Raw genomic sequence first — 57,671 nt, forward strand, 5'->3', positions numbered from 1 at the left:
AAACGAAGGGCGCCTGGCCGAACGACCGATCCCTGCTCATCCAACTCTATCACTCCTTGGATCGCAAACGCGATAGCTGGAATAAGTCCGTGCTAGGTTGGTCGAGTATCCACCGCGAACTATGCGAAACGTTCGGGGAACGGTACACCAAGCATTTTAATTAATCACCAGACACAGTTCACTGAACACTCTCACACGGATAACGCAAATCCAGATTACGAAAACCCAGGGCCGTTCGGCTGCGCCTCTTTGAACAACGAAAACTCGGATAACGAAAACCCAGGGTGGTTCGGCTGCGCCTCTTTGAATAACGAAAACCCAGGGTCGTTCGGCTGCGCCTCCTTGACCCTGGGCTAACCTGCTTGTCCCTCCGGGACAATGGTTCTGCGGGCTATTTGGTGGTCACCTGGGTTGCGTTGTTCCGCCATATTTGATTCTTACACGCAATTCCGCTGTTTAAGATGGTCGAGGATATTGAGTGACTACGTCAATTGGCGTTCGATTTGGAGTGTTGGTTTCATTGGGGTTTTAAGAAGTTTGGGGGGCGTCCATAGGGTTATTATGGGCAATGTTTGTATCTTGGTGTTGGGCAGAACAGAATAAAACTAAAACTCATAGATGTTTTCTGCCGAAGACAAAGCCACCCTGTAAATAATTAAACAAAGATAATGCCACTTGATGAATGCTGAGTTAAAAAGAGACAAATACTGGGAAAAATGGATCAGCGTAAGATCGCCAGAACTCCACGGTGATCGAATCGCATCCTACAAGGAGGTATTCTATCGTTATGAAAGAGTGATTTCGGCTATTGATGGCCGAACATTTTACGACATCCTTGGCTATTCGCATTATGAGAATATGGCCACAAACGTATTAGCATATTTATTTGATGATAACGAAGATCATGGCTTGGCAGGTCTATTTGTAAAAAGTTGGTTAGAGGTAAACCAATTGAAAAACCCACATAATTATGGTGTCAATAGAATCGAAAGAGAGTATGTATTGCCCGACGGCAAACGTATAGATCTTCTAGTTGAATTCAATGATCAAATTTGGATTATTGAGAATAAGATCTATGCAGCGGCATATAATGATTTAGACTCATATTGTTCACAGATTGAAGGAATCTACTCGAAGAATGAACGCAAGGTGAGTGTATTCCTCCTTTCAATGTTTGATCAAAGATTGCCTGATTGCAGTTATGATCTAAAATTAGTAACTTACAAATCATTTGTCGATTGCATTGAAAATAACTTGGGAAACTATATTCTTCACGCTAATCAGAGTAGGCTTCCTGCAATTTTGGAATTTCTTAAATCACTTTAAAGAATGGCTAATAACGATATCATTGATATTAACTTTGCGAAGTTTTGTTCTGAGAATAAAGAGATTTTAAACTCTTTCATGCATTATTTCACAGTTCAAACAGATGGCATTACTGAGTTGATGAATTTAGTTGCTTCTGGTATAGATAAGCATTACGATCCTGTTGAGTCCTGGAGAGGTTTTGTTCTTTATAAAAACTATGTAATAAAAGATGGCGGTATTATCTCAGTAGATATTATTTTCAATCTTACAGGCATAGAAGTGAACATATGGAGTCGTGAAAAATCAAAATATTCTGAGATTATTTTAAGTCGATTACGAAATAATACCGGAATGAAAAATACGTTCGATGGTAGACTGCTATTTATTGACTCTAAAGATTTTGAAATTACTAGTCCACAGAATTTAATAATTCGAAAAATATCTGAGGCCTTTGACTTAGTAGCAAATGCTATAAAAGAACTTTAAAATCCGCCCAACATTGCAATCCACGACAAGCCGCTATTACTTCGAGTCTAGCAGGGTAGAAGGGTCATTGCCCGGCCAATAGCCCGCACACTCGGATGGCCAAAAGTCCTCCGCAAGCTCCGGAGTTTTGGCCATGCTCGCTTTGCGGCCCAGTGGCCTTTTAGTTCCGATTGACTATCTTAGTGGAGTTAAGGACGCGGCCTGCGTGGGCTGCATGCGTTGGGCGAAACAGAATAAATACTATGACTTAGAATACGCTCGTTTATCGCTGTGTTGGGCAGAACAGAATAAAAACTAAGCATTAGATGACGTTCTAAATCAGAAAGTAACAGTCTTACATATAATAATTTATCAGATTTTGTTAAAACTTAAGCGACAGGTTCAATTACCTAAGTGACGTTATCCCCAAACTGAAATATAGATTTATCGTTGCTGAGCAAATCAAATGTGGGCTCAATGTTTTTCAGACTGTGAACAAATCTGTGAAACTAGCGATTATATCATCGACTTTTGAATTCATCAGGAGTTGTAAACAGATTAAGTCATGATTCGTTTCTCCAGTCTAATCCTTCTTTTCGTAATGTTCAGTTGTACAGAAGGAAATATTCTTACGCCACTTGCCGATGCTGAACTGTCAAAAAATTCCCAGTCATTTTCCAAGTCGATGACTAGCGAAGTTGATCAGTTTGGTATCATCCATAATCAAGCGATGGATGAAATAGTTACTCAGAACCTTATAGCAATTCTAAGAGATTCCGTTTACAACGCGTCTGGAGATATCGATACATTGAAAGTCTTTGAAATACTGATAGATAAGACAAATGAATTTACAAACTCATTGTCTCCAATTTCGATTGGTAATGTATCATACATAGTTCCCGAGTTGCAACATGACGCCAGCTACTACCGTTCATTATTTACCGAATATGATGATGTCCCAGGATATTTTCAAAATTGTGTGATTAAGTCTGATGGTTTAATGACGTCTAACTGCATTAGAACTAAGTTAGATTCCATGGTGACGAATAATGCAGCAATGGAGGATATAGCGTCTGTATCAATACTTGAATATTCAATGATATATTGGTTTGATGCTGCAGATAATAGCTCACTCTTCAACGAAAATCAAGGATCCCAAACCAGTAGCAGAGGTAGATTAAATTGGTGGGCAATAGGCTTTGCTGACTATGTCGGTGCGGGTGGTGGCGCTGCTCTCGGTCCTGGTGGAGCTATCGCGGGCGGTGTCTTAAATTCAGCTGTAACAGCCTCTATCCAAGCTTTGTCAACGTACTGATATTAAGTTACTTAACGATCATTCTGCTTAATATGCTATTCGGACATGAGAATGAACGAATAATACACGGTTTCTACTTTCGAAGAAATCCGCATGTCCTCTCTAAATAGATAAAGATAAATTAATATTAATAATAATATGATCGTACGAATAATTCGAGGCAGTGGGATTAGTTTTATGCGGCAGGTATCTCTATTTGTTAATGGTAAGAAGATAGGCGCAATTAAACCAAATGAGTCAATCGACATCGCTGATGTCATGCCTGAATCTGAAGTCTATGCGAAGTTAGATTGGGTAAAGTCTAATTGCATTAAAATAGATGGTATCCACGAAGAAATTATTACTATAAGATTGGAGGAGTTTAAGTTAGCATCATCTAAAATTCACTTGGTAATATTGTCTATGGGCTTTATTGCTTCCATCATGCTCAGTTTCTTTGATAGTATTCAGCTGTTTTATTTTGTGATTGGTGTATCTATATATTTAACATACTTTTTTACAAGATACGCCTTATCGATGCTATCTACTGGAAAGAATAGGTTTCTAAGCTTAGAAATGATTTAGAAAACTCGAATATGCATTCATAAATTTATTGTAATTAATCTTAATGCCAAACGTAGATCAGGGATAACTACGTGCCCAATTTCGCAGCCAACACTAATTTTTCAATGAATAAAATAATCCGCCCAACATTGCAATCCACGACAAGCCGCTACTACTTAGAGTCAAGTAGGGTAGAAGGGTTCATGCCCTGCCACTAGCCCGTACACTCGGATGTCCAAAAGTCCTCCGCAAGCTCCGGATTTTTGGCCATGCTCGCTTAACGGCCCAGTGGCCTTTTAGTTCCGATTGAGTATCTTGGTGGAGTTAAGGACGCGGCCTGCGTGGGCTGCATGCGTTGGGCAGAATATAAAATAATCTACAATCAGATAGAATTATGTACCTATATTTTGGAACAATCAAAACCTACTTTCCTAACAGAGGATTCGGTTTTATCACTCATCCCACAAGTCTCGGACCAGATCATGATGTATATTTTCATATAACAAAAATCGAAGAGTTCGACAAAGATTTAGCAGCTGTACTAAACTTTTACGAGGTAAATGACGAAATCTGTTTCTGGTACACAGCAGAAGAAACTAAAAAAGGCGAGCAATTAAATGCCGTTTTAGATGCTGAATATGTGTTTAGCCTTCATGCAGGTACCCTAAATGACTTTATAATTGAAGTCGAGAAATACTGGAAAAATATTGACCTTAACTTGCCGTTTTGGATAAGAAGAATTACACATGGTCTTGTAGGCATAAGCGGACAGAATTTGTTAAACGCTGAGAGAAAATCACTACTTCGAAATCGAAATCAGAAACTTAAAAAGGAACAGGAAGAGCTTGAAAAGAAGAGAGCAAAAAGGAGGAAGCAAGATAAAATTCGAAGAGATAAGCTTAAATTGAAGAAAAAGCAAGATGAGGTTAATAGAATTCAAGAAGAGGAACGGGTCGAGCTATTGCTAGCTACACCTAGCGGAAGAAGGGTTCTAGAGAATGAACAGTTTGAAATGTTGGTTGCGGAACTGAAGACTAAAGGGTTTAGGAAAAGTGCTGATGTGTCAAACTATATAGTAACCAACAGATTAGGAAAAAAATACAGCCATATTTCAGGAATATTGACAATGCAAAATAGTCGAGATTCGTGGAAATTCGAAGGTGGTTTTCCTCCTTCTATTTACGCTAAGTTGTGTCGAAGACTTGGTTTGGGTAACAACGGTTCTGATTCACGTGTGGTTGATTATACTCTTTACAAGGACTTATAGAATTTTATGAATATTCTTCAGTCATAGCAGATTACTGATATGTTCAATTTTAAAATTTTATATGTGTGGCGAATTATTATACAGAATTTCACTAGTGTTCGATATTTTCGTCATGCTTCGAAGAAAAACTTTCGGTAGATGATCACGGGAATTTAAGCGAATCAATCCCCAATATGATGAATTACATGAGTAGAAAATTTGCCCAGCTTCACAACCATCACGTTATTTTAAATTTAAATTCATCCGCCCAACATTGCAATCCACGACAAGCCGCTGTTACTTCGAGTCAAGCAGGTTAGAAGGGTCAGTGCCCGGCCACTGGGCCGCACGCTCGGATGTCCAAAAGTCCTCCGCAAGCTCCGGAGTTTTGGCCATGCTCGCTAAGCGGCCCAGTGGCCTTTTAGTTCCGATTGACTATCTTGGTGGAGTTAATGACGCGGCCTGCGTGGCTGCATGCGTTGGGCGCAACAGAATAAATACTATGACTTAGAATACGTTTGTTCATCGTTGTGTTGGGCGTAAAAGGAATAAATTAATCATACGTTGATTTCGAGAATTAATCAAAAAAGTTGGTTGCTGAACCTAAACATTAGACATATAAATCCAACATAATTTGATCTGACAAGCTAATTAATGTGGTAAAATCACTAAATACTAATAATTAATTGACGATTAGTAAATGCTTAAATCGTGTATTATGAAGAACTCATTTAGAATATTCATAGTACTCCTCGTCTGGTCTTCATCTTTCAATTGCATAATGGCCTGTATCTGCGACAGACCTAAACTAGCTGATAATGTAGCAAAATCCGATTTCGTTGCTGAGGTAGTACTTAATAAAATACATCAGGATAGTAACTCTGAGTATTACCACATAAGCGAGGTTGAAATAATAAACCTGTATAAGGGAGATAGTATATCATCTATTTATATCAGAACTGCTCTAAATACATCCTGCTCTTTTCTCCCAGGAGAGAACTCTCGTTGGCTGATATTTGCCCGTAAAGTTAATGACAAACTCTCTTTCGGTTACTGTTCTGGTTCTAAACTAATAACTAGGAACCGATGGTCAAATTCTCCTAAAGCTAATTTAAGTTACTGGAATTCTGTATCTCGCAGAGTAGAATGGCTGAAACAGATGCATGCTATAGGTTATGAATCAACGAATGAGTTTGGATTAAACGTCTCGATTGACAAACGGTCATTCAACAACCTACGCGGAAGCCAAGGAAAACAATTCGATTTTTCGACTTTCGAATTTGAAATTGATACTGACATGAATGTTACCAATGTAATAACTATAAAAGAATTTAGTAAAAGAAGCCTTGCAAGAAAAACGATGAAAATAGTTGAAGAGACAAGAAGAGCGTCATCAAATAAAACAAACCGTATTCCAAAACCAACTAAAGTTACGCTAAATCTTTTTTACTACGAGGAAGATGAGGATAGTGAAAGCTTCATATCTGTGTATGACTTATAGAACCAGATGTAATTACAAAATATAATCATCCGCCCAACACTGCAATCCACGTCAAGCCGCTGTTACTTCGAGTTGATGGCATTATTACGTCCAAAGCCCGGCCACTGGTCCGAACACTCGGATGGCCAAAATTCCTCCGCAGGCTCCGGAGTTTTGGCCATGCTCGCTTATCGGCCCAGTGGCCTTTTAGTTCCGATTGACTATCTTAGTGAAGTCAAGGACGCGGCCTGCGTGGGCTGCAATCGTTGGGCGAAATCGAATAAATACTATGACTTAGAATATGTTCGTTCATCAATGTGCTGGACAAGAAGGAGTAAAAACCATACAAAAGATAACGATTTTTGATCTTAATCTTAGTCGATACAAGAAATGCATTTAACTTTAATTAGCATTTAGGAAATAACTAAATCATGACCAATAAGTTTAAGTTCTTTAGTGTCGTTTCAATCGTCGTTACTATTGTTATCTCTCTACTCGTCACTAAACTCTATTCAGATGAACTGAATAATGGTGGAGATGTGATGATCGTCTTCATTATACCAATAATAATTATTTTAGTAGTTTTAGTTGTCGGTATGTTAGTCTTAGCTTCTCGGTATACGAACGTACGAAACTCACTACTACTAACTCTACTAGTGATTTTAATCCCTTGTACTGCTTTATTGGTCACGAGGTACAGAGAGATTTCCCGTAACGATGGAGTTCTGATTTCTACATTACAATATACACATCACTATGATTTAAGAATGCTATTTAAAAATAATGGATCGGTCAAGCTACATAATGAACACATGCTGGGAACGGACTATAAGTTCTCAAAGTATACTGTTCAAGGATCAAATATTATTTTGCGAAAACCGGTTAGAATAAATAGTTATATAATTGGAGATACAATTAGAGTAGGCCCAGATTATATTTATTTACAATTCCATAAGTCTGACGGCACATTAAACTTTGAGGACTCAATTGATGTTTCTTGGAACGTAGATGTGAAGAATATGGTTGTTCAATAATATATAAATAAGTCAGTTTAATAACGTAATTGAAGACTATAGTCGACTGTAATTTCACAACAAGATAATTACGAGAGTTAACGAATCATCCGCCCAACACTGCAATCCACGTCAAGCCGCTGTCACTTCGAGTCGATGGCTTTACTACGTCCAAAGCCCGGCCACTGATCCGCACACTCGGATGTCCAAAAGTCCTCCGCAAGCTCCGGAGTTTTGGCCATGCTCGCTTATCGGCCCAGTGGCCTTTTAGTTCCGATTGAGTATCTTAGTGGAGTCATGGACGCGGCCTGCGTGGGCTGCAATCGTTGGGCGAAATCGAATAAATCTATCAAGATGGACCAGTACTTTAGGCATTGTAGGAGTGAGTCATTAGTAGGCTGTACAAAGAACTTTTAAGCCAAGATGAAGAGTACCCTCAGGGCTTAGGTTTCAACAGCAGGGTAGGGTGTTGGACATAAAAGTTGCTTATTAAGGCAACTAAGGCTATCTTTGAAGAGTTAAATACCTCCAATGCCAACTGTTCATACTATAGGGTCGATCAAAATCAAGCTCTATTACAAAGATCACTTACCGCCTCACTTTCATGCTCAATATAATGAGTTTGAAATCTTGATTGAAATTCGATCTTTAGAAAAGTATGCTGGTGATTTACCAAAGAAGCAACTAAAAGCGGTTTTGGAATGGGCGGCTGAAAATCAAGAAGCGTTGATGGAAAGATGGGATAAATATTTCAATGAAAATTAACTAAAATGAAAGGACTAAGAAGTATACCAAGAGTTTTGAAGATTAACTCAGTGAAAGGGCGCTCTATCTCATTATTATTCAATAATGGGCAGAGCAAAATAATCGATATAGCACAACTGTTAACTGACGGCAAGCCAGTGGGAAAAGGAAGCTTGGTGAATAAGATACTGAATGACGATGTGGTTTTTTCTTCAGTAGCTATTATAGATAATACAATTGGATGGCCCGGTGTAGGTAAGTATGTAAAAGATTTTAGTGGTGAGTCGAAGTTTCACCCTTATGATATTGATCCACTACTCCTTTACAATGCTGGTAATCTGGATGAAAATCAAAATCTCAATTTAGGCAGTAAAATCAAGACAATCAGGAAAAGGATTGGATTGACTCAAGAAGAATTAGCAAAAAGGGTCGGAACCACCAAAAACTATATCTCTAAATTGGAAAATAACAAATCGGATATTGAGCTATTGACTTTAAAAAAGATTGTTGAAGCAGGATTAAATGGAAAACTTCACTTAAGTATTGAAATTCCAAATTAGCATGTCGAAAAAGGCTTAGAGACTTTGAGTCGATTTGGGTGATCCAATTACTATAATTCGCCCAACACTGCAATCCACGCCAAGCCGCTGTCACTTCGAGTCGATGGTTCTATTACGTCCAGAGCCCGGCCACTGGTCCGAACGCTCGGATGGCCAAAAGTCCTCCGCAAGCTCCGGAGTTTTGGCCATGCTCGCTTATCGGCCCAGCGGCCTTTTAGTTCCAGTTTAGTATCTTAGTGGAGTTAAGGACGCGGCCTGCGTGGGCTGCAATCGTTGGGCGTAATCGAATAAATACTATGACTTAGAATACGTTCGTTCATCGTCGTGTTGGGCGAGAAGAAATAAATACTATGACTTAGAATACGTTCATTCATCGTGTTAAGCGCAAAAGACATAAACTAAGTACTAGATGGCGTTCATGACTTTTAGTTTTGGTGGACCATATTTAAGCCACCGAAGCACAAAATACAAATCAAAGGATTTAGAAATGAAAGTTAAAATATGGATTGAACATTAAATAGGCTACTTTGTGGTCTAGAGACGCTATTTAAGAAATTTTTTGCGCTACATCTTAATGATATGAGCACTTTATTTCTTTTAATTTTTAAGATTTAACTTGTGTCTTGGATGAAGTAGCATGTTACATGCTATGGAGACCTATTAATTAATACTATTTAAACAAATCAACTGAAACTCTGTTATGCGACAATTTACGGCGTTGTTGCATGAATCGGGCCTGATTCCCCTCATAAACGGCTAGTATAAATTTGGGCTGGAGCCCATATCTTTGGTTTACGACAACTAAATCAATAGATTTCCAGCCCATGTCAAAGATAAAGAAGGACGAGCGATTTGAAGTAAAAGATAAGCAGGATTACCGGGTAGTCAACTGGGCGGAGTACAACAAAGCCCTGGAAAATCGTGGTAACATCACGTTTATTATTGACGAGTCGGTCACCCAAAATTGGTATAGTGACTCGCCAGCCCAGAGAGGTGCTCAAGAAACTTATAGTGATACCTGTATCGAGGCCATTATGATGATCAAGACTATTTTTCGGTTACCCTATCGACAGTCTCGTGGTTTTACCGTGGGTCTGCTTCAACTCATGGACCTAGCGCACCTGAAAGTACCAAGTTTTACACAGGTTAACCGCCGTTTTCGCACTCTCAACATTAGTCCTTTTGCGATTCCAGCTAGCGGCCCGATCACGATTGCGATAGACTCGACGGGAGTCAAGGTTTACGGTGAAGGCGAGTGGAAATGCCGCAAGCACGGATGGAGCAAGCGTCGTACCTGGCGTAAACTTCATTTGGGTGTTGATCCTTGCACTGGCTTTATTCATTGCCATATCACGACGACTAACTCCGAGAGCGATGAATCTCAGGTAAATGATCTTCTCGATCAGGTCGAAGCCGAAATCGATGAGGTCTACCTTGATGGTGCTTATGATGCACAGAGTTGCTACGATGGTTTATTGGAGCGAGATATTTGGCCTGTCATTCCACCTCAGAGAGGCGCGGTGAAATGGTATTGGGAGGAACCGGGTGATGCCGATGACTATCCTCGCAATCAATTTATTAAACGCATAGAAGAAGTCGGAAGGGCAGAATGGAAAAAAGAAGCCGATTACCACCAACGAAGTTTATCTGAGACGGCGATGTACCGTTATAAAACCATCTTTGGTCCAACCCACTACTCTCGATCACTTGAAACTCAAACGCAGGAAAACAAAATTAAAATCAAAGCACTCAATCATATGACAGCCCATGGCATGCCGATTTCTCAACTAAAAAATGCTTAATTAAATATTTTATGAGCGCAAGCTTTGTCTTAAATCTTCATGCAACAACGCCACAATTTACTATAATTTTAATATTCTTTATCGGCCATTTTGTGCATGCGCAAAGTGATTCGCTCGAATTCATTCGGGCACAACTTCAAGAAGAGTTACATGATGCAAAGGCGACTGTAGACAGAATTGAGTTAGAATTAGCAAAGGTTGAGATTAAGATAAAAGACGCCAATTCAGTCGAAATACAAGAGGAAAGCGATGGGATAGTCGCTTACGTTAAAAATAGCAAAAATATAAAGTTGCTTGATAACCCTCAGTTTACAGGCACTTTGCTGACTAAGGTAAAACCAAAATCAAGGGTCTTGATACTGAATTATGTAAACGAATTTTATGAAGTGGTCTTTGAAGATTTTCATGGTTATATCATTGATTCTTATGTAAATGAAAACCCTGAGATAAAATCTTTACGACTGAAAGTCAAAAGGTCGAATTATACGCCATCACGATCACTGAGATCTACATCAACGGCGAGACATTATTACAAAGGTCCACGCGGTGGTTGCTACTACTTGACAAACTCTGGAAGTAAAGTTTACGTTAGTCGCAGTTTATGTAATTAGGCGAAGCAAAGTCACGTCTATTTTGAGAATAATTTGGGCTAGTTAGAAATTGTCTTTCATTAATCATCCGCCCAACACTGCAATCCACGTCAAGCCGCTGTCACTTTGAGTCTAGTAGGATAGGAGGGGGTCATGTCCGGCCACTGATCCGAACACTCGGATGGCCAAAAGTCCTCCGCAAGCTCCGGATTTTTGGCCATGCTCGCTTATCAGCCCAGTGGCCTTTTAGTTCCGGTTTAGTATCTTAGTGGAGTCAAGGACGCGGCCTGCGTGGGCTGTAATCGTTGGGCGAAAAAGGAAGAATTCGTAAATCCAGTCGTTGGGCGTAAAAGGATAAATACTATGACTTAGAATACGTTTGTTCATCGTCGTGTTAGGCGTAAAAGGTGTATAATAACGCATTTGATGACATTCGATGATTTAGGTGTTCGACTAAATAAAAGAGAAAGAGTATGGATAATATAAAAGAATATTTAGATCAGTACATTCATTCAATTAGGCCACCTGCCGAAATTAGGCCTAAACTCGATATTGATTACAGTATTGAGAATAATTCAGTTTATATAAATGAGGTAAGACCAAGAGACTATGAGAATTTAGCCGATTACCGTTCATATCCAAATGTAAAATTCACTTATGTCAAATCGAGAAATATCTGGAAAATCTACTGGATGAGGGCAGACTTGAAATGGCATCCGTTTACTCCAACGATAGAAGTGAATACTATTGAGGACGCTATAAAAGTATACGATGCGGATGAATATGGCTGTTTCAAAGGTTAAAACGCGAACGTTACTTGGAAGTCTCAGAGATGTGGCTCTGGTTCCGTATGCAGATCAAAACATAAGCGAATAACAATGAAGCCTAGTAAACTAGGCAATGTTTCTTATCAATTAGCAGAGGCAATTCAAAGGAAATTTCCAAATCTATATTTTGATTATGCCGGAATTATTCCTAAAATGATAGTGAATTCAGGTATGATCTGACACCAAAGAATTCTACAGTCTTTGCCCAAACTGGAGGCGATGGTGTACATTACAGTTATCTAGAAGTGACATCTGATTGCATGTTGATATACCTCTCTTGAACTGGTTTGGGACACGGGATGTTTTTAAAGGGCTATGTCGCTAATACTAACCAAGGATGAACTCGAAGCACTTCAGCTGGAACAAAACACAGCTGGGCTTTCAAAGCGGCGTTACCGCAAAGTAACGGTACTCATCATGCTGCACCAAGGCCATTCGGTTAAGACAATTGAGGCGGCACTGGGTATTGATGATAATACGATCTATCGTTACCATCGCGCCTATTACAAAGCCGGTCTGTCCGACTTTCTGGACGATAGCTATGTGGCTTACACCGGTCGGTTAACTGAGAAGCAAGAAGAAGCCTTAGCTAAGCATCTGGATGATTACCTATACCCTGATGCAAAATCCATTGCCGCCTACGTCCTCGAGCGCTTTGGGGTAGACTACAGCGTTGGCGGTATGACCGATTTGTTGCACCGACTTGGGTTCGTGTTCAAGAAGAGTAAGTCCGTGCCGGCTAAGGCTGACGAAGAAGCACAGTGTGCCTTCGTTGAGGAAGCACTACCCGCGCTTTTAGAAGAGGTAGCCACCGGTGATGCAGTTGTTTACTATGCTGATGGCTGTCATCCTACTCACAATACAAAGACGAGTCGCGGCTGGATACGCAAAGGGGAAGATTTCGAAGTGGATTGCAACAATGGTCGACAGCGAGTGAATATTAATGCGGCCGTCAATGCGCTCAAGCCGGAACATTTGGTATACGAGATTGCTGACACCATCAATGCTCAGTCTACTCAGCGTTTATGCCGCCAGTTACTACGCAAACATCCGGGCAAAAAGATCTACTTCATTTGTGACAACGCTCGCTACAATCGCAACAAGATGCTAACGGAGTGGGCGGATAGCCAACGGATCGACTTCGTTTATCTACCAACCTATTCGCCTAACCTGAACCTAATCGAGCGCCTGTGGCACTTTATGCGGGTTAAGATATTGAACTCAACTTATTACGAGAAGTCTAGTGAATTTAAATCGGCCATCGTTTCATTTCTGGGTGGGATAAAATTGTATAAGGAAGAATTACGTAGCCTACTGACTTTAAACTTCAGGACAGTAGGAGGCACTTCCGTGCATTTGTCCCAAACCTCTTCGTGATGCGTATAGTAATGACAGTTCCATGCAATTATTATGAGGATGTTAGCGAAGCAAATGTCATTTTAGCTGAAAGCCTTACCGAATTCTCAGGATCGGGATATTATAAGGGTGGTTTAGTCTGGAGCAGATTTGTTACAACTTTCAGAAAGCAGAATCGTACTATTGTGAATCTTATTTCGACGGAAACATATCTGAAGATGGTGAGACTCATTTTATTAAAAAGATAAGGGAAGCTCTTGAATATGAACACGTCAAATTCAATAAAGGAAGACTTGAATTCTTAAAGTCTAATTATTTCAGCATGCTTGAATTTAGATCTGACTATCGAAAAAGGCATAGGGAGTTGTAATCACAAGACGTTATTCGCAAGGCCGACCGCTTTATGAAAAGTAAAACTATGACAAGAGTTAGAATAATTTATAAGAAATAAAAATCCGCCCAACACTGCAATCCACGTCAAGCCGCTGTCACTTCGAGTCGAGCAGGGTAGGAGGGTAGATGCCCGGCCACTGGTCCGAACACTCGGATGTCCAAAAGTCCTCCGCAAGCTCCGGAGTTTTGGCCATGCTCGCTTATCGGTCCAGTGGCCTTTTAGTTCCTATTGACTATCTTAGTGGAGTCAAGGACGCGGCCTGCGTGGGCTGCGTTCGTTGGGCGAGAAAAGAACAACAGCTGTTATCTGAATTAACTTTACAGGATATAATATATTTCAATCTTTATCAGTTTTGGGATAGCAATAGCACAAGCAACTCAAGATTGACTAACAAGTCAATCAAAATGGCTGAACAAAAACTAGGTGTAGATCTTCCTGAATTATATATAGATCTACTTAAGGTCCAAAATGGAGGATACACAAAGGGGTTTGCCTATCCTATGACTATTGAGACTTCATGGTCAAAAAATCATATTCCTCTCTACGAACTGTTTGGTATTGATTTATACCACGGGCCGGGAAATTCTTCAAATATTTTGTACTCAACCTACATGATTGAAGAATGGGGCTTACCTGAAAAACAGGTTTTGCTATCAGGTGATGGACATTGGTGGATAACGCTGGACTATCGTAAATCTACTATACCTTCTGTAAATTGGATTGATTGTGAATGTAGCGAAGACATACATGTTGCAAACAACTTCACAGATTTTATTAATGGACTAGTAAGTGAAGAGGCTTTTGCTGACTAACTTTACTGCACTTAACACTAGGCAAATAAATAGCTTTCAAATACCTACAGATAAATATATGAGAAAATTGATAGTAATGTTTACAGTACTCGTTCTCCAATTTACTAGTTGTGGAATAGAAAATTCTAGTCTCTTTGTAGATGATACAGAGGTTGAACAAAACTTGGAAAGATATAGAGGTGCTTTTGGAGCGGAGAAGTTCATAATACAGACTGGAGAAGAAATTACCGACAGCATTAGTACAACAATACTTAGGGTGACATTTCAAAATGTATCCATCAATTTGAATGATACAACTATAAGTAATCAGAGTCAAAATATAGCTAAATTACTGAAATATAATTTACAAAGAAATCGGAAATTTGATCGATTTGGTGTTATGTATAAACTTGATCCGGTTTTTGAAATTGAATTAGAAAACAGTAATAAATCTGAATATATCATATCAGAACTCTACAATGATTTTTTCAGTGACGAGTTGTAGATTGCTGTTGTACGGTTAATGATTATAACATTCGCTCAACTTTACAGCAACCAAAGTTCCTTGTCGAACAAAATTATCCGCCCAACACTGCAATCCACGTCAAGCCGCTGTCACTTCGAGTCGATTGTAGTATTACATCCAAAGCCCGGCCACTGGTCCGAACACTCGGATGTCCAAAAGTCCTCCGCAAGCTCCGGAGTTTTGGCCATGCTCGCTTATCGGTCCAGTGGCCTTTCAGTTCCGATTGATTATCTTGGTGGAGTCAAGGACGCGGCCTGCGTGGGCTGCAATCGTTGGGCGAAATCGAATAAAAAAAAATATCACAACTACTTAAGACATCAGACTGTAAAACGAACATAATGGCCAATACCTTTTTCAAGTGGGAAGAATTTGTTAGTAATTTTGGTAAGGAAATGGTATCAGCCAGTGATGTTTTTGATAGAATGGCAGAATCCGGGCTAAGAGACTTTTGTCTTGCACAATTTGACTGTCATTTCGTTTCAAATAATATCGAAAACCTTCGAGTACTGAACAAATTTTTAGTTTCACAATACGGCTATGCAACAAAATCTATAAAGGAGATAGAGTTAGGCCGGTTTGAATTGCATTGTACCTCTAATAATCTATCGATAACTAAGGAAAATTTGCTTTATTGGGCGTTAGATATGTATAGCAAAGGGTATTCACATGACTGTGTCCTTGAGGCATACGGAGCATTGTTTGATCCCAATAATCTGTCATTTCCCGACTTAAGTGAAACCAAAGAAGATTACTATTACGAAAAAGGTATAGAGTTTTACAACTTAAAAAACTATAGCGAAGCAATTATCAACTGGACTTTAGCTATAAAACTTGATCCATTGGATCCCGATCTCTATTATTGTAGAGCGATAGCAAAGAACGATCTTTACACTTGGAAAAGTGCGATGAAAGATTATGATAGAGCGATTGAACTGGCTCCTGATTTTGCAAAAGCTTTAAACAATAGGGGAGCTCTTAAAGATGAGAATAATGATTATTTGGGAGCAATAGAGGATTATAATACTGTTATCAAATTATCTAATGCTTCGGTTAAGGACAAGCAAATGGCCTTCTTTAACAAAGGCAATACTAAGCTTAAAATTAATGATCGGGTAGGAGCATGTCAAGATTGGAACACAGCTTACGGTCTCGGAGCAACCTATGCACTAAGCAGGATCAGAGAGCATTGTTAGAAATAGATTACTCAAACCAGGAACTGATAACTATTTGAGGGTTCTGTAGTGGAGCTAACCATACGCAATCTTGGTTCATTAAAAATTAAAAATGAATTATCCGCCCAACACTGCAATCCACGTCAAGCCGCTGCCACTTCGAGTCCAATGCTCTATTACGTCCAAAGCCCGGCCACTGGTCCGCACACTCGGATGTCCAAAAGTCCTCCGCAGGCTCCGGAGTTTTGGCCATGCTCGCTTATCAGCCCAGCGGCCTTTTAGTTCCGATTGATTATCTTAGTGGAGTCAAGGACGCGGCCTGCGTGGGCTGCAATCGTTGGGCGAGAAAGAACAAAAACTATAACTTAGAATACGTTCGGTCATCGTCATGTTGGGCGCAAAAGAATAAATACTATGACTTAGAATACGTTCGATCATCGTCGTGTTGAACAAAGAGTTAAGAATATTAGATATTGAATAGCGTTGGTTATTTGTTGAATTAAATTTATGCGACGTAGGCTAAAAAACTCTTAAAACTAGGGTATAACTACTGATGTTTAAACTACTTTGTAATGTAAAAATTTCTTAACCTATGACAACTGGTCAGGAGAAGGCAAAGATTCTATCTAAAATTTGGAAAAAAAATAAGAAAAAAAAGAGAAAGTGTCTGGCTCCCGAATGCTATGCAACCGCAATTAATTCTCACTTGTTGCAGAAGAAGGGCATACTATCTCAACTTCAGAAAGATGGTAAGATTTCAGTACTTGGCCATAATTCATTCTTTAGTTTGAAGAACTTTCTAAAGATTGAGACCGTAGGATTGAATGCTGCAATGTCTTTGAATCTATTTTGTAGTTATCACGACGACGATCTTTTTTCTGAGGTCGAGAAGAGGGACTTTAATGAGTATGAGTATCAAACGCAATTGCTCTTTAGTTACAGGTCAGTTTGCTGTGAATTACGTAAGAAGCAGATTCAGTTTGAAAATACGAGTGAAGTCTGCAGAAATGAGAGGATGACGCAGTTGTCAAATGAGGATGCGTTGAATAATATGATTGTATTAAGCACAGGATTTCAAATGGGAATAAGAGATTTATTGATTTTCAAAAGCGCACTTGAACGAGATCTATATTACGATGAGGAAGATAGTTTTCAGTTCTATACATACACTTTCAACAAACTTGGAGTTTGCTGTTCTGCCTTTTTTTCACCAACAAATATTTACACTGATCCTATTCAATTTGATCCTTTTGATGGAATAATTGTGAATGTATTCCCGCACAACAATAAAACAACTATAATAATAGGTTATCATAAATCATTTAACTCTCCATGGATAACTGATTATTGTAATAAGTTTGGTCACATGACAGAACTGGATTTTGAATATGCGATTTCAAATCTATTGATTAAGCGTTGCGAAACATGGGCAATGTCACCTTATTTGCTTCAGAGTATGAGTGAAAAAAAGAAACAACAATTGTTGACAGAGTTTAAGAAAGATGTGATGAATTTAGAAGAGAATATGAAAAGTTCTATAAATATCTTTAAAAACTAAAATCATCCGCCCAACACTGCAATCCACGTCAAGCCGCTGTTACTTCGAGTCGATTGCAGCATTACTTCCAAAGCTCGGCCACTGGTCCGAACACTCGGATGGCCAAAAGTCCTCCGCAAGCTCCGGAGTTTTGGCCATGCTCGCTTATCGGCCCAGTGGCCTTTTAGTTCCGATTGATTATCTTAGTAGAGTCAATGACGCGGCCTGCGTGGGCTGCGTTCGTTGGGCGAAACAAAAAAATAGAGCATCACAGTGAAAAAGTTAGTAAAATTTTACGGCTTGCTTTCTTGAAAATACATTCATCAGATTATGTTTAATATAGATATAGATATAGATGAAGCTTACTGGGGAAGTTGGGCTTCGATAGTTGGATTACTAATTACAATAATTTCATTTGTCGTTATCATTTTTGTTGACCGCAAATTGAAAAAGCTTAAGAAGAATGTAATGCATAAAACTAGTATTGATCAAATTTACAAAGAGATTAAGAAATTGACATCGAAAGTCAGTAAGCACATTCAAGATCCCGAAAATAGCTTTATGAATTTGATTGAAGACTGTAAATACTTAGATGTTGCTTTAACAAATTTGATAGAGGTTTCTGATGCCAACGTTATTATTCACTCCAAAAAGTTAAAAGAGAGATGTAAATTTATTTCCAAATTATCCTATTCTGAAACGCCTATATATAAATTTTATGTGTTCAAAGCAAGTGTCAATGAAAATGAGCTTTGGGATTTTTATACTGATCTGAGTAGTAATAATAAGCGAATCGAAACCTATATTGCAAACAAAAAAATCATGCCACTATGAATACCGAAGATCAAATAACAAGATTTGTAGTAAGGTTAAACAAAGAAACTGCCTCCAACGAAATTGCTTGGACTAGATACAACGGAAAGTATGTAATTCCAGACGAAGAGGAAGTTGTGGGGACTCCTTATTTGATTGATTACCACAATAAACGGTTTATGCTATATCAGTTACGTGGTAAGCATTATACAGATGAAGAAACATTCTCCTACTATACTGGATATGGATTAGACATGGTTGACAACAATTGTCTTAGAATAAGACAGGTTACTTATGAATCGGCTGTAGCAGATTTATTTGATACAGTTACTTTAAAACAATCGGGTTTAGAGGACTTTTTAGATGAACTATTTTCAGAGTAATTATTAGGTCTTAAAATATATAATTCGGATTAAATATGATTCAAAAAATAATCAAAGTTGATGGAAAAACGTTGTCTGTCCCAAATTATATAATTGACATTTCTGTATATAGGAAATGGCTCTTTGCTAAAGCGACAAATCATCGAAATAGAGACTTGAATCGAGGACTAGACCCACACATTAGTTTAGCTGATTACAGATCAGGTATACATAAAGCTATAATCGAGTGTAAAGGAAACGATTTTATAACGGCGAAAAATTAGATTGGAGCCTATTAAATCAGTACGATAATGAGATATCAACTGGTCGTAAGGCATCGTACAGAAAAGAACTTTATATGAAACCGACAGTAGATCATACGTATAACTCTTTGGATGCTACAGATTTTTGTATTTGTATCTGGAAAATGAATGATGCAAAAAGTGATTTAAACTTTGAAGACTTCATATAATTATGTAACTCAGTAATCGATTATAATAGAACATAAAATTCGCCCTACACTGCAATCCACGTCAAGCCGCTGTAACTTCGGGTTCAGCCCTTTATTACGGTTCATGCCCGGCCACTGGTCCGACCACTCGGATGTCCAAAAGTCCTCCGCAAGCTCCGGAGTTTTGGCCATGCTCGCTTTTCGGCCCAGTGGCCTTTCACTTTCGGTTTAGTATCTTAGTGGAGTTAAGGACGCGGCCTGCGTGGGCTGCAATCGTTGGGCGCAATCAAAATAGAATATGAATAGAATAATTGAAAATAGTTTAAAGGAAATTTCAATTAGAGGTAGAATGGCACTAGGTATAAAGTGCTTGGAAATAGTATTAGATAAGAATAACCTCATTCACAAAAAAGATATTAAAGAATTACTTACAGTTTTGTGGGGATTCATAAGTTCAGAAAGGTTGGACTTATGGAGTGAAGAGATAATTGATTACGACCCAAGCCATTAAGGCTCCTTAAGAAATAAAATTATTCGCCCAACACTGCAATCCACGTCAAGCCGCTGTCACTTCGAGTCGATTGTAGTATCACAACCAAAGCCCGGCCACTAGCCCGCACACTCGGATGTCCAAAAGTCCTCCGCAAGCTCCGGAGTTTTGGCCATGCTCGCTTATCGGCCCAGTGGCCTTTTAGTTCCGATTGAGTATCTTAGTGGAGTCTAGGACGCGGCCTGCGTGGCTGCAATCGTTGGGCGAAACAAATAAATACTGTGCCTTGCAATACGGTCGTTCATCGTCGTATTGGGTGCAAAAAATATTAATGGGAGATGAAATTTGTTGATCTTTGTGTCGTTTACAATAAAAAAACTGAGTAGTTATGTTTTGGATCTAAAATACTGCACCAGTACTAATAATTTAAATTGGACAAATGAAAGAAACCTATTCTGTCATTGAAAGTAATTTTAGAAGGTCAAGGATTATAATTAATATTGTCGGATCATTTCTGGCTATAAGCTTTTTCCTTTACACTATCTATCTTGGTTGTTTTAATGAGAATAGCAAGTTGGCTGGACTTATAGTTTTAACATTCATGGCCGCGGCAATCATATATTTAGCTGTTCAAAACATCTTATATGTTATTCGATCGCAAATAAGAATAGATAATAAAGGCATAATAATTACTGGAAGAAATACTCAAAGAGAGATTTCTTTGAAAGACATAAGAGGATTTAGCCATGAAAAATACAGCCTGAAAATCTCGACTAGAGACAAAGTGAATGATTTTGAAATTTCTGTTTACTTTGAAAAATTTAATGAGATATTGGAATGGTTCGAATTGAACTATGTAAATGAGAAAAATGAACGATTTAAGCAAGAACAAAATGAAATAAGAAATAATATTATTTATGGTTCGAACTCTTATGAGCGTGAATACAATTTGCAACGAGCAGTGCGAGTAGGTAAAGTCTTTAATATAATTTCAGTATTACTGTCTTTAATCGTCCTATTTTATCCTAAGCCATATAATGTTGTTTTTTTGTTAGGTGTCCTTCTATTAATAGTGGGATATGGTTTAATTATATCTTCAAAAGGATTGATTCGACTAGATACTACAGAAGGTCAAGCTTATCCATCTATTATCATTGGTATCTATACTTTAGTTACTTGTCTCTTTCTTCGGTCATTTTTAGATTTTGATATTTATGGATATATGCCTTTAATTACTTACATGTTGGCCTTGTCGGTCGTGTTTACAGCAATAGTATACTTGGTAGATTGGAGGTCTACAACTCTGAGGCCATCAAGTGTTTCAGTTTTCAGTTATACTATTGGCTCACTAATGCTTTCATATGCGATTTTAATACATTTAAATTGTTACTATGATTCATATGCTTCTGAAGTAAATACAATTGAGATTATTGAGAAAAATAAATCTTCTGGAAGTGATCCTTCTTACTACTTACTAGTAAAGGAAGAGGATTTTGACGATGACGTTGATAGATTTAGTGTTAATGAACGTTTGTATAATAGGATATCCATTTCTGATTCTATTACAGTACTTAAGCATTCAGGTCTCTTATCCATACCATGGATTACAATTTCGGAATAAACATTTGATGAGGTCCAAAATCCGCACACTTTCATAGCCATTACGGCTCCTTAACGTTTAAAATTATTCGCCCAACACTGCAATCCACGTCAAGCCGCTGCCACTTCGAGTCGATGTCTCTATTACGTCCAGAGTCCGGCCACTGGTCCGAACACTCGGATGTCCAAAAGTCCTCCGCAGGCTCCGGAGTTTTGGCCATGCTCGCTTATCGGCCCAGTGGCCTTTTAGTTCCGATTGACTATCTTAGTGGAGTTAATGACGCGGCCTGCGTGGGCTGCAATCGTTGGGCGAAACAGAATAAATACTATGACTTAGAATACGTTCGTTCTTGGTCGTGTTGGGCCAGAAAGAAACAAACACTATGCCTCAGAGGACGTTCGTTCACTGTTGTGTTAGGCGGAAAATGTACAGACTCCTGACAGGCGAAACTTAAAAATAGCCTAACCTGTTACTATCGATTAGAAGACAAAAGATGTCAAAATGGTACTAGAATCACCACTAACTAACGTACAGCTTGAACTGATGAAGATGTTTAGTCATGATCTTGATGATGATGACCTGATCTCTCTTAAACGGACTTTGGCAAATTTCTTTGCTGAGAAAGCCAGCGCTGAGATGGATAGGCTTTGGAAGGAGAAAAACTGGTCTGATCAAACTATGGAGAACTGGCTAGAAGGAGATAAGGAATTCAGCGAGCAGTGAGAGTTGTATTAGATACAAATAGCCTGATCGTTTCAATTGGTCGAAAATCTAAATTCCGTCCAATATTTGATTCACTTCTCCACGGTCAAATCACTTTGGTCGTTTCTAATGATGTTCTTTCCGAATACGTTGAAATACTAGAGCAAAGAACAAATGCAATAGTTGCAGAAAACATTGGTAACTACTTGATGAGGTCGCCTGACGTGAATAAGATTGAAATATATTTTAAATGGGCCGCAATATACGCGGATGCAGATGATAACAAATTTGTCGATTGTGCACTCAATGGAAATGCTCAATTCATTGTGACTGATGACAAGCACTTTAATGTTTTGAAGGAAACTGAATTCCCAAAGATGAAAGTCATCAGAACCAGAGACTTTTTGAATATGATTAGTGAGCAGGATGGATTATAGGCAGGGCTTCATCACGATCATCTATTACCGATGGAGTGTTGAGTAATCGAATCTAGATAACTAGGCTTCTTAACCAGCAAACATATACGGATATTCAAATCTATATGGGTGAGTAGATCTATGATTGGTTAATTAATAAAATCCGCCCAACACTGCAATCCACGTCAAGCCGCTGCCACTTTGAGTAGATGTCTCTATTACGTCCAGAGTCCGGCCACTGGTCCGAACACTCGGATGTCCAAAAGTCCTCCGCAGGCTCCGGAGTTTTGGACATGCTCGCTTATCGGCCCAGTGGCCTTTTAGTTCCGATTGACTATCTTAGTGGAGTTAATGACGCGGCCTGCGTGGGCTGCAATCGTTGGGCGTAACGAATAAATACTATTACTTGGAATACGTCCGCTCATCGTTATGTCGGGCGCCACAAAGAATAAAAATGAAATCGAAAGTCTTCTCAAACAAAAAATTGATTGGAACATCAGAATTGCAAATGACTGATGAAAGTTTGGGAGTAGTTTCGGGTAAATTAATTCCCAATAAAAATTATGAAGAAATTCGAAATGCGATTTGGAGTATTAATAGCTCGAGTTCAACTAAGAAATTCAATGAATTTAATCGACTTAGAATAAATTGCCAACTCGAAAATGAAGTTTTTTTGTTTCCATTAAGTGGATTTTTAATAAGGGATTTAGAAGAATTGCCAAATGAAGAATTAGAATTCCAAGCGGTAGGAAATTATAGACATGTGATTGAAGATAACTTCTTGGTAAATCCTCCAAAGGAGCGAATATTTGAGCCGTGGGAGTTTATAACGATTGAACAAAAAATATCTTATGAAGATGAACTGTTAAAAGAAATAGGAATAGGAAATCCAAAAGGAATTTTGAATTTCTTAAACTCGAAAAGCCATAAATTGAGTAAGTATTCATTTAATGCTATGGCAAAATCGTCAAGAAACGATGATGTGTTGTTCACGGTAAATGAGAAAGGAGAAAATAAATTTGAATATGCGGTAGTTCATTTGACGTGGAAAAGTAAATTTGAAGAGAATGATAATTATCCAATCGCAGAATTTTTTGAAGATTTCGACCATTTTTTGAATTATAGAATGTATCCAGATAAAAGAGATTGGGAAGAATAATTAGCGAATTATAAGGAAGACATCGAACGCACATCACATCGCTGACCATGAGGATAGCTTTAATCTGACAAAGGGGAATGTCATCTATGAAGAACTAAAAATTCTAGTTGATTCAAAAGTAGTCCATGAGAATAAATAAATCATCCGCCCAACACTGCAATCCACGTCAAGCCGCTGTTACTTCAAGTCGAGCAGGGTAGAAGGGTTGAAGCTCGGCCACTGGTCCGAACACTCGGATGGCCAAAAGTCCTCCGCAAGCTCCGGAGTTTTGGCCATGCTCGCTTATCGGCCCAGTGGCCTTTCAGTTCCGATTGAGTATCTTAGTGGAGTTAAGGACGCGGCCTGCGTGGGCTGCAATCGTTGGGCGTAACAGAATAAATACTATGACTTAGAATACGTTCGATCATCGTCACGTTGGGCGAGAAAGAACAAATACTTTGACTTAGAATACGTTCGTTCATAGTCTTGTGGGGCAAAACATAAAATCCGGTACAGATTCTTAAATTGAGCCATTATATTTGAAAATTACGTTGCAGGTAGCTTATTTTGAGCGCGCGAGAATAAAGATAGAAATGATCGTAAAATGATGTTTTAAAGTTTCTAATAGATTTTCGTCTATATACTAGAATGAATCCACTTAAACTGAATGACTATGGGAATGACCACTTACTTGTATGGTGTAATTGAAGAATACGGTTTAAACCACCACCGAAGCGAAGAAATCTATTTACATAATGAACGAATTATAGCTGGGTTACCAGAGACGGATTCATGGCCACCACTATCCAAGAACATGTTTTCGATCACGAAAATGTTGAGGAGGAAATTGGTTCTAATTACGAATACTATGGCCGACTCATCCATTTTGGAGGTTGCTTCAAATCGATTGAATATGAATGGCCTGAGTGGAAAGAAAAGTCCGAATACTTACTTAAGGACTTATATTGGTGAAGTGCCACTGTTCATTTCAAGACAGAATACTCTGAAGTGATTTCGTTTAATTGGAGAATTGATTTAAAAAAGTGGAATGTAAAAGAAGGACCATTGTTGCCAATAAATGAGAGTTTTTGGGAATTTAAAAATGAGTCTGAGTGGTTATAGTACACTTCGTACGACTTTGCGCCAACGGCAATTCTGAAGTCATTCAAACTAGTTTTAGATTCAGAACAGGAAGAGGCTAACCGGTTATGAAGAAAAAAGGTATTCCTATTTACGAACAGTTTACGTGGCAAGGATTTATTCATCTTTGTAAGTATAGTGCGTTGTATACCTTAGCATTAATTATTCCAGCGATTAGTATTATAGTTGATTTTGAGATTCACAGAAAGGTTGGTGTTCTTAATTTGGTGTTTATCATATACGGTTCAGTTTGGATGCTAGTCTTTTTCACTGATTGCTTAATACCGAAATTGAGAGGAGAAAAATAATTCGCTCAACTTTACAGTCATCACGGCCTCCTAAAGAATAAAATTATCCGCCCAACACTGCAATCCACGTCAAGCCGCTGTCACTTCGAGTCGAGCAGGGTAGGAGGGTAGATGCCCGGCCACTGGTCCAAACACTCGGATGGCCAAAAGTCCTCCGCAAGCTCCGGAGTTTTGGCCATGCTCGCTTATCGGCCCAGTGGCCTTTTAGTGTCGATTGAGTATCTTAGTGGAATCAAGGACGCGGCCTGCGTGGGCTGCAATCGTTGAGCGTAACAGAATGAAAATTATGACTTATAATACGTTCGTTCATCTTAGTGTTGGGCGAAACAGAATAAATACTATGACTTAGAATACGTTCATTCATCATAATATTAGTCGTAAAAGAATAAATAATATTGCTTAGAATACGTTCGTTCATCATCGTGTTGGCCGAGAATGAATAATACTACGCATGGATTGACGCTCGTTGATCTTTGTGTTAGGCGGGAATAGGTATAACTGATACATGAATAAAACTTTAAGTGATGACATCCAAAATGATATATTCATGCTTCGAAGGATTGTATGATAAATTCGACTGGCCAATTATTGAAAATAAATCCGAATATGTCCATATCGGAAACTCATCTGAAAGAGATTTAAATAAAATATCACTCGCATTATCTCATTTTATTGGAGAATATTTGTTTGTAGTATTGAACAGGAACACTTCATGTAAAACAAAAAATAGTCTAAGCGATGTAAATAATTTTATTATGGATAATGAAAATATGGTTTTTGTTGAAATCACATGGAAATTATGCTTAGAAATAAAAGGTGAGGTTATGAGAGTGGGATATTTAAAATGAGAAGCGTACAAGATCGCAGCCGAATTTACTTGAGCGAGTCACAGGTAAACTAGGCTTTAAGATATTAATCGAGAATTTGTAGAATCTATTGATATACAATTGATATCTGCTTATGGTAAAACCATATGGAAAACGCACTCAAGTCTAATAGTACAAACGTGCAGAAGTAGATGTGTTGAAATTCAAAACTTTTGATCGTTCATAGGAGGACGCAATATTCCAACTTGCATTTTAGGATTAATAATTTTGCTGAAGGCCGGAACCTTTATTCATAATCATCCGCCCAACACTGCAATCCACGTCAAGCCGCTGTCACTTCGAGTCAAGCAGGGTAGAAGGGTGCAAGCCCGGCCACTGGTCCGAACACTCGGATGGCCAAAAGTCCTCCGCAGGCTCCGGAGTTTTGGCCATGCTCGCTTATCGGCCCAGTGGCCTTTTAGTTCCGATTGAGTATCTTAGTGGAGTCAAGGACGCGGCCTGCGTGGGCTGCAATCGTTGGGCGTAAAAGAATAAATATAATGACTTAGAATACGTTCGTTCATCGTCCTGTTGGGCGCGAAAGAACAAATACTATGACTTAGAATACGTTCGTTCATCGTCGTGTTGGGCGCGAAAGAATAAATACTGTGACTTAGAATACGTTCGTTCATCGTCGTGTTGAGCGGAACAGAATAAAGTAAAACGCTCGATGACGTAAATTGATCCATGTGAGTCGAAGAGGCGCCATACATAAACACCTCGGGATATTCGGTTTTGTGAACTTTAGTTGTTGTCGAATATAGCTAAAACATATAGTGACATTTGTTGATGAAGTTGATGAAGATTAATCTAGGTCAACGGTATGTTGTGTCCAAGAATTGTGGACATTTGAAATTAGAATACCATTGATGTACAGCAACCTGAACCTACAATTTATTTCGTAGATAGGCGTTTAGATAGAAACAAATTAATTATGATATATAAAGTGATCCTATCTATAATTTTGCATTTTGTAAGCATAGGGCTTTACGCACAGACCATAGTTCTACCACAAGTATTTACTATTAAAAATAATATTGATACGATAATTATTACGGAATATGGTACCCAAGTGAAGATTGAGAGGAACTCTATCGAAACATCTGATACTTCGATGAATCTTGTAGATGAATACAGTATTCACATACGAGAAGTTATTGATAATCTAGGCGCGGTTGTAAATCAAGTATCGACAAATAGCAATCGAGGGATCCTTATATCCGATGGCATGTTATACATTACGGCTTATGTAGGCGATCAAGAACTTGAATTGAGATCGGATCGAAAAATTGAAATTAGAACACCAGTTAGTGCTGGCAATTTTGATATGGGATTGTACTCTATTTCATCAACTGACGAGTGGACTAAAATGACAAGTGAAATCTCTCTTGATACCTGTCCTTCTTTTATTATGACCGTGTTGACATACGATTCTATAGTTGATAAAAATTCCTATCGCGTATGGCAAAAGAAAAACAACAGGGTCGATGGACTGTTTGGAGGAACAAACCGACCTAGACAGCAAGTTTATACTATACCTATCCCATACGACACAGTGTGGAATTGTGATAACAATGAATTATCTTACTATAATTTTAATATTCAAGATTTTGGTTGGTACAACATCGATAAGCTTGCCAAAATTAGAAAGCCAAGAAGTATGTCAGTTGTTTGTAGAGAAGGAATGAGAGTAATCGCACTTGTAGATAAGAAAAATATAGTAATTAGGTTTCATGAAAGTAAACGCGGAGTATACCACTTGTCAAATTACCCATCTACATTAGGATCGACGGTGATTAGTTACAAAACTGTAGAAGATGACAAGGTTTTGTTTAGTGTTTATTCCATGAAAAAATTTAGATCTAGATTGAATATGCCGGAACCAAATGTGGTATCTAATGCTGAATTTAGGAAAATAATTAGACAATTACATTAAGAATATTATTTAGAGATAAACACTAACTTCTATACTCTGTACAGCACCTCAAGATATATGGAAGACGCTACTTGACTTTATTAACTCAACTCGTTAATAATTAATATAATCCGCCCAACACTGCAATCCACGTCAAGCCGCTGTTACTTCGGGTCGAAGGCTCTATCATGTCCAATGCCCGGCCACTGGTCCGAACACTCGGATGGCCAAAAGTCCTCCGCAGGCTCCGGAGTTTTGGCCATGCTCGCTTATCGTCCCAGTGGCCTTTCAGTTCCGGTTTAGTATCTTAGTGGAGTCATGGACGCGGCCTGCGTGGGCTGCGTTCGTTGGGCGTAACGAATAAATACTATGACTTAGAATACGTTCCTTCATCGTCTTGTTGGGCGTAACAGAATAATTACTATGACTTAGAATACGTTCGATCATCGTCACGTTGGGCGTAAAGGAACAAATAAAAAGGAATAGATGCTGTTCACTGATTATCGTATCCGGCGATTCAAAGTGACAATGAAAATTTCGCAACTTACCTTGTTTCAGGTAGCGAATTTCAAATCTTGATTATGAACAAGTATGATTATACATGTGATGGTTGCGGAAGGGAGCATGCTTATTTGACAGGTCGAATTACTCAAGGTTCACCAACCGATATTCTTCAAAATAAAGAGAATTTTATTGATAACCCCCACTCTTCAATTCACATAGTGAATAAGGAAAGAGTATACATTAATGGAATAATTCCGCTGTACACACCGGAATTAGGTGATGAATTAGAATTAGATAACTGGTGTGTTATCAGTTATGATAGTTGGAATGAGGCTATAAAAAATAAAAGTTCTATTGAAGGGCGATTATTGTATAAAGATGATTTATTTCATATTAAGGCCAACACAAATTTCAAAATTGGTTATGATGAAGAAAGAGATGAATTCTTATTTTTTACTGATCAAGAATCATCTGACCTGTATAGATGGCAATCGACTGGTTTAACAACAAAAGAAATCAAAAGTCTATTTTCTTCCTTTTATCACAAACTAGAAGATGAAGATACAAGAGATCAGTACACCTACGATATTAAAGAAGCGATAGAGTTTCTTCTAGATAATCAAGGAATTTCATACGTGCATGCCCTACTTAATGATGAGATTATATTTCAGTTGATCGACTCTTCTGGGCTAGAAAAACCTTCATCAAAGATTATTGGAATAGGAATTGATATTCCCATCGATACAACTGATACAATAACAGATTACAAGATTTTAAACTTTAGTCGATTATCAACTTTTAATGTCCATTACATTGAAGGAATCAAATTGTACCAGTATGATTATGTTGATGATATAGGAAAACTAAATAAAGATGTTTGCGACATCGTGACAGAAGTATATGGAGCTACACCAAGTGAAGTCAAGTACAGATTAAATTTCATGACCAAATTAAAATAATAAAAATCCGCCCAACACTGCAATCCACGTCAAGCCGCTGTCACTTCGTGTCTAGCAGGGTAGGAGGGTTGATGCCCGGCCACTGGTCCGCACGCTCGGATGTCCAAAAGTCCTCCGCAAGCTCCGGAGTTTTGGCCATGCTCGCTTACCGGCCCAGTGGCCTTTTAGTTTCGATTGACTATCTTAGTGGAGTTAAGGACGCGGCCTGCGTGGGCTGCAATCGTTGGGCGTAAAAGAACAAATACTGTGACTTAGAATACGTTCATTCATCGTCGTGTTGGGCGTAAAAGAATAAATATTGTGCCCTAGAATACGTTCGTTGTTCGTCGTGTTGGGCGAAATCGAATAAATACTAAGACTTAGAATACGTTCGGTCATTGTCGTATTGGGCGAGAAAGAATAAACACTATGACTTAGAATACGTTCATTCATTGTCGTGTTGGGCGCAAAAGAATAAATTTAGTCTTAAGTATTTTCTACAGTCATAATTAAGGAAATGGTGCATTAGTCTCACTTATCCTTGTGTATTAACTCAAAGGAAGAACATATGGGACTTCGAGTCATTATTTTTAAATTAAGTGCAGTCGTATATGAGTGTCAGTAGTAACTTAATTCTGCAACATAAAGGTGTAATTAAACTGGATGAACTATACAAAATTCAAAAGTCGGCAGATCGTCTAGTATCTAATTTAATTGCAAGAATCCGAGAAGCAGATCCAGATAATAGTTTTATTCTTGAACAAGGTTTGAGTGAACTTCCGAATCTGATTAAGGTGAAATATAGCAGGTCATACATGTTTGTAGGAGATACGGATTATATATATCATGAAAATGAAAACAGTGAGGTTGGATTTACTGAGTATTTTGAACACATGATAAATGTACACAAATGTGTATGTAATTCTTGCGGCTATCCTATGAGCACTGATATTAGATTAATATTACTTCGATTATTTCGTAAACAATCATCTATTACACAATTGCAACTATTCGAACTTGATGAGCCAGTGGTTAGGTGTAAATTTTGCACCACTAATCATTTCTTTAATGACTTTTTTCCTTTCAAGCTTGTTGGAAATTTTCAAATGCATTTACCCTCTTTTCTATTTCAATATTACGACATAGATCAGATATTCGAATTCTTTGGTGATCAGAAAGGTAATTTGTACACTGAGCATTATCGTTACGCTTAATAGAAGAGTATGATTATCATTCAAAATGAATGGCCACAAAACAGATCACAATCGTCCAACCGCGCGTACTAGAACTATACTGGCATATTTTGAAAATCAAGCCAACCCTTAACTATAATTTTATGGTTGTAAACTTTGCGAAGTTTTTATATGCTAATCTTTCAACGGGTACTGGAATTCTTGCTCTCCAAATAGCATAACTAAATGTGATTTAAATATAAATAATTATCCGCCCAACACTGCAATCCACGTCAAGCCGCTGTCACTTCGAGTCGATTGCTCTATTACGTCCAAAGCCCGGCCACTGGTCCGAACACTCGGATGGCCAAAAGTCCTCCGCAGGCTCCGGAGTTTTGGCCATGCTCGCTTATCGGCCCAGTGGCCTTTTAGTTCCAATTGACTATCTTAGTGGAGTTAAGAGCGCGGCCTGCGTGGGCTGCAATCGTTGGGCGCAACAAAAACAAGATCAGCGGAGGAGATTCAATTAGTAAAAGCAAATAATAATTGCGTATCACGAAGGCTGTTACAATCGTCAGTCGCAAGTTTGATTAAAGCCTACCAAGAAGAGATGAAACAGAATATTCTGATCCTAGATCTAGATGGAGTTTTGATAACCACACCGAGTTGGAGGCCAGATGAAATGGACACCGACGGCTATTCTAAGTTCAATGCTAAAGCTGTCGAGAATTTGAATATACTATTGGCCTATAAACAAATGGAAATATGGTTGGTCTCATCAAGGCGAGCATCAAAACCAATGGATGAGTTTAATAAAATATTTAAATCAAGGGGTATTTGCCAACCTATAGCTGGCTACGTAGCAGAATCCAATAGCATGTCTAGGATGCATGAAATCGAGAACTTTCTTGATTGCCAAAATCATAGAAATGCGTTAATACTAGACGATGACAAATCACTAAGGGATTTCAAGTTTACATATAAAGGATGCTACATCGATATTGATAATTTCAAAGGTTTTGACGAAGTAGCTCTTGCAGTTGCATTGGAACTTTGTGACACCTGGGAATGAATAACTATAGAGCTAGGGACTACCGATGTGGTTAACTAGGTCCAAAAAAGTGAAGGAACTGAAAGCTAGAAACCACCGACGCCAACTACTGAGAACCAATCTAAGAAGTAAGTATTAAGTGAACTAGCTAGGGTCGTGGAGATGGATTTAGAATGTGAGTAACTGGCTTACAAGTGAATACTTAGGATTGAGCATCTATGCCAAGATGCACACAACTTCACAGCCATAACGGCTTCTTAAAGAATAAAATTATCCGCCCAACACTGCAATCCACGTCAAGCCGCTGTCACTTCGAGTCGATCGCAGTATTACGTCCAAAGCCCGGCCACTGGTCCGAACGCTCGGATGTCCAAAAGTCCTCCGCAAGCTCCGGAGTTTTGGCCATGCTCGCTTACCGGCCCAGTGGCCTTTTAGTTCCGATTGAGTATCTTAGTGGAATTAAGGACGCGGCCTGCGTGGGCTGCAATCGTTGGGCGAGATCGAGAAGTTGAAGTAGATTAAATTATTGAATTTGAATAGCTGCTGTTTTGTTGAAACTTTTTGATCGACTCGTTGTGTTTTGTTTGAAAATGAATTTGCAATGATCAAAGTCTATTTCGACAATAACGTGTATAGGTTGCTGGCAAAAGAAGAGAATAATTCTCTACAAAGGCTACTTAAGAATCATAAAAATACGCATTTGTTATTTCTATATTCGCAAGCCCATGTTAATGACCTCCATCAAGATAAATCAAATCGAAAATTTGATGATCTGAAATTCATGGATGAACTAGTTGATGATAATTTTCTTCTCCATGAATCTGACGATGACGCAATCGTGAATAAACTTGTGAGGCCAACTGAAGCTTACAAGTATTTTTCTCCCGACGATGATTCGATAGAATCGGTCATGGTAAATGCGTTCAACGGATTAGAAGAAGATCCTGAATTGAAAGAAATTCTGTCTCCCTGGATTTCATTATTAAAGTCGATTCCGATTGATATCGGACTAAGCGATATTACTCCAGAGCAGGACCCAGATAATATTTTAGGAAGACTCGGTTTAGATCAGAAACCAAAGTCTTTATATGATTGGATGCCACAGTTTGGGAGAATGATGGACAATCTCAAATCAGATAACTCAATTATAAAGGATGTTCGCAGACTAAGCAAGAAAATGCTACAAGTCGAAAAATTTAACGTAAATATTAATGACGTAAACTTTGATGAGAGTATTTCAGAAACTCCACTTGGAATGTCTTTTCATAAATTACTCGAAGAGACGGTAAATAATATGACTGAGCAAGAGAAGAAGAATAGCAGATACATAAAGTATACTATGGCTTTTAGCATGCTCAACTTTTTAGGTTTAGATAAGGAGAAAAACAAGAAAGTTAAATATCTCAATACACATCATGATGGGGAGCACTTCTTTTATTCGACTTTAGCTGATTGGGTCGTAAGCGATGATCGTGGATTTAGAAACAAGGCGAAGTTTCTTACTAACCTTTTTCAAATTGACTTAGAAATAATGACATTCGATCAGTTTAAGTTTAGGTTCAATCAAATGGTTATTAACAAATATCTAAATCCTCAAGTACTTATCGAAAGTATTTTTGAAGAAATAGAGAATGGAATCGTCACAAGCTCTAGGCTAGATATCAAGAAGCTACAGAGAATAACTGTTACAAAACTCAGAAGACCAATTATGCAGTTCTTTAATAGAGCTTCTCATGTCATGATGACTGACGGCTCTGGCGAAAGCTATGTAGTAATGTACAAAGATGGGCGGAAAATATACCATTATAATTGGTACAAAGATTTTCACGGTATGACCAATAGGTTGGTAGAATTATTGGGGAACGATAACTATGGAGAAGGTCTATTTGATGAGGAGGACCAGAAAACCATCGAAGATGAAAAATGGCACGGACGAGAATGGACAGTAGGAAAAACTAGGCTTATGCTTGCGAAAAATACCGACACCCATCGAATGAACTTGATATTTGGTCCGTTTCTTGAAAAATAAATTCGCAGAACTTCACAGCCATTACGGCTACTTAAAAATAAAATAATCCGCCCAACACTGCAATCCACGTCAAGCCGCTGTTACTTCGAGTCAAGCAGGGTAGAAGGGTGCAAGCCCGGCCACTAGTCCGAACACTAGGATGGCCAAAAGTCCTCCGCAAGCTCCGGAGTTTTGGCCATGCTCGCTTATCGGCCCAGTGGCCTTTTAGTTCCAGTTTAGTATCTTAGTGGAGTTAAGGACGCGGCCTGCGTGGGCTGCAATCGTTGGGCGTAAAAGAACAAATACTGTGACTTAGAATACATTCATTCATCGTGGTGTTGGGCGAGAAAGAATAAGTACTATGACTTAGAATACGTTCGTTCATGGTCGTGTTGAGTGAGAAGGATTAAATACTATGACGCTGAAGACGTTCGTTCCACATTGGTCGGGTGAAAAGGAATATATTAGTATATGTTGAATTTCCTTTGAAGTATCTTTGAATTATTTTTAAGAAATATACTCAAGAATGATGAAGTCCTTACCAGGAGTTTAGGCGGCTCTTAAAAGTTGTGCAAGATGAAAAATAGATACTTTGACAAAGTGACTATAGAAATTAATCTTAGGATGAACTTTAGGTCGGAAATTCTTAAGAGAAAACATGAATTTTACGATTGGCGTCATACAACATAAAAGTTTAAAATTAGGTAGACCCTTATTATGGCAAACTGGTATAGTTTTAAAGAATGCAAAAGATTTGGTTATCTATTGTTTATGGTTTTGATAAATATCACATCTTATAGTTGTGATGGTCATGCCAAATCTTCTAGGAACGAGCAAAACAAATTGACCGCAGACAGTGACGAGGCAGAAATTGATGAGGCAGAAATTGTTATGCATGTACTACAGTGTGCGGATTCGTTAGGTGTAAGGGAGTATTTTGAAAACTCTACTGAAGAATTTTATGGTGTTATAATTGAGTCTGCATGGGGTGATATAACTGGAACATTCTTTTTTAGGAATGGTTCGTCATATTTTGCTTTTAATAAAGATCATGCAAAAACGATCCCAAATCGACCTACCTATTTTGGAGAATTGGATGAGTATGAATGGGTAATAGTCACTGATATGATTGATGAGTACGACTTTTGGGAGGAGACAGCATATAAACTTCCTGAACCAGCCTTAGATGGTTTTTCTATGTTCGTAATTGGTAAAAATCAAAAAAGAAGCAATTCACTTAAGGCTATTTTTAGAGGAACCCCGGAATATGATAAGATAGGATCTCTTGGCAGTAATCTACGGCGCTTTGAAAAGCTTTGTTTCGAACAAGATACTCTTGGCAAAGGCTCTAGTCGACTTAAATCCTTAAAATTAAGATGAATAATTCGCCCAACACTGCAATCCACGTCAAGCCGCTGTTACTTCGAGTCAAAGGCTCTATTACTTCCAAAGTCCGGCCACTGGTCCGAACACTCGGATGGCCAAAAGTCCTCCGCAGGCTCCGGAGTTTTGGCCATGCTCGCTTTTCGGCCCAGTGGCCTTTTAGTTCCGATTGAGTATCTTAGTGGAGTCAAGGACGCGGCCTGCGTGGGCTGCAATCGTTGGGCGAAATGACTTTGCACAATAATGGACTAAGTCAATGATTAGCTAATGAAACTATGCGAAATGAAATATCTACTAGTAATAATACTTCTCATATTTGCACCCTTTAAACTATTTTCTAAATCACTTGAATTTTCTTTAGATAGTGTAGTCCTCAAAACTGAAAATTTATATTACGTATTCCCTATTATAATCTCCAGTGACAAGAACGTAGAGAATAGAATGAATAATATTCTTCAATTATCTGAATTATATCACTCATATATACCAGGGAATAAGAACATCTTTGACGAAATTATTGGAATTGATGGAGGATTATATGGTCAAGTAAAAGACTATGAATTTGAACTGGTAACAAGCAACTCCAAAATCGTATCGATTAAACTTGATGTCACTAAGTGCGGTATGACATGTAATTATTCTACTAGGTACTACACGTTTGATTCCAAAATTGGTCGAAGATTATTGCTCGATGATTTGCTTAATAAAGATGAGAAAGAATTGGTAATACCTATAATAGACGATTATGTGAGTCATGAGTTGGATAATTGGTATTGTTCTCTTGCATCCACTGATTTAAAGTACGAGAATTATGATCTCGATCTTATTGAACGTATCAGAAATGCAATACAATCAATGGAGAATTGGTCAAATTTCTACTTCGATAGTGATTTTTTATATGTAGACGCGATAAGTCTACTAAGTAAACATGATCGCTTTATGGGTATCCCAACTCTTTACAAAATTCCTATAGATGAATTTGAATGTCTCCTTGAAGAAAATTCTTTTTTAATTGATAATAATCCGGTCACTCATATTCAAACTGTCAATGAATATTGGCCCCGGATCTATGAGGGTGAAATCGATGACAGATACCCAATTAAGTTGATATTGGGTAGGTCATACGGTGAAAATTTTTATATGGCATATAGCTATGATCGATATGGTAAAGGATTGCTATTTAAGGGGAAGATTGATTCGACTGAAACGATAATCTTACATCAGGAATTTATTGATTCTACTCAAGCCGAAGTTGTTAACTTAAGAATTATAAACAATAGGATAGAAGGTGTCTGGAAAGACTGTAATGACTGCACATCGAAAAATATATCCGGAACTGAATATTATTGATCGAATGTAAGTGATGAGGGTAATCGAAGTGTTTAAATAGAGATTTCTTTGAAGAAGAAAATTTGAACGCTCAACATTACATGATTGTAATAGCTATAATAAAGAGAATTCGCCCAACACTGCAATCCACGTCAAGCCGCTGTTACTTCGAGTCGATTATAGTATCACGTCCAAAACCCGGCCACTGGTCCGAACACTCGGATGGCCAAAATTCCTCCGCAGGCTCCGGAGTTTTGGCCATGCTCGCTTATCGGCCCAGCGGCCTTTTAGTTCCGATTGACTATCTTAGTGAAGTCAAGGACGCGGCCTGCGTGGGCTGCAATCGTTGGGCGCAAAAGAAAAATTCTATGACTTAGAATACGGTCATTTATTGTCGTGTTGAGCGAAATCGAATAAATCTATCAAGATGGACCGGTACTTTAGGCATTGTAGGCGTGAGTCATTAGTAGGCTGTCCAAAGAACTTTTAAGCCAAGATGAGGAATACCCTCAGGGCTCAGGTTTCAACAGCAGGGCAGGGTGTTGGACATAAAAGTTGCTTATTAAGGCAACTAAGGCTATCTTTGAAGAGTTAAATACCTCCAATGCCAACTGTTCATACTATAGGGTCGATCAAAATCAAGCTCTATTACAAAGATCACTTACCGCCTCACTTTCATGCTCAATATAATGAGTTTGAAATCTTGATTGAAATTCGATCTTTAGAAAAGTATGCTGGTGATTTACCAAAGAAGCAACTAAAAGCGGTTTTGGAATGGGCAGCTGAAAATCAAGAAGAGTTGATGGAAAGATGGGATGAATATTTCAATGAAAATTAACTAAAATGAAAGGACTAAGAAGTATACCAAGAGTTTTGAAGATTAACTCAGTGAAAGGGCGCTCTATCTCATTATTATTCAATAATGGGCAGAGCAAAATAATCGATATAGCACAACTGTTAACTGACGGCAAGCCAGTGGGAAAAGAAAGCTTGGTGGATAAGATACTGAATGACGATGTAGTATTTTCTTCAGTAGCTATTATAGATAATACAATTGGATGGCCCGGTGTAGGTAAGTATGTAAAAGATTTTAGTGGTGAGTCGAAGTTTCACCCTTATGATATTGATCCACTACTCCTTTACAATGCTGGTAATCTGGATGAAAATCAAAATCTCAATTTAGGCAGTAAAATCAAGACAATCAGGAAAAGGATTGGATTGACTCAAGAAGAATTAGCAAAAAGGGTCGGAACCACCAAAAACTATATCTCTAAATTGGAAAATAACAAATCAGATATTGAGCTATTGACTTTAAAAAAGATTGTTGAAGCAGGATTAAATGGAAAACTTCACCTAAGTATTGAAATTCCAAATTAGCATGTTGAAAAAGGCTTAGAGACTTTGAGTCGATTTGGGTGATCCAATTACTATAATCCGCCCAACACTGCAATCCACGTCAAGCCGCTGTTACTTCGAGTCGATTGCAGCATTACTTCCAAAGCTCGGCCACTGGTCCGAACACTCGGATGGCCAAAAGTCCTCCGCAAGCTCCGGAGTTTTGGCCATGCTCGCTTATCGGCCCAGTGGCCTTTTAGTTCCGGTTTAGTATCTCAGTGGAGTTAAGGACGCGGCCTGCGTGGGCTGCAATCGTTGGGCGAAATCGAATAAAACTTAGGCATAAGTAAGGTTTTGGAAGCGTATTCTGTTCGAAACGTTATCATAGAGAATAAAATTTAAGCGATGGCTAGACGTACTGTATTTCTAAGTTCAACAAATGGGATGGCATTGCCAGAACTTATTAGTAATGACTTCACAGATTTCAAAGATTGGATAATAGAAATACGAGAACTTGAAGAAAGAAATGACGCATTTGTAAGCAATGGTACTTACCAACTAATGCTTCAAAGTGATTTACACTTCTCAATTGACGGCATCATTTCACAGGAGATTTATGATGAAGTTGTTTATAATTATATCACTGGATATTGCGATTATGGCCCAGGTAAAGGAAACCTTGCACTAATAGGTCCTATGTTAAAAGCAGCTAAGTTTGATACATTAATTAAAGAGGCTCGTGCGTTGAAATTTGATACGCTTACTACTCTTATAACTTTAATCGAAGAGGGTAGGTCATACTTAACCGGACGGCCATTTTCGCGTTCTTCATTCATAGAGAGCGCAATCGGGTTCTGGTATCCTTCAGAGCAATTAATTCTGAAACTCCAATTAGAAAATTCAATGTCTAAGTTGAGTACTAAAAGTCAAGAATTGGCAACAGAGCTAATCGCAATGATAATTGAGGAAACCCACGCATCTGAAATCATTATTGATTATGAGTTAATATAATTTGGTAACCGCGCGAAGTTCATTGAATTTACTATACTTGAAAGAGTTCAAATAGTGGTAATTGAATTCGGTAATAGTCTCCATATCATTGTTTGAGATGGAGGGATTTAAAGGTATAATATTGTTTCGTTCAAATGCAAAGTGTCAAGGAAAACTAGATCAATAAAATATTATCCGCCCAACACTGCAATCCACGTCAAGCCGCTGTCACTTCGAGTCGATTGCTCTATTACGTCCCAAGCCCGGCCACTGGTCCGCACACTCGGATGGCCAAAAGTCCTCCGCAAGCTTCGGAGTTTTGGCCATGCTCGTTTATCGGCCCAGTGGCCTTTCAGTTCCGGTTGAGTATCTTGGTGGAGTCAAGGACGCGGCCTGCGTGGGCTGCAATCGTTGGGCGAGAAAGAATAAATACTATGACTTAGAATACGGTCGTTCATCGTCGTGTTGGGCAAGAAAGAATAATACTATGACTTAGAATACGTTCGTTCATCGTCACGTTGGGCGAAAAAGGATTAAAACGTAGCACCTGATGATGTATGTATATCCATAATGAGTAAAGGAAATTTAACCGATAGCTAAAATTAATCTAGGTAATGTATGTTGACTTATTGGTTAATTGAACAGTATCAAATTATAAATTGAATCGATAACCACCAATCTTTCACAAAGCTGCATCTACAAGATACTATGGTGAAAATACTAGGAACGTTAATGGTCATCTTATTTAGCTTGCAAGTGTACTGCACGCCTCAAACTGGAGATATGATAATAGTTAATTCAGATACAATTTACTTACATTCACAGTTGCCTATAGGTCCGATACAGGATGTTCTACATAATGAAATATCATACTATGAGAAGAACTGGTCTACTGGATGTTACAGAGGTTATTATAGTGTGTGGCAGCTTAAAAATGACTCTCTCTTCTTCAATAGTATTGTTTCGTGCAATTTCTCAAATGAATCAAGTGCTCCTGTTAGTATCCATGCACATTGGGTCACTCAGAAAGTAATTGCGCCAATCGGTAAGAAATATAAGTATCTTCATCAGGGGTGGGGTTGGTTATACGAAGCCGAAAGACTGTTCACATTTAAGAATGGCATACTAAGGCATCAGAAATACTTAGATAATTCGAAGTATCATTTGGCAAAGATTTATGAAGAGCCAGAGGTTTATAATAAGTTCGTTTTAGATAATTTCGAATTAAATAAAATCAATACTACTGAGTTCAACGGAAAAAACGGCTTTACAGTGCTTGAGGTGACTATTGACGAAAGTGGATTCGTAAAAAGCTCAGAATGTAGCCGACCTGGAATGCCATCTGTATGTACAGAAGCCAAAAGAATATTTCAAAAGATTGATAGACTTAGTGTTTACTATGAGAATGGGAAAGTTTTATTCGGAAAATATGCCTTCCCTTTCAATTATTTCATAATAAGAAGATGGAAGGGAAAGGAATGAATACTAACTCGCCCAACACTGCAATCCACGTCAAGCCGCTGTCACTTCGAGTCGATTGTAGTATTACGTCCAAAGCCCGGCCACTAGCCCGCACACTCGGATGTCCAAAAGTCCTCCGCAAGCTCCGGAGTTTTGGCCATGCTCGCTTACCGGCCCAGTGGCCTTTTAGTTCCGATTGAGTATCTTAGTGGAGTCAAGGACGCGGCCTGCGTGGGCTGCAATCGTTGGGCATAAAAGAATAAATATAATGACTTAGAATACGTTCGTTCATCGTCCTGTTATACGCGAAAACAAGCTTGTTATTTCAATCAAAAAATCTAGTCCTTGAAATGAACAAATTTGAACAAAAGAATAAAAATTGTTATGTAATTCTATCCAATTTTGAAAAATGCGCAGTAACCTGAAAGAATCAATCAAAACACTTTATCGTGTCTTTTCGAAATATCCTGCTAATTCTAATATGAAAGGTAGCAGTAACTACGGTGATTCAGTCTTAGAATGGAATGCTGCTCTATTTCAGAAACCTTTGACTGAGTTGAATGATGGCGATCTTTCTTTGTTTACAGGAAAGGTACTTTCAACTTGGGGAAGTATCACTGATCTAAAGCATTTTATTCCAAGAATTTTAGAGTTGACCGCAGAGTATAGAACTCCTTATGAGATTTGGATTCTGTATGATAGACTTGAGATGGGAAAATGGACGGAATGGCCAGCTGATGAATTTAGAGCCATAAGTAATTTTAATAAATGCTTGGTATATGAAATCTTAACAGATGGCAGTGAAATAGCTGAAGAAAACTTCATGGACTATTTTACTACACTTATATATTACTCAAATGATGTAGAGAAATTGATTGAAGTGGTCGATAATATAAGTTGTAAATATAAGTACAAGCATCTATCTAATTTCATTTGTAATCAGAGTAAATTAATTTTTGAAAATAACATAATCGAAGGCTTTTATCAGTTTGGTAAAAATGTGACTAAAGTGAAGAATTGGTTGAGTAGCAAGAAATTTATTAATGAATTTACTAATGGCTATTTTGAGCATGAGAATGAAGCATTCTCAGAAAAAGTGAGTTGGGCAGAGATGATTTTATCACAATATAAAAAGTATTGACTTTAGTTTATCACGTGATATTATTTATTTAAAGTACGAGATATATGAGGAAAAAGAAGAACGCAAAAATAATTAGAAAAGGTGCTGAAGAAATTTATGCTAAAGAAGTTGGAGAATTTCAATTTATAGCAGGTTTTACTTCTGGAGGATATCCATACGGGATAATGATTCAGGATGATCAAAAAGATGAAAATGAATTGATGAATAATAATTCGGATGAGCATCGCAAAAAAGATGATAATCAAACTAAGATCGATTCAGAGAAAAAAGATCAAGACCTACCGTTTTAGAATGACTGAGTTTGCTGGATCTTTTCAGTTCACCAGTTGCGCCCAACTCAACAGCCATCATAGCTCCATATCGAATAGAATTACTCGCCCAACACTGCAATCCACGTCAAGCCGCTGTCACTTCGAGTCAAGCAGGGTAGAAGGGTGCAAGCCCGGCCACTGGGCCGAACACTCGGATGGCCAAAAGCCCTCCGCAAGCTCCGGAGTTTTGGCCATGCTCGCTTATCGGCCCAGTGGCCTTTTAGTTCCGATTGAGTATCTTAGTGGAGTCAAGGGCGCGACCTGCGTGGGCTGCAATCGTTGGGCGTAAAAGAATAAATACAATGACTTAGAATACGTTCGTTCATGGTCGTGTTGGGCGTGAAAGTATAAATACTATGATTTAGAATACTTTCGTTCATCTCTGTATAAGGCTAGAACGAAGCATTAACAACGATGGCTTGAAAAGTCTAAAATATTTTGATTCATCGATTATAAAATTGTGCGGATTCCTTTGGTCGTAGAAAATTGTATTGACATCAAAACTTTAAGACATGTCAAAATTATGATTAAAGAGTAATCTTTTGGTTCAGAAAATGATATCCAGTATGCATAGTTGCTTAATAAGATTCTACGTAATTTTTTTGATAATAATTGGATGCTGTTATAATTTGAAATGTTGTAGTTGTCTACAACCTACAGTTAACCTTCCACTACCAAGTAAATTACTTGATGTTATTGTCCCGCCTCAAATTTCGCAAAGCAGGGAAACACAAGAGTTAATTGTTTTCCATGGTACTTTGGTTGACTATTACATTTTAGATGATAGTAAAGTGATATTGAAGTATTCTATCAACCATGTATATACTGATACGGCGATAAAATCAATAGAGGTTGTAACAAATATTGGAACTGATGCTTGTGGTTACTTTGATGAAATTGGAGGGGAATCAATCATAACAGCTATGCTGCAAGGTGACAGATACTATACCGCCCGTGAAGATTGCGCTAGGAATATTTCAAGAAGAGCTAACCCAACGATTTTCAAGTATTGGCTAACACTACTCAATACCTTGACTATGGGCAAAGATGGAGATTATCATTTTAGACAAAATAAATCAACGCACGATGAAATAAGAAAAGACCTAAAGCCTAACTTACCTGGCATATTATTTTCAATCAAAAATGGAAAGCTGAATGGAGGATTCCAAGTTTACAGTCTAAAAGGCGATTTGCTAGTTAAGGGGAGATATCGGAATGGAGAGAAACATGGAAGATGGTCTTATTTTGAAGCTGGGCTAACCTGGGATTTATCGTATTGGTATTCAACTCTCACAAAGATTAAGTACAAAGGTGGACAGCTAATGAAATCAACGACAGATATGGAATATACTCCATTTCAAATGTAAACATTCGTCCAACTTGATAGCCATCAAAGCCAACACAGTTCCATAACGAATAGAATTATTCGCCCAACACTGCAATCCACGTCAAGCCGCTGTTACTTCGAATCAAGTAGGGTAGAAGGGTTGATGCCCGGCCACTGGCCCGAACACTCGGATGTCCAAAATTCCTCCGCAGGCTCCGGAGTTTTGGCCATGCTCGCTTACCGGCCCAGTGGCCTTTTAGTTCCGATTGATTATTTTAGTGGAGTCAAGGACGCGGCCTGCGTGGCTGCAATCGTTGGGCGTAATCGAATAAATACTATGACTTAGAATACGTTCGTTCACCGTTGTGTTGGTCGTAAAAAACAATTAAGAAAATGATCTATCATGTTTATAATAAGGAAATATCTCAAATTAATTTATGGAAAATTGATTTCGAAACTTACAGAATAATAAACTATGATAATTTTACAGACTTAATGGTCGGGTCAGATTACACTATAATTCACGAAAAATTACTACCTGCCTTTGATGCATTACTATCGGATGAGCTTACGGTAAGTCCGATTAAAATTATTAGAGTATCTACTAATTAATCATGGGGAGACTTTTACAAATTGGAAATTAAGCAACACATAAATCCCGATAACATTAAAATGGCAAATACGCATGAATGTGATGTATGGCAGTACAGACATCATCTTTTTGTTTCAACTCAATTAAAAGAAAAATTGGAATTTGTGTCACTAAAGTCCTTACTTTTTTCCGAAGAATTCAGCCATTTTGGTGCCTAATACTTCTGATATGAAAAAATTATTAAATGTTACGCTAATTTTGCTTATTACTTGCATCGTAATAAGCTGTTCATGGATGAATAGGATATTAGTGGTTAATTCTACTTCATCTCCAATGTTAGTTGAGTTTAGAATTGATGATAATGTGGAGAATCAAATATTTAGTAATGATGACAATACTTGGATTGTCTATAAATGTGGCATCGGAAAATATAGGCCAAGTGTAGATTATGACAGCGAGCTATATTTGACAACATCAACTACTATGGATGGAGTCATTTCTGGTGTCGTTCAACCGAATACTGCTCTTTTGCTTGGAACCATTTCCGGAGGCGAGTCAATTTTTGATAATTCCCTATCAAACGAGTTCAACATAAATTACTTTAAAATTTCAAGTAGACAGGATTCAATTGTTTTGTTCAATGAGTTTGTTCGGAAATCATTTGCGAAGTTCAAATTTGAATATAGGCTTGAAATATCGGATGAAAATTAATAGTCCTATATATTAATATAATCCGCCCAACACTGCAATCCACGTCAAGCCGCTGTCACTTCGAGTCGAAGGCCTTATTACGTTCAAAGCCCGGCCACTGGTCCGAATACTCGGATGTCCAAAAGTCCTCCGCAAGCTCCGGAGTTTTGGACATGCTCGCTTATCGGTCCAGTGGCCTTTCAGTTCCAATTGATTATCTTAGTGGAGTCAAGGACGCAGCCTGCGTGGGCTGCAATCGTTGGGCGAAATCGAATTAAATTTTGACCTAGATGACGTTGGAGAACTTTAATGTTAGCTGTCAATTAGTAGAGGAATATAGAGAAAGTGAATATTAAGAAACAAATAGAATATGCTATTCAGAAGGATATTGAAGAATTTTGGGAATGGGCTCAAAAATTCTATTCCCGAGAACAAATAGTTCATGGGAACGCTGACAGTCCGTCTTTTCCAAATTGGAATCGAGTAGAACACAATCTTGAAAAAGCATTCAATCAATTAGAGTTCGAAACCTTGGAAGAAAAACATTTAGACAATATAATTTTCCTCATTGCTCAACAGTGGGATATTGGAATAATTCTAAATTGGTTTAATAAAGGAAATGAAGAAGTTAGTCAAATTGGAATGACTCAAAAACAATTACAAATACTTAGTAACAGGGGTTTGAAATTAAAACTTCCAGATGCTAAATCGCAGTTTGCAGCTTCATTGTATAAAATCGATAACAAGAGTGTCGCTATTGAATTACTGTTAAAGTATTATAACGATGAAGATGAATACGTGAGAAGATGTTCTCTGAGATCATTACACAAATTAGCTTATAATGAAATTAATCCACTACTACTAAAAACATGGAAGGAAAATAGTGAACACGGAAGAATGATGTGTTTGCAAATATGGAGTGAGATAAATGAAGATTACTTCAATAAATATAGTAGAGTTGCACAGAAAGACAAAAGAGAATATTTAAGTAAATATGCGCAACGATTAGTAAAAGAAAAGAGCACCATGGCTCGAAACGACAAACGAATATCAAAATTGGGTTGAGTAAATGACAACGGTTAAAGCACTAAGTAATTATTCGTGTAACATGATGATTCAATCTACTTAAATCGGATGATAGAATGGTTTTTTATGATCCAGAATCGAGAGATTGCACAGGAATTCTATTTTCAATATAGGGATTAATTGAAGTCAAAATTAAAGAAAATATTATTACTCGCCCAACACTGCAATCCACGTCAAGCCGCTGCCACTTCGAATCGATGTCTCTATTACGTCCAGAGTCCGGCCACTGGTCCGAACACTCGGATGTCCAAAAGTCCTCCGCAGGCTCCGGAGTTTTGGCCATGCTCGCTTATCGGCCCAGTGGCCTTTTAGTTCCGATTGAGTATCTTAGTGGAGTTAAGGACGCGGCCTGCGTGGGCTGCAATCGTTGGGCGTAAAAGAATAAATACAATGACTTAGAATACGTTCGATCATCGTCACGTTGGGTGAGAAAGAACAAATACTTTGACTTAGAATACGTTCGTTCATCGTTGTGTTGGGCTAAAAAGAATAGTAAAATCTATAGCTCACTTCTGAATTTAGTATGGCAAAAGTAATTATCCAAATAGCAGTACTTCTAATCCTTATCACTTCATGGAGTTGCGAGAGAAAATTAGACCTAAACGGCCATTACCATGTTGAGAAGCTATTAACTCAAAGTGATTTAGATGTACAACATATTGAGATAGTCAATGATTCGGTAGTCTATTTATATTACTTAAACGAAAGGGTAGGTCAAGGGAAATTATCTCTAAAAGATAGTATAATTTATCTACCAAGTGGCCATGGTATCCGTAAATACGGGATAGAGAATTTTACAACTTTAGAGCTTTCTTTCGAGGATTCAATAGCCTATACGCTTCAGCGAGTAAATAATAGTATCAAGCATCAGAAAATTGATTATTACAATAGCACTGGTTTAGATATCAACTTGCCTTATTGTAGTTATATAGAATCTGATTACCCCGCGAAACAATTATGGTTGCCAACCTACATTGGTCCAGTTACAAATGTTGGTGATACTCAGATAAAATATTCGCACGGTTATAGGGCGAAATCATTAAGTAATATGCATGAAATATGGCTAAAGGTAGCTCAACATAGAGTAAAGCTTCCGGAAAGGCTAAGAGACAGCGTTGCGGTCATATTACACGTTGATGAATCAATTTCTGCTTCTTTAGTTGATAGTGTTGTAAAGCAATATGTTAAACAAGACATTGGAAACTTTTATATGACTTGTCAGGATGAAAATGCAATTGATACATTCAAAACTATCTTGATTAAACATTTTGTCAATGTTGATGAGATTTTGCAACAAGAAATCGAAAGAGCACGAAAAACAGAAAGCCGTAGACAGTTTTATCAAGAAGAATTTATAGATAGACTTGGTTCAGTAACGTTCGGCCATTTATCTCTTTCGGATAACCTTAATTCAGAATTTAGCAAATTCGAACTTCAATTTTACAGCGAATTAGTTAATACTGATATATACGAGTATGAAGTGACTAACTTTCTTATCAAACTTTATAAATACCATTTAGAAAGAGCCCATCAAGGCTACGCTATAAACGGAAACCACGAAAAGTTTTCGAAAAGTTTGATAAATAGATACTTAGCCATGTACGATTTAGAAAAAAAGGAATTTATTTCGTCAGGCATTGTTGAGTACCTTATTAATAACAAATTAGTCACGAATTACGATAGGGCAGAGTATGCTGATCTTGAAGAGACAAAGAGATCGATTATCTTAAGAAGATAACATCCGCCCAACACTGCAATCCACGTCAAGCCGCTATCACTTCGGGTCGACGGCTCTATTACGTCCTAAGACCGGCCACTGGTCCGTTCACTCGGATGTCCAAAAGTCCTCCGCAAGCTCCGGAGTTTTGGCCATGCTCGCTTATCGGCCCAGTGGCCTTTCAGTTTCGGTTTAGTATCTTAGTGGAGTCAAGGACGCGGCCTGCGTGGGCTGCAATCGTTGGGCGAAACGGAATAATGATGAGCATTCGAAGTCGGTTGCCGAACTAAGTGCTTGAATAAACAAAATACTTTAAGTATCGGCTAATTTCTGCGGCACCAATATTTCGTTTCAAAATTAGAATGAATATATGAGACAAACAATACAACTTATTTATTTAGTCATACTCGTTGTGATTTCTATGAATCTGAATGGTCAATCATCTGAAATAGTTACGCTGGATGAAAAGAATTCCTATCAATATAAAAGCTATTATAAAGATGGGAGCTTGAAATCAGTTATAGACTTTTATGCCAAAAAACCATATTCGTCAGTCGAAACATTTGAGGTCAAATTAGAAGCATATAAAATAAAACATCATGGAGAAAGTAAAGAGTTTTATGAGAATGGGCAACTAAAAGAAATCGTGGTTTATGAGAGAGGAAAAGTAGTCCAATTTATGAAACAATATTTTGAAGATGGGGAGGAACTTTCGGTACATACAGAGTCATTGCCTGAATTTCAATTTATTATTGAGAAGCAAAACGTTTGGCTGAACAATAAAATTAAAGAGACTGAGGAAAAATATAAGATTGATCTTGAAGGGCAGGGTGTGATACTACTTGAAATCAGTAAAGACGGCACAATCAAGACAGTAAAAGCCAAGACAGCCATCGAAAGTCACAAGAAATATCTCATTGAGATTGGCGAGCAAATTAAGGTTACAAAACCGGCTATGAAGAATGGAGAACCGATCGGGACAAGATTTGCTTTTCGTATAGCAATGTAGAGGTGTTGAATACACCATATGTGCAAAGGTGTCACCTTGGTAGATGCTAATATGATTTGCCTAACAGGACAGCGGTTACGCCTCGTTAACAAATAAAAGTACTCGCCCAACACTGCAATCCACGTCAAGCCGCTGTCACTTCGAGTCCAGCAGGGTAGGAGGGTTGATGCCCGGCCACTGGTCCGCACGCTCGGATGGCCAAAAGTCCTCCGCAAGCTCCGGAGTTTTGGCCATGCTCGCTTACCGGCCCAGTGGCCTTTAAGTTCCGATTGACTATCTTAGTGGAGTTAAGGACGCGGCCTGCGTGGGCTGCAATCGTTGGGCGAGAAAGAATAAATATTATGCCGTAGATGATACTCGAAGAGGCTGGTGTTGGGTACAAAAAGAAGACTAAATGACGATGAATTTGGAGTCATCCAACGATACTGTTGAGTTGCAGTCTGGTATGGTAACTATATGGATCTTAGGCGGATACGGAGTGAAGTTGAATAACTTTGAGGTCCATTTCATAAACATGAGAACCAGACAGGTTGCAGTAGCTACTGTAGCGTTGTTTAAAATTCAATGGGTTAAGAATGGAAGGAAGGCGAAGCGCATGCTGAAAGCTAAAATACAAGAAGGCGGTATGCATCAGATTCAGCTTCATAATATTGCTAGCGTCGAAGTCCGTAGATCAAATCTCTTCTTTACCTCACTTTTTCAGAAGCCGCTCCGGCAAGATCAAATTGGACTTGTAATTGAATAATGAGTACAAGGCTGCCTACGCCATCTTACTAATCATGGTAAGGCACAAAGCCTAAGGTTGAACGAAGAAAAAGTACTTTAAATACGGAGACCTTTAACATAATAGTAAATTTCACATTATTTTAAATTGTGGACTGGAATAAGAATACCCTGCACTTTCAGAACAGCGACTTGAGAGGAACAATACTCTTAGTTCGAGAAGCTGGAAGAAGAACACCTATCTCGACCGGATACGCATCGCATTGTCAAATTGATTGTTCAAAGATGCAATACTCGTACGTAATCTATTTGATCGACCGGGATGAGTTACGCCCTGGAGAATCTTGTTCAGCTCTGCTTAAGTTCAAATTTGGCTCAATCAGCGAGTTGGGGTTAAATGTGTCCGTGAAATCCAAGTTGCAATTGAATGAAGGTAAAAGAAATATAGGCATGATGGATAGTCTAATACTCTGCATAGAATAACCTAGGGCAATCAATATTATAATCACCCCATACTATGCAAAATCGCTAAAGTAAATAAATCAAACTTGCTAGTTGCATCATCTTGAAAATGATAATATTACTCGCCCAACATCGCAGCCACGCCAAGCCGCTACCACTTCGAATCAATTAGGGTAGGGGGTGGATGCCCGGCCACTGGTCCGAACACTCGGATGTCCAAAAGTCCTCCGCAAGCTCCGGAGTTTTGGCCATGCTCGTTTATCGGCCCAGCGGCCTTTTAGTTCCGGTTTAGTACCTTAGTGGAGTCAAGGACGCGGCCTGCGTGGGCTGCAATCGTTGGGCGAGAAAGAACAAAAACTATGACTTAGAATACGTTCGATTATCGTCGTGTTGGGCTCAAAAGGAATAATAATTATCAGTAGACATTTTTCATTCGTCTTCGCGACTTACGAATAGATTCTTTACAATCAAGTAAACCTTACAACAGAAATGGATATTTCAAAAACTATGCCAGTCAACTTTTCTGATCTATTAAATAAGATTAAAGATTATTTAAGTAGCATTGCCTATTACGACTTGTTTATATCAGGTCAATTTGATGTTTTGCAGTCAACAATGATTAGCTATTTGCAGGGTATAGATCTCGAAGTGTTCAAGCTGCAATTACGAAATGAAATATTAAATGTTTTGCATGAGAATCAATTCGAATGTAATATATCAGTTTTGAGTTCGAAGCTTAATAGATCTTTTTTAGAGTATGAAGATACTGATGAGTATATTGATATTCTGCAAGAGCTATCTCAACTTTTTTTTAAATATAAATACAAAGTCACAACTCCTCCTAAAGAAATAGGGCATCACTACGTCGTGGCAATCAAACCTACTATCTCAAATCATCTAGAGTTCTTATCCCTGCTGAGATATAATTGTGGTGGTAAGGAGATTCGAATCAATATTCGTCAAAATCTACTAAACTATCTTAATCATCCTCTGAAATATTTAGATGGAGATTTCTACGATTTCATGCCTTCTGGAAATACAAGTTTTTATGAACATAATTATTTTGGTAGGAAAGTAAAAAGTTTAGAGTCTAAAGATTTAGCAACTTTACTAGCACTTAAAATGGCTCTCATGAGTAGCGTAGATCTTACTACATCGTATGGAAAGTTGTTTATGCAGATGCAAGGTGGAGTTTGCGCAACGGTGGAGGTTGGGAAACTTGGAGATGATACTTTAAATTCTAAAGAAAGAAAGAGCCAACTGTATAAAATCAAGAGAGAGCATAATGCACAGAAAAAATATGGAGATCCTTATGATTTCTATTCTAGAGGAATAAAATTATACAAACAGGTTGGATATGCAAGTACATCTTTAATCGTTGATGTTCCTTACGGTTTCTATTTGTTAGCTGATGAATACGTATATGAAATTAGGTTCAATGCAGATCCTTTACTAATGAATATGAATCTACCTTGTCTTCTTTCTAGTTCGAACTTAAGTTCAGCCAAGGTCGATGATCATGACGAGTTGCGTCAGCAAAATATAGACGAGGATGAAGATGAGCATCACGTTAAACTACATGGTAAAATTTGATACTTATTTAATTGGTAAATACTAGTATGGTCAGCAGTATTAAATTATTCACCCAAATCCACGGCCATCACGGCTTCTTAAAGAGTGAAATCATCCGCCCAACACTGCAATCCACGTCAAGCCGCTGTGACTTCGAGTCGATGGCTTTATTACGTCCAAAGCCCGGCCACTGGTCCGAACACTCGGATGTCCAAAAGTCCTCCGCAAGCTCCGGAGTTTTGGCCATGCTCGCTTATCGGCCCAGTGGCCTTTTAGTTCCGATTAGGTATCTTAGTGGAGTTAAGGACGCGGCCTGCGTGGGCTGCAATCGTTGGGCGTGAAAGAATAAAACTATGACTTAGAATACGATCGTTCATCGTCGTGTTAGCCGTAAAAGGAATAATAGTTAGCAAAATAATACTTTCTTTGATCTTCGTGTTATGAAGAGTGAAATGCAAATTTTGAACACTTACGAATCGGCGTAGAGCTACTAATTTAATTGTTTTGAGAAGTTTGGACATTACAGATAAAAATGGTAAGGATTATAAGCTACCTCGTAATCATTTAGGCTACGATGAAGTACAAGTATTTGAAAGAAAATACTACGATGGAAAAATGATAATCTATGAATGCTCCAAGGATGTTGATATTCCTTTGGTGGAGGTTCATGTGGATAAAAAAACGTTACAAGTAATCAGCGAAACTGATAGGAAACGAAATTTAATTGGTGGTGTTTTGGATTATAATGATGAATACTACTACGTTTACAATAGAGTAATTAAAGACTACGGAGTAGAGAATGAAAATTATGCAATCTTTTCTAAACAGAATTCTGTAGCGATCAAATCTGGAGAGTTATATTTAGCTAATCGTTTGATACAAACTGATCAAGATAGAATATCTTTCATTAAGCAAAAATTGGCAGTGGTGGAATCGAGAAAAACAAATAATAAGTTCATGCATGATACTTATAAAAACTGGAGTGTAGAAAAGAAGATTGATTATTGGTATTCAACGTTCATTTTCCTAGATAAAATGCAAACCCAAGTGAATGAAGGTGTTGGAAATATTGGCTTATACAAACTTTCCAAAGAAGGGAAAGAATACCTAATTCAATTTGAAGATGATTGGGACCTATTCATAAAACTATATAGCCAAAAGTTCATAATTCCAATAAATGTAGTTCGAAAAATGTTTGAGTTGAAACGTAATAGTTTTGAATGGGAAATACTAGCAAGAGGAATCAATAATTCTTAAATCCGCCCAACACTGCAATCCACGTCAAGCCGCTGTTACTTTAAGTCAAGCTGGGTAGAAGGGTTGAAGCCCGGCCACTGTTCCGAACACTCGGATGTCCAAAAGTCCTCCGCAAGCTCCGGAGTTTTGGCCATGCTCGCTTATCGGCCCAGTGGCCTTTTAGTTCCGATTTAGTATCTTAGTGGAGTCAAGGACGCGGCCTGCGTGGGCTGCGTTCGTTGGGCGCAACATGAAGTCAAAATCCTGTAGTTTTTATTAGTGCTGTATGTACAGATTCTACCTACTTCTAGTGCTGCTATTCTCAGGCGCATGTCATCAACCAAAATCCTATAGTAGCCAAATGAATCCTAGATTTGAAGCATATGAAGCCAGACTGACCGAACTCGAAACATCTCTCGCTTCAGAGTTTGACATAGACATTCTGGAATTTGACGTAGAATGCATTTATAATATAGAAAATTTGAGTCAACTAGTAATTGATATGCTAGAATTAGGAGACTTCAAGTTCGATACAATTAAATCAGGTCATAACACGACCGAAAGATTCTACTACTATACTATCAAAATATCTGATAAACAATACGAATTCAGGACATCGTCACGTACCGATTGGGTAGACTTAGATTACATAATGCCAGTTCTTGAGAGTATAGTTGAAAATCACAAACGAACGTACATGTATGCTTTTAGTAACATTGATGGTGGCCAAATTGCACGTTTAGTTTTTTCGGAAAAAGAAAAATTGGCACTAGCGGTTGATCGAGGCTTTCCCTGTTCGTTACCTCATAGTCATTTCAAAGTGAATATAGATTGGCCACACGGTTTATATTCGGAAGTCAAGTATCACGAAATTCCTAATATGGATGAGTTGACTGACGAATTTCATAAAGAACTTAAATACATGTACAATATAGGTTTGGATGTGCCTAACCTTAATCGGGAAAGAATATTTATTGGCAGTAAGTATGAGGACGATTTAATTGAGATATTCATTGACGGAGGTTATGTTAGTTCTTCGACCAATAAAATTTCGGAAGATCATATTCAATGTTTCTGGAATGTGTCAGGAATTATATTGGCGAACACTCTGGTAAAAAATTATGGATATACTGTTAGGTTGTTAGATAAAACTACAGGAGAGTATAAGTACTTATCTAATGTTGAATATGCCAATAAAGTGCAAAAGGCAATCGGTCGAAGAAATTAAATGAATAAATATGGTTATACCTTTGATTTGAATCGTGACGACCTTTCTGAAAAAAGGCACACATGTTTAACCGTAGCTATTGTTAAGCGGCATTATATCGTGAATAGAATCCAGGTGATTTTGATACAGGCGCGCCCAACAATGCAAACCCGCCAACCGCTGCGCGGCTGCAGGGTTGCAAGCGTTGTGTGTAACATAAAAGGCACAAATCAAATCTTAGGTTTTCGATTAGTAGAGTCTCGCAATCGTAATAAGAGTAGCGACCACATAATTATTGAAGTTTTATCTAAGATGAATGGTATGGTCATCGCAATAGTTATTTGTTATCAGAACATTAATTCTTGTGTTAAAATTGACGCAGACGTCCATTCATCCAGTTTTATGCAGTTTTTTGTGCAAAAAAATATTACATGCACTTTTTCATTAAGTACGCTATTACATTAAGTCTTTTTTTTGTAGCAATTCCATTATTTAGCAACAATGCTTTAAATGTCTATAGTAAGAACGCTATTGTAGAACAGATTTCAAGTGTTTACTTGGATTCCTTACAGTACGAGTATGCTAAATTTCTTATAGTCACTGGTCAAAAGAAAATTCATATACTACAAAAAAGATATAGCAAAAATCCACAATGTTTTACTCCAGAAGGACTTGAAAAAGAGAAACAATTTATAGATCAAGTATTTAATGATATAAACACAATATCAGATTTTTTAGAATGTAATTTTTATAAAATAAACGAAACTCATATGGAGAGTTTAGTTAACTTAATTGATTTATGTGTAAAAAATGAATATGGTGATGTGATAAATATTGATAACCTACTTTACTATGATTTAGACTCTGTCATAGATGTAACGGAAGAGATAATTAAATATTTAAAAACAAAATTAGATTTTGCATCACTAGAAGAATCATATCATACCGATATAAAGGATAAATTGAAGGAATATGGCTTAAGAATTAATTTAGCTAACTTAAGTGAAAATACAAATCATAATATTATAAGTGAAGAGAACTTTAATTGGCTCTGTAAAAAACGTGTGCAAAATCTATATAATATAGATGTTGTAGTTCTTGAAGGCTTGACACAAGAAAATTTATTTCAAGTGATGAAATACAACAGTAATTACCCTAAATTTTCTGTTTTAGTTGATTTTGAAATTATAAATGAATGTATCTGCGATATAAAAAAGGCATATTTGAAAATGTTAGTTCCAATTGATAAATATATAATCAAGTAATGTTATTTTGACTTAAATAAAAGCTATTATTATACATTCAAACTTTAGATATAATTTTCAGATTTGAATATCCTATAAATAAAATGCACAGAACTTCACAGCCATTACGGCTACTTAAAAATAAAATAATCCGCCCAACACTGCAATCCACGTCAAGCCGCTGTTACTTCGAGTCAAGCAGGGTAGAAGGGTGCAAGCCCGGCCACTAGTCCGAACACTCGGATGGCCAAAAGTCCTCCGCAAGCTCCGGAGTTTTGGCCATGCTCGCTTATCGGCCCAGTGGCCTTTTAGTTCCAGTTTAGTATCTTAGTGGAGTTAAGGACGCGGCCTGCGTGGGCTGCAATCGTTGGGCGTAATCGAATAATAAGAATTAAAGGATGTGGACAAATCTCTTAGCAATCTAATAAAGATGATAAGTTTACACATGGGAAGCCAGTACTAATGAATAGGAACAATGAGCCGTCGAGTGGAGCTAAAAGTTAAATCACTTGGTATTTAGGATTGAATATAAAGAATAAGAGTAATTAGCATGAAACACAATCATACGGTACTGCATAAATGGATTGATTTTTTCTCAGTTGTTTCAGTAGTTTCAATGTTCTTATGGTACTACAAAAGTTTTGAAGGCGGAGCATTCATATATTTATTTGAATATGGACTTCTGATTTTAATTATGTTTTGTATCTACATTTCGACTTTAGTCTTTATAATCTATAGAGTGTTAAATGGCAAAGGTAAAATTATGGTTCTTAGTAAAGTTTTCCATGTTTCTTTTGCTGTTCTACTTCTTACGACGACTATTTATAACTCAGAGCTATTTAAATCAGCTGTAATAATAAAAGCTATAATGGTTGATGACTTATATTCGTACACTCTCGTATTTAGAACGGATGGTGGAGTGACTACAGAAATTAATGGTATGTTTGGTTATACTGAAACAATCAATGGAAAATACCATCTAAGTGACTCACTAATCATATTCGATATTCAACCGTATGATAAAGGATTTCTAAAAGATACCATGCTAATTGATCCGAGCTCTAATGCACTTTACATGTATAAAGACTCAAACGGACAATTTATAAAAAAGAAAGACTGGCTGTCCAATTTTGACATAATTGAAATGTCCCAGTATTATACTAACAGGCGAAATTAAAACAATTATTCGCCCAACACTGCAATCCACGTCAAGCCGCTGTCACTTCGGGTCGAAGACTTTATTACGTCCTAAGCTCGGCCACCGGTCCGCACACTCGGATGTCCAAAAGTCCTCCGCAAGCTCCGGAGTTTTGGCCATGCTCGCTTAGCGGTCCAGTGGCCTTTCAGTTCCGATGGACTATCTTAGTGGAGTTAATGACGCGGCCTGCGTGGCTGCGTTCGTTAGCTGCAAAAAAAAACCGCAGCATATAAATTCATTCAAATTTGATAGTTGTATTTGAATAACAAGATTCTTATGGCACAAATATGGAAAGAGAAATTTGATTTTAAGAATCATAAAGACTTTATGTCATCATACGAGTTAGGCGGAAGTGAAATCTGCGAGTCTAGAAAAATTTCATTTATATACTTTGTAAAAGTAGTTGGGGAAACTTTTCAGTTTGTTGACATAGATCAGGTAAAAATGATGAAAGATTATTTGTCACTTGAAATATTTCCATCAACGCGAAAATATAATAATGGATTAGAACATCATTGGCACAGCTGGCAAGAAAGATTACCCAAAGGAATTCATAAAAAAAGTAAAAAAGATCGTATAATGAAAGCTTTAAATAAACTAGAGGAATTTATTATTAGCGATGATGAACTCTAATCTAATATTTCATCATGACGAAGTATTTTAACTTTATAATATGTTCATTGTTACTTACTGGATGTATAGATCGTGCTGATAACTATATAGGAATAAATGTTATCGATTACGATAATATATCAAACAAACAAATTGTAAATAATAATAACAACTTGATTTCAATTAAGGATGATTCAATAATTTTTTCTCACTTAATTGATTATGGATGCTTTTTTATGAAAAGTCAGAATAAATTTGGACTAAAATATTTTAGTGATGAAGAAATTCAAGTAACAAATGCAACTGACACTTTTGAATTAAAAATCAATAAACTTTTTGATGAAACATTCGATATTTCGGGAGATAGTTCACTTAAATTTATTTATCATAAGATTCCTAATATAGATTACAAAAATGAATCCTTTAGCGACATCTTAAATAAAAATTACATCTTCAAAGCAAGTAGTGGAATAGAATACAAAATCACATTTTATCATTTTCAATGTTTAATACAATACAGTAAAGGCTTAGATATTTACGTGGAACTAGCTAATTATTCAATGAAAAGAATAAATGAAATATTAATTTTAGTAATCGATACGGATGATGAAGTTTTAAAATTTCAGATCGGAGATATTTTAAAAGATGGATTTAGAGCAAATCAATATTCTGAATCAAAAATTGATGAAATTGTTTTTTTAGAAATAATTTCTAGCTCTATACTCTCACAAACACCTATTTGGTATTCTAGTGATAATTTCATTAAGATCTACTCAGGTCAGTTTAATACATCTCAATCTAAATCTAAATATGGTTGGTTATTTAATAAAAATAAAATGGTGGTGTCAAATTTGTTGTTCGAAAAAGATAGGCCGTTTCATATAAATTGGTTTAACAACACAGGAATTTATAATCATAATAATCTGATTTCGTTCAATATACTTGACGGGGGTGTAATCGAAGTATTTGAAATTCACCAAGATGGAAGAGTAAATACTAATTATTCAAAGTTATTCTACTCAGATAATTACAAATTTGAGTCTGATAAAACTTATACCGATTAGCTTATCAGCATTTAGTTTGAAATATCTATTGAACCTCATTCAAACGAGCGAAATAAAAAATGCAGCTAACACAGCAGCACCGACAAGCCACGCTTAAAGATTTGATGTGCTAGGGTAGGGAACTCAGAGCGTTAAGTTTTGAATTTCTATCTTAGCTTTCTCAGGAGCGTGGCCTGCGTTGCTGCATCCGTTGGGCGTAATAGAATAATTATTATGACTTAGAATACGTTCGATCATCGTCACGTTGGGCGTAAAGGAACAAATAAAAAGGAATAGATGCTGTTCACTGATTATCGTATCCGGCGATTCAAAGTGACAATGAAAAGTTCGCAACTTACCTTGTTTCAGGTAGCGAATTTCAAATCTTGATTATGAAAAAGTATGATTATACATGTGATGGTTGCGGAAGGGAGCATGCTTATTTGACAGGTTGAATTAC

The 57,671-nt window shown here is 37.7% G+C and carries 50 protein-coding genes (1 of these 50 running past the window's edge); all 50 read left to right on the forward strand.

Going from position 1 to position 57,671, the window contains the following annotated elements; genetic code table 11:
• A protein-coding gene (locus A3850_RS13395; RefSeq protein ID WP_068217328.1) for an IS256 family transposase crosses the window boundary here: on the forward strand, positions 1 to 164 show its final stretch. The gene continues 1,084 nt to the left of window position 1, outside the view; 164 of the gene's 1,248 nt are visible here — the last part of the coding sequence; its start codon lies off the left edge, out of view; its stop codon occupies positions 162 to 164.
• 514 nt (positions 165 to 678) lie between these two features.
• Positions 679 to 1,326, forward strand: coding sequence for a PD-(D/E)XK nuclease family protein (locus A3850_RS13400; protein WP_068217331.1), 648 nt, complete (start codon positions 679 to 681; stop codon positions 1,324 to 1,326).
• 3 nt (positions 1,327 to 1,329) lie between these two features.
• Positions 1,330 to 1,794, forward strand: coding sequence for a hypothetical protein (locus A3850_RS13405; RefSeq protein ID WP_068217334.1), 465 nt, complete (start codon positions 1,330 to 1,332; stop codon positions 1,792 to 1,794).
• Between the two features lie 544 nt (positions 1,795 to 2,338).
• Positions 2,339 to 3,088: a hypothetical protein gene (locus A3850_RS13410; RefSeq protein ID WP_068217337.1), complete on the forward strand. Its 750-nt coding sequence runs from the start codon at positions 2,339 to 2,341 to the stop codon at positions 3,086 to 3,088.
• 138 nt (positions 3,089 to 3,226) lie between these two features.
• The gene (locus A3850_RS13415; RefSeq protein ID WP_068217340.1) at positions 3,227 to 3,652 is read left to right on the forward strand and encodes a hypothetical protein; all 426 of its coding nucleotides are present in this window, start codon (positions 3,227 to 3,229) and stop codon (positions 3,650 to 3,652) included.
• 373 nt (positions 3,653 to 4,025) lie between these two features.
• On the forward strand, positions 4,026 to 4,898 hold the full coding sequence (locus A3850_RS13420) for a cold-shock protein (RefSeq protein WP_068217343.1): 873 nt from the start codon (positions 4,026 to 4,028) through the stop codon (positions 4,896 to 4,898).
• Positions 4,899 to 5,595: 697 nt separating this feature from the next.
• Entirely contained in the window at positions 5,596 to 6,378 is a 783-nt protein-coding gene (locus tag A3850_RS20220) for a hypothetical protein (protein ID WP_157501143.1), read from the forward strand.
• A gap of 410 nt (positions 6,379 to 6,788) precedes the next feature.
• Positions 6,789 to 7,391, forward strand: a complete 603-nt coding sequence (locus A3850_RS13430; RefSeq protein WP_068217348.1) for a hypothetical protein — start codon at positions 6,789 to 6,791, stop codon at positions 7,389 to 7,391.
• A 510-nt stretch (positions 7,392 to 7,901) separates the two neighbouring features.
• On the forward strand, positions 7,902 to 8,135 hold the full coding sequence (locus A3850_RS13435; RefSeq protein ID WP_068217352.1) for a DUF4160 domain-containing protein: 234 nt from the start codon (positions 7,902 to 7,904) through the stop codon (positions 8,133 to 8,135).
• A gap of 5 nt (positions 8,136 to 8,140) precedes the next feature.
• Positions 8,141 to 8,674: a helix-turn-helix domain-containing protein gene (locus tag A3850_RS13440; RefSeq protein ID WP_082921813.1), complete on the forward strand. Its 534-nt coding sequence runs from the start codon at positions 8,141 to 8,143 to the stop codon at positions 8,672 to 8,674.
• An 824-nt stretch (positions 8,675 to 9,498) separates the two neighbouring features.
• A complete protein-coding gene (locus tag A3850_RS13445) occupies positions 9,499 to 10,476 on the forward strand; it encodes an IS5 family transposase (RefSeq protein WP_082921635.1) in 978 nt (325 codons plus the stop codon).
• Positions 10,477 to 10,487: 11 nt separating this feature from the next.
• The gene (locus A3850_RS13450; protein WP_068217358.1) at positions 10,488 to 11,087 is read left to right on the forward strand and encodes a hypothetical protein; all 600 of its coding nucleotides are present in this window, start codon (positions 10,488 to 10,490) and stop codon (positions 11,085 to 11,087) included.
• Positions 11,088 to 11,539: 452 nt separating this feature from the next.
• Positions 11,540 to 11,869 (forward strand): DUF3024 domain-containing protein, encoded by a 330-nt coding sequence (locus A3850_RS13455; RefSeq protein ID WP_068217361.1) that lies wholly within the window; start codon positions 11,540 to 11,542, stop codon positions 11,867 to 11,869.
• A gap of 339 nt (positions 11,870 to 12,208) precedes the next feature.
• Positions 12,209 to 13,270: an IS630 family transposase gene (locus A3850_RS13460; protein WP_068215175.1), complete on the forward strand. Its 1,062-nt coding sequence runs from the start codon at positions 12,209 to 12,211 to the stop codon at positions 13,268 to 13,270.
• A 564-nt stretch (positions 13,271 to 13,834) separates the two neighbouring features.
• On the forward strand, positions 13,835 to 14,455 hold the full coding sequence (locus A3850_RS13465) for an SMI1/KNR4 family protein (protein WP_255360107.1): 621 nt from the start codon (positions 13,835 to 13,837) through the stop codon (positions 14,453 to 14,455).
• A gap of 76 nt (positions 14,456 to 14,531) precedes the next feature.
• Positions 14,532 to 14,939 (forward strand): hypothetical protein, encoded by a 408-nt coding sequence (locus A3850_RS13470; RefSeq protein ID WP_157501145.1) that lies wholly within the window; start codon positions 14,532 to 14,534, stop codon positions 14,937 to 14,939.
• Positions 14,940 to 15,298: 359 nt separating this feature from the next.
• Positions 15,299 to 16,153 carry a tetratricopeptide repeat protein gene (locus A3850_RS13475; protein ID WP_068217367.1) on the forward strand — a complete coding sequence of 285 codons (855 nt, stop codon included), beginning with the start codon at positions 15,299 to 15,301 and terminating at the stop codon, positions 16,151 to 16,153.
• A gap of 571 nt (positions 16,154 to 16,724) precedes the next feature.
• Complete coding sequence (locus A3850_RS13480; protein ID WP_068217370.1) at positions 16,725 to 17,690, forward strand: hypothetical protein; 966 nt, start codon at positions 16,725 to 16,727, stop codon at positions 17,688 to 17,690.
• A gap of 309 nt (positions 17,691 to 17,999) precedes the next feature.
• Positions 18,000 to 18,503, forward strand: a complete 504-nt coding sequence (locus tag A3850_RS13485) for a hypothetical protein (RefSeq protein WP_068217373.1) — start codon at positions 18,000 to 18,002, stop codon at positions 18,501 to 18,503.
• The gene (locus tag A3850_RS13490; protein WP_068217378.1) at positions 18,500 to 18,865 is read left to right on the forward strand and encodes a hypothetical protein; all 366 of its coding nucleotides are present in this window, start codon (positions 18,500 to 18,502) and stop codon (positions 18,863 to 18,865) included. Before A3850_RS13485 ends, A3850_RS13490 begins: the two co-directional genes overlap by 4 nt.
• Before the next feature lie 728 nt (positions 18,866 to 19,593).
• Complete coding sequence (locus A3850_RS20225; RefSeq protein WP_157501147.1) at positions 19,594 to 19,806, forward strand: hypothetical protein; 213 nt, start codon at positions 19,594 to 19,596, stop codon at positions 19,804 to 19,806.
• A gap of 418 nt (positions 19,807 to 20,224) precedes the next feature.
• The gene (locus A3850_RS13495) at positions 20,225 to 21,406 is read left to right on the forward strand and encodes a hypothetical protein (protein ID WP_068217380.1); all 1,182 of its coding nucleotides are present in this window, start codon (positions 20,225 to 20,227) and stop codon (positions 21,404 to 21,406) included.
• A 480-nt stretch (positions 21,407 to 21,886) separates the two neighbouring features.
• A complete protein-coding gene (locus A3850_RS13500; protein ID WP_068217383.1) occupies positions 21,887 to 22,108 on the forward strand; it encodes a hypothetical protein in 222 nt (73 codons plus the stop codon).
• Positions 22,105 to 22,524 carry a putative toxin-antitoxin system toxin component, PIN family gene (locus tag A3850_RS13505; protein WP_068217386.1) on the forward strand — a complete coding sequence of 140 codons (420 nt, stop codon included), beginning with the start codon at positions 22,105 to 22,107 and terminating at the stop codon, positions 22,522 to 22,524. The genes A3850_RS13500 and A3850_RS13505 overlap by 4 nt, the downstream gene beginning before the upstream one ends.
• 433 nt (positions 22,525 to 22,957) lie before the next feature.
• Complete coding sequence (locus A3850_RS13510) at positions 22,958 to 23,662, forward strand: hypothetical protein (protein WP_157501149.1); 705 nt, start codon at positions 22,958 to 22,960, stop codon at positions 23,660 to 23,662.
• A 1,951-nt stretch (positions 23,663 to 25,613) separates the two neighbouring features.
• Positions 25,614 to 25,937, forward strand: coding sequence for a hypothetical protein (locus tag A3850_RS13525; RefSeq protein ID WP_068217398.1), 324 nt, complete (start codon positions 25,614 to 25,616; stop codon positions 25,935 to 25,937).
• 952 nt (positions 25,938 to 26,889) lie between these two features.
• Complete coding sequence (locus tag A3850_RS13530) at positions 26,890 to 27,891, forward strand: hypothetical protein (protein ID WP_068217401.1); 1,002 nt, start codon at positions 26,890 to 26,892, stop codon at positions 27,889 to 27,891.
• 560 nt (positions 27,892 to 28,451) lie between these two features.
• Entirely contained in the window at positions 28,452 to 29,333 is an 882-nt protein-coding gene (locus A3850_RS13535) for a hypothetical protein (protein WP_068217405.1), read from the forward strand.
• Positions 29,334 to 31,094: 1,761 nt separating this feature from the next.
• The gene (locus tag A3850_RS13545; RefSeq protein WP_068217411.1) at positions 31,095 to 31,556 is read left to right on the forward strand and encodes an HAD domain-containing protein; all 462 of its coding nucleotides are present in this window, start codon (positions 31,095 to 31,097) and stop codon (positions 31,554 to 31,556) included.
• A gap of 580 nt (positions 31,557 to 32,136) precedes the next feature.
• Positions 32,137 to 33,564, forward strand: coding sequence for a hypothetical protein (locus A3850_RS13550; RefSeq protein ID WP_157501152.1), 1,428 nt, complete (start codon positions 32,137 to 32,139; stop codon positions 33,562 to 33,564).
• 696 nt (positions 33,565 to 34,260) lie between these two features.
• Positions 34,261 to 34,923 (forward strand): hypothetical protein, encoded by a 663-nt coding sequence (locus A3850_RS13555; protein WP_157501155.1) that lies wholly within the window; start codon positions 34,261 to 34,263, stop codon positions 34,921 to 34,923.
• Between the two features lie 285 nt (positions 34,924 to 35,208).
• Positions 35,209 to 36,276, forward strand: coding sequence for a hypothetical protein (locus A3850_RS13560; protein ID WP_157501158.1), 1,068 nt, complete (start codon positions 35,209 to 35,211; stop codon positions 36,274 to 36,276).
• Positions 36,277 to 36,859: 583 nt separating this feature from the next.
• Positions 36,860 to 37,093, forward strand: a complete 234-nt coding sequence (locus A3850_RS13565; RefSeq protein ID WP_068217422.1) for a DUF4160 domain-containing protein — start codon at positions 36,860 to 36,862, stop codon at positions 37,091 to 37,093.
• A gap of 5 nt (positions 37,094 to 37,098) precedes the next feature.
• Positions 37,099 to 37,632: a helix-turn-helix domain-containing protein gene (locus tag A3850_RS13570; RefSeq protein WP_082921815.1), complete on the forward strand. Its 534-nt coding sequence runs from the start codon at positions 37,099 to 37,101 to the stop codon at positions 37,630 to 37,632.
• A 363-nt stretch (positions 37,633 to 37,995) separates the two neighbouring features.
• Positions 37,996 to 38,601 carry a hypothetical protein gene (locus tag A3850_RS13575; RefSeq protein ID WP_157501161.1) on the forward strand — a complete coding sequence of 202 codons (606 nt, stop codon included), beginning with the start codon at positions 37,996 to 37,998 and terminating at the stop codon, positions 38,599 to 38,601.
• Between the two features lie 711 nt (positions 38,602 to 39,312).
• Positions 39,313 to 40,062 (forward strand): hypothetical protein, encoded by a 750-nt coding sequence (locus tag A3850_RS13580; protein ID WP_157501164.1) that lies wholly within the window; start codon positions 39,313 to 39,315, stop codon positions 40,060 to 40,062.
• A 388-nt stretch (positions 40,063 to 40,450) separates the two neighbouring features.
• Complete coding sequence (locus A3850_RS13585) at positions 40,451 to 41,182, forward strand: hypothetical protein (protein WP_157501167.1); 732 nt, start codon at positions 40,451 to 40,453, stop codon at positions 41,180 to 41,182.
• A 44-nt stretch (positions 41,183 to 41,226) separates the two neighbouring features.
• Positions 41,227 to 41,472, forward strand: a complete 246-nt coding sequence (locus A3850_RS13590) for a hypothetical protein (RefSeq protein ID WP_068217435.1) — start codon at positions 41,227 to 41,229, stop codon at positions 41,470 to 41,472.
• An 818-nt stretch (positions 41,473 to 42,290) separates the two neighbouring features.
• On the forward strand, positions 42,291 to 42,860 hold the full coding sequence (locus A3850_RS13595; RefSeq protein ID WP_157501170.1) for a hypothetical protein: 570 nt from the start codon (positions 42,291 to 42,293) through the stop codon (positions 42,858 to 42,860).
• Between the two features lie 780 nt (positions 42,861 to 43,640).
• The gene (locus A3850_RS13600; RefSeq protein WP_157501173.1) at positions 43,641 to 44,123 is read left to right on the forward strand and encodes a hypothetical protein; all 483 of its coding nucleotides are present in this window, start codon (positions 43,641 to 43,643) and stop codon (positions 44,121 to 44,123) included.
• 324 nt (positions 44,124 to 44,447) lie between these two features.
• Positions 44,448 to 45,167, forward strand: coding sequence for a hypothetical protein (locus tag A3850_RS13605; RefSeq protein WP_068217444.1), 720 nt, complete (start codon positions 44,448 to 44,450; stop codon positions 45,165 to 45,167).
• 544 nt (positions 45,168 to 45,711) lie between these two features.
• Positions 45,712 to 46,926, forward strand: coding sequence for a hypothetical protein (locus tag A3850_RS13610; RefSeq protein ID WP_068217447.1), 1,215 nt, complete (start codon positions 45,712 to 45,714; stop codon positions 46,924 to 46,926).
• A 349-nt stretch (positions 46,927 to 47,275) separates the two neighbouring features.
• Positions 47,276 to 47,914: a hypothetical protein gene (locus A3850_RS13615; RefSeq protein ID WP_068217450.1), complete on the forward strand. Its 639-nt coding sequence runs from the start codon at positions 47,276 to 47,278 to the stop codon at positions 47,912 to 47,914.
• Positions 47,915 to 49,588: 1,674 nt separating this feature from the next.
• The gene (locus A3850_RS13625; RefSeq protein WP_068217455.1) at positions 49,589 to 50,692 is read left to right on the forward strand and encodes a hypothetical protein; all 1,104 of its coding nucleotides are present in this window, start codon (positions 49,589 to 49,591) and stop codon (positions 50,690 to 50,692) included.
• Positions 50,693 to 51,175: 483 nt separating this feature from the next.
• Positions 51,176 to 51,928 (forward strand): hypothetical protein, encoded by a 753-nt coding sequence (locus tag A3850_RS13630; protein WP_068217458.1) that lies wholly within the window; start codon positions 51,176 to 51,178, stop codon positions 51,926 to 51,928.
• Positions 51,929 to 52,217: 289 nt separating this feature from the next.
• Entirely contained in the window at positions 52,218 to 53,135 is a 918-nt protein-coding gene (locus A3850_RS13635) for a hypothetical protein (RefSeq protein WP_157501176.1), read from the forward strand.
• A gap of 410 nt (positions 53,136 to 53,545) precedes the next feature.
• Positions 53,546 to 54,379 (forward strand): hypothetical protein, encoded by an 834-nt coding sequence (locus A3850_RS13640; RefSeq protein WP_068217464.1) that lies wholly within the window; start codon positions 53,546 to 53,548, stop codon positions 54,377 to 54,379.
• 529 nt (positions 54,380 to 54,908) lie between these two features.
• Positions 54,909 to 55,535 (forward strand): hypothetical protein, encoded by a 627-nt coding sequence (locus tag A3850_RS13645; protein ID WP_157501179.1) that lies wholly within the window; start codon positions 54,909 to 54,911, stop codon positions 55,533 to 55,535.
• 297 nt (positions 55,536 to 55,832) lie between these two features.
• Positions 55,833 to 56,189 (forward strand): hypothetical protein, encoded by a 357-nt coding sequence (locus tag A3850_RS13650; RefSeq protein ID WP_068217471.1) that lies wholly within the window; start codon positions 55,833 to 55,835, stop codon positions 56,187 to 56,189.
• A 14-nt stretch (positions 56,190 to 56,203) separates the two neighbouring features.
• Positions 56,204 to 57,232: a hypothetical protein gene (locus A3850_RS13655; RefSeq protein WP_068217474.1), complete on the forward strand. Its 1,029-nt coding sequence runs from the start codon at positions 56,204 to 56,206 to the stop codon at positions 57,230 to 57,232.
• Positions 57,233 to 57,671 lie beyond the last annotated feature (439 nt).

The sequence above is a fragment of the Lewinella sp. 4G2 genome, from assembly GCF_001625015.1.
Taxonomy (GTDB): Bacteria; Bacteroidota; Bacteroidia; order Chitinophagales; family Saprospiraceae; genus Neolewinella.

Bases quoted from the DNA above. Each gene is read 5' to 3' on its own strand.
- A3850_RS13535 (WP_068217405.1), top strand. From the start codon at position 28,452: ATGAACAAGTATGATTATACATGTGATGGTTGCGGAAGGGAGCATGCT.
- A3850_RS13560 (WP_157501158.1), top strand. From the start codon at position 35,209: ATGAAATATCTACTAGTAATAATACTTCTCATATTTGCACCCTTTAAA.
- A3850_RS13485 (WP_068217373.1), top strand. From the start codon at position 18,000: ATGTTTAATATAGATATAGATATAGATGAAGCTTACTGGGGAAGTTGG.
- A3850_RS13585 (WP_157501167.1), top strand. From the start codon at position 40,451: ATGCGCAGTAACCTGAAAGAATCAATCAAAACACTTTATCGTGTCTTT.
- A3850_RS13415 (WP_068217340.1), top strand. From the start codon at position 3,227: ATGATCGTACGAATAATTCGAGGCAGTGGGATTAGTTTTATGCGGCAG.
- A3850_RS20220 (WP_157501143.1), top strand. From the start codon at position 5,596: ATGAAGAACTCATTTAGAATATTCATAGTACTCCTCGTCTGGTCTTCA.
- A3850_RS13645 (WP_157501179.1), top strand. From the start codon at position 54,909: ATGAAACACAATCATACGGTACTGCATAAATGGATTGATTTTTTCTCA.
- A3850_RS13410 (WP_068217337.1), top strand. From the start codon at position 2,339: ATGATTCGTTTCTCCAGTCTAATCCTTCTTTTCGTAATGTTCAGTTGT.
- A3850_RS13615 (WP_068217450.1), top strand. From the start codon at position 47,276: ATGAGACAAACAATACAACTTATTTATTTAGTCATACTCGTTGTGATT.
- A3850_RS13440 (WP_082921813.1), top strand. From the start codon at position 8,141: ATGAAAGGACTAAGAAGTATACCAAGAGTTTTGAAGATTAACTCAGTG.
- A3850_RS13555 (WP_157501155.1), top strand. From the start codon at position 34,261: ATGGCAAACTGGTATAGTTTTAAAGAATGCAAAAGATTTGGTTATCTA.
- A3850_RS13445 (WP_082921635.1), top strand. From the start codon at position 9,499: ATGTCAAAGATAAAGAAGGACGAGCGATTTGAAGTAAAAGATAAGCAG.
- A3850_RS13550 (WP_157501152.1), top strand. From the start codon at position 32,137: ATGATCAAAGTCTATTTCGACAATAACGTGTATAGGTTGCTGGCAAAA.
- A3850_RS13470 (WP_157501145.1), top strand. From the start codon at position 14,532: ATGTTTACAGTACTCGTTCTCCAATTTACTAGTTGTGGAATAGAAAAT.
- A3850_RS20225 (WP_157501147.1), top strand. From the start codon at position 19,594: ATGAATAGAATAATTGAAAATAGTTTAAAGGAAATTTCAATTAGAGGT.
- A3850_RS13530 (WP_068217401.1), top strand. From the start codon at position 26,890: ATGATATATAAAGTGATCCTATCTATAATTTTGCATTTTGTAAGCATA.
- A3850_RS13450 (WP_068217358.1), top strand. From the start codon at position 10,488: ATGAGCGCAAGCTTTGTCTTAAATCTTCATGCAACAACGCCACAATTT.
- A3850_RS13435 (WP_068217352.1), top strand. From the start codon at position 7,902: ATGCCAACTGTTCATACTATAGGGTCGATCAAAATCAAGCTCTATTAC.
- A3850_RS13455 (WP_068217361.1), top strand. From the start codon at position 11,540: ATGGATAATATAAAAGAATATTTAGATCAGTACATTCATTCAATTAGG.
- A3850_RS13490 (WP_068217378.1), top strand. From the start codon at position 18,500: ATGAATACCGAAGATCAAATAACAAGATTTGTAGTAAGGTTAAACAAA.
- A3850_RS13600 (WP_157501173.1), top strand. From the start codon at position 43,641: ATGAAAAAATTATTAAATGTTACGCTAATTTTGCTTATTACTTGCATC.
- A3850_RS13640 (WP_068217464.1), top strand. From the start codon at position 53,546: ATGCACTTTTTCATTAAGTACGCTATTACATTAAGTCTTTTTTTTGTA.
- A3850_RS13650 (WP_068217471.1), top strand. From the start codon at position 55,833: ATGGCACAAATATGGAAAGAGAAATTTGATTTTAAGAATCATAAAGAC.
- A3850_RS13465 (WP_255360107.1), top strand. From the start codon at position 13,835: ATGCTCGCTTATCGGTCCAGTGGCCTTTTAGTTCCTATTGACTATCTT.
- A3850_RS13570 (WP_082921815.1), top strand. From the start codon at position 37,099: ATGAAAGGACTAAGAAGTATACCAAGAGTTTTGAAGATTAACTCAGTG.
- A3850_RS13575 (WP_157501161.1), top strand. From the start codon at position 37,996: ATGGCTAGACGTACTGTATTTCTAAGTTCAACAAATGGGATGGCATTG.
- A3850_RS13545 (WP_068217411.1), top strand. From the start codon at position 31,095: ATGAAACAGAATATTCTGATCCTAGATCTAGATGGAGTTTTGATAACC.
- A3850_RS13580 (WP_157501164.1), top strand. From the start codon at position 39,313: ATGGTCATCTTATTTAGCTTGCAAGTGTACTGCACGCCTCAAACTGGA.
- A3850_RS13480 (WP_068217370.1), top strand. From the start codon at position 16,725: ATGACAACTGGTCAGGAGAAGGCAAAGATTCTATCTAAAATTTGGAAA.
- A3850_RS13460 (WP_068215175.1), top strand. From the start codon at position 12,209: ATGTCGCTAATACTAACCAAGGATGAACTCGAAGCACTTCAGCTGGAA.
- A3850_RS13565 (WP_068217422.1), top strand. From the start codon at position 36,860: ATGCCAACTGTTCATACTATAGGGTCGATCAAAATCAAGCTCTATTAC.
- A3850_RS13525 (WP_068217398.1), top strand. From the start codon at position 25,614: ATGACATCCAAAATGATATATTCATGCTTCGAAGGATTGTATGATAAA.
- A3850_RS13405 (WP_068217334.1), top strand. From the start codon at position 1,330: ATGGCTAATAACGATATCATTGATATTAACTTTGCGAAGTTTTGTTCT.
- A3850_RS13625 (WP_068217455.1), top strand. From the start codon at position 49,589: ATGGATATTTCAAAAACTATGCCAGTCAACTTTTCTGATCTATTAAAT.
- A3850_RS13590 (WP_068217435.1), top strand. From the start codon at position 41,227: ATGAGGAAAAAGAAGAACGCAAAAATAATTAGAAAAGGTGCTGAAGAA.
- A3850_RS13475 (WP_068217367.1), top strand. From the start codon at position 15,299: ATGGCCAATACCTTTTTCAAGTGGGAAGAATTTGTTAGTAATTTTGGT.
- A3850_RS13495 (WP_068217380.1), top strand. From the start codon at position 20,225: ATGAAAGAAACCTATTCTGTCATTGAAAGTAATTTTAGAAGGTCAAGG.
- A3850_RS13420 (WP_068217343.1), top strand. From the start codon at position 4,026: ATGTACCTATATTTTGGAACAATCAAAACCTACTTTCCTAACAGAGGA.
- A3850_RS13655 (WP_068217474.1), top strand. From the start codon at position 56,204: ATGACGAAGTATTTTAACTTTATAATATGTTCATTGTTACTTACTGGA.
- A3850_RS13430 (WP_068217348.1), top strand. From the start codon at position 6,789: ATGACCAATAAGTTTAAGTTCTTTAGTGTCGTTTCAATCGTCGTTACT.
- A3850_RS13610 (WP_068217447.1), top strand. From the start codon at position 45,712: ATGGCAAAAGTAATTATCCAAATAGCAGTACTTCTAATCCTTATCACT.
- A3850_RS13500 (WP_068217383.1), top strand. From the start codon at position 21,887: ATGGTACTAGAATCACCACTAACTAACGTACAGCTTGAACTGATGAAG.
- A3850_RS13400 (WP_068217331.1), top strand. From the start codon at position 679: ATGAATGCTGAGTTAAAAAGAGACAAATACTGGGAAAAATGGATCAGC.
- A3850_RS13510 (WP_157501149.1), top strand. From the start codon at position 22,958: ATGAAATCGAAAGTCTTCTCAAACAAAAAATTGATTGGAACATCAGAA.